Raw genomic sequence first — 57511 nt, 5'->3', positions numbered from 1 at the left:
TCCCGGCTCCATGTTGTCCAAGCGCAAGGGCCGCGCTGTTGCACTCACCTCGCTATCGGGTGAAATCGAAGATGCCCCGCGCATCATATCCGGCATCAGCGAACTTGATCGGGTTACCGGCGGTGGCTTCGTTCGTGGTTCGGCTATCCTGATTGGTGGCGATCCGGGCATCGGAAAATCGACGCTCTTGACACAGGCCGCAGCAGCCCTCGCCAATCACGGTCATCGCATTGTCTATGTGTCGGGCGAAGAAGCCGTTGCGCAGATACGCCTGCGCGCGCAGCGATTAGGCGTTGCATCATCCGCGGTGGAACTGGCCGCTGAAACCAATGTCGAAGACATTTTAGCGACGATTTCTGACGGCAAGCGACCTGATCTGGTTATCATCGATTCGATCCAGACACTCTGGACCGACATGGCAGATTCTGCACCTGGCACAGTCACACAGGTGCGCTCATCAGCACAAGCAATGATCCGCTATGCGAAGCAGACGGGTGCGGCGGTTGTTCTCGTCGGACACGTCACCAAGGAAGGCCAGATTGCCGGTCCACGTGTTGTTGAACATATGGTCGATGGCGTCCTCTATTTTGAAGGCGAAGGCGGACATCAATACCGTATCCTTCGTACCGTGAAAAACCGTTTCGGCCCGACTGACGAAATAGGCGTGTTTGAAATGTCGGATGGTGGCTTGCGCGAAGTCTCTAATCCGTCTGAACTGTTCCTTGGCGAACGCAATGCGAAATCGCCGGGTGCAGCCGTTTTTGCCGGCATGGAAGGCACCCGCCCGGTACTGGTCGAAATACAGGCACTGGTCTCTCCCTCATCGCTCGGCACGCCGCGCCGTGCTGTTGTCGGTTGGGATGGAAGCCGTTTGGCAATGATTTTGGCTGTGCTCGAATCACATTGCGGCGTGCGCTTTGGCCAGCACGATGTCTATCTTAATGTGGCAGGTGGTTATCGCATCAGCGAGCCTGCAGCTGACATTGCGGTTGCTGCGGCGCTTGTTTCGTCCATCGCTGGTATTGCCCTGCCCGCAGATAGTGTTTATTTCGGCGAAATCAGCCTTTCCGGTGCTGTTCGTGCGGTTTCGCATGCGGTACAGAGACTGAAAGAAGCTGAAAAGCTCGGCTTTCAGCAGGCGGTAGCGCCGGGTGGAACCAGTGACCTTTGGAAAGATCGCGGTTTTGGCCTTGTGGAGACGACCGCTCTGTCGGATCTAGTTGTGCGTATTGCTGCATCGGGTCCGGCCAAAAAATGACCATGATCTGCAATCATCAGGTTGCAGATCATTGAATTTAATGAGATTTAACTGCGGAAGGTTTCGTCAACTTTCCGATGTTAAACTATCAAAAATTTGACTGCCCCGCAGGTAAAGACATCCTGCGTATCAATTAAGGACAGCCCAGAATGCCGGTTACGCTACTTGATGGAATTCTACTCGGAATAACACTGGTTTCGGCCATTCTTGCGATGGTTCGCGGCTTCTCGCGCGAGGTGCTGTCGCTGGTTTCATGGGCTGCGGCAGCTGCAGCGGCCTATCTGTTTTACCAGCCTGTGCTGCCTTATCTCCAGCCATACATCAACAATGAGACAATCGCGAAGATTGCAGCCGCTGGCGCAGTGTTCCTCGTCGTGCTTATTGTTGTTTCGCTGATTACAATGAAAATTGCCGATTTCATCATCGACAGCCGCATTGGTGCACTTGATCGCACACTCGGCTTCCTGTTCGGTGCTGCCCGTGGTGTTCTGCTCGTGGTCGTTGCGATGTTGTTCTTCAACTGGCTGGTTCCAACCGGACAACCTGCATGGGTCACGAACGCAAAATCCAAGCCAATGCTCGACTCTTTTGGTCAGCAGCTTGTTGAACTTCTGCCTGCTGACCCTGAATCAGCCATAAAGCAATTCAAACCAGGCCAGGACACGCAAACGCCAGCTGGCACTACCACTGAGCAGCCTGTACCGGATGATACTCCAGCTGCAAACTGATCCTGAATAAACATTTTTGGAACCGGCACGTTATGCGTTGCCGGTTTCATCTGTTTTCAGCCTCAATCAATGCCTATATTGAGCGCTGAAAATGACGCAGGCGAAAGCGAGCACTTTTAAAGTGGCGGCTTTTCCTGTAAATATCGCTTTTAGTAACCGCAATCGAAAGGTCTTGCGGACGATGTCCCAACAATCGCATGACGAAAACTCCTTTATGCTGGACGATGACACGTTGCATGAAGAGTGTGGTGTATTTGGTATTCTCGGCCATGAAGACGCAGCAGCGCTGACAGCGCTTGGTCTGCACGCTCTTCAACATCGCGGACAGGAAGCAGCCGGTATCGTGTCTTACCATAAGGGTCGTTTCCATTCGGAACGCCACATGGGACTGGTCGGCGATCACTTCACCGATGCGTCGATGCTTAATCGTCTTCCGGGCGACCGGGCTATCGGTCACGTGCGCTATTCAACGACCGGCGAAACGATCCTGCGCAATGTGCAGCCGCTTTTTGCCGAGCTCGAAGTTGGCGGCATCGCGATTGCGCATAACGGCAATTTCACCAATGGCATTACGCTGCGCAAGCAGCTGATTGCTTCGGGTGCAATCTTTCAGGCAACATCCGACACCGAAGTCGTACTGCATATGATTGCGCGTTCGCGTCAGACCTCCTCGAGCGCACGTTTTGTCGATGCAATCCGTCAGGTCGAAGGCGGCTATGCTATGCTCGCTCTGACCCGTACCAAGTTGATTGCGGCACGCGATCCGGTCGGTATTCGTCCCCTCGTCATGGGTGAACTCGACGGCAAGCCAATCTTCTGCTCGGAAACCTGTGCTCTCGACATTATCGGTGCGAAATATATTCGCGACGTGGAAAACGGCGAAGTCATCATCTGCGAAATCCAGAAAGATGGCTCAATCACAACCGATTGCATCAAGGCCGAAAACCCGCAGCCAGAACGTCTTTGCCTGTTTGAATATGTCTATTTTGCGCGCCCTGACTCGGTCGTCGGTGGACGCAGCGTTTATGTTGCGCGCAAAAACATGGGCATGGAACTGGCAAAAGAATCGCCAATCGAAGCTGATGTTGTTGTCCCTGTACCGGATGGTGGAACACCAGCGGCGCTTGGCTTTGCGCAGGCCAGCGGCATTCCATTTGAATATGGTATCATCCGCAATCACTATGTCGGTCGTACCTTCATTGAGCCAACCCAGCAGATCCGTGCTCTTGGTGTGAAGCTCAAGCATTCGGCCAATCGTGCGATGATTGAAGGCAAGCGCGTGGTTCTGGTGGATGATTCCATCGTGCGCGGCACAACGTCGGTCAAAATCGTGCAGATGATCCGCGATGCCGGTGCCAAGGAAGTGCATATCCGCGTGGCAAGCCCGATGATTTTCCATCCGGATTTCTACGGTATTGATACGCCGGACGGCGATAAGCTGCTGGCGAACCAATATGACAGCCTTGAAGCGATGTGCCGATATATCGGTGCAGATTCGCTGGCATTCCTCACCATCGACGGGCTTTATAAGGCCGTTGGCGGCGAGGCTCGTGATCCAAAGGCCCCTGCCTTTACCGATCACTATTTCACGGGTGAATATCCAACCCGCCTTCTCGATCAGGAAGGCGAAAGCAACATCCACACGTTGTCGCTTCTCGCCTCAAACGGCTGATCGATTGTCTTCACGCAGGCGGCTCAACGGGCCGCCTGTTTCATAAGCTAGCATCAGAGCGCGTTTCGATCTGATTGAATTAGATCGGCGCTCTAAATGTTTGTTTTAACGCGCATCTTTTCCGAAAACTGCTTCACACTTTTTGGGATGCGCTCTACACTGGGGGTATAATGAGTATCGACCTTACAGGCCGCGTGGCCTTGGTAACGGGCGCATCGCGCGGTATTGGTTATTTTCTGTCGCTTGAACTGGCAAAGCGCGGCGCGCATGTGATTGCCGTTGCGCGCACCGTTGGCGGTTTGGAAGAACTCGACGACGATATTCGCAAGGTCGGTGGCAGCGCAACACTCGTGCCGCTCGATATTACCGATATGGAAGCGATTGACCGTCTTGGCGGTTCCATTCATGAACGTTGGGGCAAGCTCGACATTCTGGTAGCGAACGCTGGTATTCTTGGCACGATTTCCCCCATCGGCCATATAGAATCCAAAGTTTTTGATCAGGTCATGAATGTAAACGTCACGAGCGTATGGCGTCTTATCCGTACAACCGACACCCTGCTGCGCGCATCAGATGCAGGACGCGCGATTCTGCTGTCATCGGGCGTTGCACATACCTGCCGCGCTTTCTGGGCTCCTTATGCAGCTTCCAAGGCTGCTGTCGAGGTGATGGGACGTAGCTGGGCTGAAGAAACCAAGCAGATGAAGCTCAAGGTCAACTCGGTCAATCCCGGCGCAACCCGTACCGCCATGCGCGCAAAAGCTATGCCGGGTGAAGATCCTGAAACATTGCCGACACCGCAGTCCGTTGCAGAAAAGATCGTCCAGCTGGCCGATCCGAACCTCGACGTTACAGGTAAGCTTTACGACGTGCGTCAGGATAAGTTCCTCGACTATCACTTGCCTTCCTAATCGCTGCTTTTCTGGCCTTACTTAGAGCGCGTTTCGATCTGATTGAATCAGATCCGCGCTCTAATTATCTTTTTGGCGCGCATCTTGGTCCGAAAACCGTTTTACACTTTTCGGGATGCGCGCTAACCTCAAGGCCGGAATTACCTTTTTGAGTATTCCGCTCCTGCTGAACCATTCGGCCTTGTTTTAAAGCGGACCCCTCCCCCAACCATATTATTCTGAAGCTTACTTTTCCCAATTTATTGGAGGAACAATGACTTACGACATGGAACGATTTATCGTCATCAGCGGTGGTCCCGGATCAGGCAAAAGTACGCTGATTGATGCGCTTGAAAGCCTAGGCTTTGCACGCAGCATTGAAGCAGGCCGTGCCATTATCCAGCATCAGGTCGAAATCGGCGGAAACGCATTGCCATGGGCGGATCGCGCTCTGTTTTCGGAACTGATGCTGTCGTGGGAGATGCGTTCCTACGACTTCGCGCTCAAGCAACAATGCCCTGTGTTTTTCGACCGTGGCGTGCCGGATGTTATCGGCTATCTCACGCTTTGCGGTCTGCCCGTACCTGAACATATGCACCGCGCAGCGTCGATGATTCGATATAACAAAACGGTGTTTCTCGCCCCGCCATGGGAGGCAATTTTTGGTCAGGATGCCGAGCGCAAACAAGACTTCGATGAAGCCTTGCGCACATTCAAAGCCATGGAAGAAACATATCGGGGGCTTGGATATGAAATCGCGCTCCTGCCGAAATCAACGGTTCAGGAGCGCGTCAATTTCATCCGCAAAACCTTGCCGTCAGACTTCTTCTGACGGCTCGCTTTCAATTGCCGCTTTGCGGTCAGCGGCTTCGCGCTTGTTCCACGCAACAAGGCTGAACGGCAGAAAAGCCAGATAAGCAAGAGCTGTGAGCGTAAGCGTGTGCCATGTGAAGCTCATGAGAAACGCCACATAGATCACCACCAGCAAAATCAGCGGCATAACGAAATCGCGACGAATGAGACCACCAGCAGACTTGCCATTATAGACCGGCAGACGGCTGACCAGCAGGAAAGCAATCGCCACGGTGAAAACCGCAACCGCAAAAGCCAGCCCCTTGGTTGGTGTAAGCCCGAGGAAACCGAGATAGACTGGTAACAGTACCAGCATCGCGCCAGCAGGTGCTGGAACGCCGATGAAATAATTGCTCTGCCAAGGCGGACGGTTCGGGTCTTCCAGCATCACATTGAAACGCGCCAAGCGCAGGCAGCAGGCAATCGCATAGAGAAGTGCGGCGATCCAGCCGAAAGAGCGCGCCTGATCAAGCACATAGACATAAAGCACCAGCGCGGGTGCAACGCCAAAATTGACGATATCAGCGAGTGAATCCATCTGCTCGCCAAACTTCGACGAGCCTTTCATCATACGCGCAACGCGACCATCCACACCGTCGAGAAATGCCGCAACCAGCACCATCATCACCGCAAGTTCAAAGCGATGCTCAAATGCCAGCCGAATGCCCGTAAGCCCCGCGCAAATTGCAAGAACTGTGATGACATTCGGGACAACAATGCGCAGTGGGATCTGCGACAATCTAGGGCCGCGCGATGAATTCACGCGGCCATTCGGCTCGAAAGGTGGGAATGGTGTTTCCATCGGCTCAGGCGATCCGAACCACTGGTTCAGCGCGTGTGCCACCAAATTCAGCAAGCACGGTTTCACCGGCCACGGCTGTCTGACCAACAGCCACGCGAACCGATGCACCGGCTGGCAGATAAACATCAACGCGTGAGCCAAAACGGATTAGGCCGAAGCGTTCGCCGACTGAAAGATTATCGCTTTCACGCGACCAGCAGACGATACGGCGTGCGACAAGACCTGCGATCTGCACAACGCCGACTTTACCATTTGCACTGTCGATAAGAACGGAATTGCGTTCATTATCAGTGCTGGCCTTGTCGAGCTCTGCATTGAGGAACTTACCCGGACGGTGGAAAATCTTTTCGATCTTGCCACGTACCGGCGCGCGGTTGATATGCACCGAAAACACATTCATGAACACAGAAACACGCATCAGCGGCTCTGCACCGAGATCAAGTTCAGCTGGCGGCACAGCCGGACCAACGAAAGATACTTTGCCATCAGCCGGGCTGATCACCAGATCATCGGCAATGGGCGTCACGCGTTCAGGGTCACGGTAAAAATAGATGCACCAGATGGTCAGCACCAGGCCAACCCAGAAAAGCGGCTCCCACAGCCAGCCCAGAATGAGCGAAACCACGAAAAACGCCGCGATAAACGGATAGCCTTCACGATGGATCGGCACGAAAGTGTTACGGATTGTATCAGACAGGCTCATCGATTTTCCTTTAGGTTTGGCCGTTTTTACCTCATCCTGTCCAAAATCCAAATCGATTTCGCAAATTATTCACGACTGTTAAGGCGCGTGATCCTACCGTGCCTTACGGCCAGTAATTCGTATAGCGCGTGAAAATGATAAAGAGTGCAAAGAGGATCACCGCCGAGATCACAAAAACACAGGCGATCTTATAGACGCTCCACACGAGCCACAGCGAAAATCTAATCATTTGCCCCCTTGTGGAAATACTGGCTTCTCGACTCGTCTGTAAAAACTTGCGCAACGAAATTTGCTGTCCACTCGCCCGTAATTTCGTAAGGCGTCCCACCGACCTCCAGGTCATCTTCGAATAGGTTGAAGGTATCCAAAGGATCTTTGAACGTATCTGTAAAGTAGAATTGACTTTCGCCACTAATTAGCAACATGGCACCTTGCGTTGTAACGTCCCCGTTAAAATAACCATATATGCTAGCTGTCCCATGTGAAAATTGAATGGGTTTAAAGTCATAATTTCCTTCAAAATAATACCACAGTGCCTTCATCCCGCCTTCGCGAGCTTTACTTGCAATTTGACCCGACAATCGACGAAATGCACCTTTGTTTTTATCGTGATGAGCATACTGCTCCGCAATCTCTTGCAAATGGCCTATTTCCAACAAAGTTACCGGGCGTCCATTCCCAAAAAAATAATGTTTCACGAAATCCAAATTATCCCAGCGACCATAGGGCGCTGCGAGATTTGATGAAAAATTATGCGTTGCATATTCTGTTGCCCCTTCGACATATGGCTCAGCGACACATCGGCAATTATACTCTTCACCAGGATGGCCAGTAACAGGCCGTTCATTCCATGAAAATAGTTTACCATCATTGGCAGCATGTTCGCTTCGTACGCGACCATCATGCTTGGTACGCCAAATATAATGTGTGGCGCTCCGCTCCTTAGCACCAACTTTTGCTTTGTATGACAAAGCTTGATTATAACGCGTCAGATACCGAAGAAATTTTTCTTCGGTATCTGACGCATCCATAATTTCGTTCCAAACACGAGGAACGCTACCATGTTTTATGTAGTGACTGAAAGCTTCCCGACGGCTTAATTCATTCAACCGCTGCCTGCTTTTATCGATCTTCGATAAATATATATTCATGAGCCCTCTCAAATTACAATTGCTAAGAGGGTAATGGCGATAGATCCTAAGAGGATAACTTATTCAAAAATTTGTTTCTATCAGGCTCGAAAGTTGCATTTCATCGGCGTGAACGACAACGGCGCTTTTCAAGCCATGCAAGATTTTTCAAATTGGGGTTGGAGTAGTTGCGCCATTTGCATGACACTACCAATGGATCTTGACTGCGCTCATACAACAAGTCAGGCCCCACCCACGCGGTATAATATCCGTAGCAACTATATGGCGGCTTACTCAACCCAGTTATATCCCGCTTTCCCTTTGGAACAGGCAAGTTTGTTTCTCCGTCAAAGACACCACCACCGGGATCCATAGTAAAGACCTCGATATAGCGGTCATTGAAACACATAAACTCCATATCTTCCGCAAGTCGTGTGTATCCGTCTGAAGTAAAAAGATCAGATTGGCCATGTAGAGTAAAATTGAAAACGCGCTTCACCACCATTTTGTTCGGCAAGACGTAGCTGTCGTTAAAATACACAACCATAGCAACCAGCATAAATACAAAATAAAGGGTTACAATCGTAACGCAGAAAAACTCGTAGACCTTCCAGGTCCACCAGAGTGTCCTTTTCCAAAATGTTTTTTGCCGAAATATCTGTAACATTGTCAGCCCCCAGACTGACAATGCCTTAATTCTCGATCTCTGCAAAGAGCCTTACTCGGCTGCTGGAACACCGCGGCTGACGACGCCCATATCGTCATTTTCGCGAACCTGACGCAGGCGTTCTTCTGCCTCATCCGCTTCGCGCTGACGGCTCCACATTGATGCATAGAGACCATCCTGCAAGAGCAGATCGCGGTGTGTGCCACGCTCGGCGATCAGACCATCTTTCAGAACGATGATTTCGTCAGCACTGATCACAGTCGACAGACGATGAGCGATCACCAGCGTTGTGCGACCACGGCTGACGATATCGAGCGCCGACTGGATTTCCTGCTCCGTCGCGGTATCGAGCGCCGAAGTTGCCTCATCCAGAATGAGGATTGGTGGCGCTTTGAGGATCGTGCGTGCAATCGCAACGCGCTGCTTTTCGCCACCCGAAAGCTTCAGTCCGCGTTCACCCACCATCGCCTGATAGCCTTCCGGCAGATGTTTGATGAACTGGGAAATTTGCGCCATTTCGGCTGCCTTTTCCATGTCCTGATCGCTCGCATCGGTGCGGCCATAACGAATGTTATAGGCAATCGTATCGTTGAACAGCACCGTATCCTGCGGCACCATGCCGATGACTTTACGCAAGCTTTCCTGTGTCACTTCGCGCACGTCCTGCCCGTCAATCGTGACAGAACCCGACTGCACATCATAAAAGCGGAACAGCAGTCGCGAGATCGTGGATTTGCCCGCACCCGATGGGCCGACAATCGCTACCGTCTTGCCCGCTGGCACTTCAAAGCTCACACCTTTAAGGATCGGGCGGTTGGCATCATAAGCAAAATGCACATCGTTAAAACGGATTGCACCCTTATCGACGCTAAGCGGCTCGGCAGTTGGCTTGTCCTGCACTTCTTGTTGCACATCGAGAAGGTCGAACATCTGCTCAATATCAGTCAAACCCTGACGGATTTCGCGATAAATGAAACCGATGAAATTGAGCGGGATGGAAAGCTGCATCAGCATGGCATTGATGAAAACGAAGTCACCGAGCGACTGCGTGCCAGCCTGCACTTCACGCGCCGACATCACCATGACAATCGCCATACCGACACCGAAGATGACGGCCTGACCGAAGTTGAGCCAGCCAAGCGAGGTCCATGTCTTGGTGGCCGCATCTTCATAACGCGCCATGGACGCATCGAAGCGTTCGGCTTCCATCGTCTCGTTCCCGAAATACTTGACCGTCTCGAAGTTGAGCAAGGAGTCGATGGCCTTGGTATTGGCATCAGTGTCGGAGTCATTCATCTCGCGACGGATATTGATGCGCCAGTCACTTGCCTTGATCGTGAACCACGTATAGGCGACGACCGTCGCGGCCACGACGAGAAGATAAGAAAAGCCGTAAGCAAAGGCGAAAATCACCGCCGTTAATGCGAATTCCAGCACAGTCGGCAATGTATTGAGGATCGTGAAACGTACAATCGTTTCAATGCCCTTCGTGCCACGCTCAATGACGCGCGAAAGCCCGCCCGTGCGCCGCTCCAGATGGAAGCGCAGTGAGAGCTGATGCATATGCACGAAGGTTTTATAGGCAAGCTGGCGCACCGCATGCTGGCCAACGCTTGCAAACAACGCATCACGAAGCTGGTTTAAACCCGCCTGAATGATCTTGGCGGCATTATAGGCCAGAACCAGCATAACCGCGCCGGTGAGAAAAAGCGGAATGTAATCCGCGGCGTCAAGCTGGCCGTTCAACGCGTTCGTCAGCCATTTGAAAAAATAGGGAACGAGGATCAGCACAAGCTTGGAAATTACCAGATAGAACGTCGCCCATACCACGCGCATGCGTAGGTCTGGCCGTTCAGAAGGCCACATATAGGGCCACAGATTTCGCAATGTTTTGAATGTTTCGCCAGAATCGGCAGAAACAGTTTTGGGGGAACTCATGGTGTTTCTTTCAGATCAGACAGGTTTTTCGCAGCAGCCATTGCTGAAGGCTGCAAGATGCGAACGAATTATGGTGAGTTGTTGCCAGTTGACGCTATAGCGTGATGTCTGGCGGTCGGGCCGATAGTCTATAAGGCCAGCTTGTACGAGAACTTTGAGATGCTGCGACACGGTGGACTGCGCAAGGTCGAGACGACAAACAATGTCTTTGCAGCAGCAGGCATCCTCAAGGATAAGCTGCCGGAGTATGTGAATACGCACGGGATGACCGAGCGCTGCATAAATGCGCGCTGCCAACTCGTCATCCACGCCGGAAACAGCATTGGAAATTATTTCTAGGGAGATACTCATCGTAAATCGACGATATACGATTATAGTCAAAAAAGCAAGATTACGCAGTGTCCTTTCTAAGCATGAGCCCGGAAATCGAAAATGATTTCCGGGCTCATGCTTAGAAGTCTAATTACTTGTTTTAACGCGCGTCTTGCCCGAAAACCGTTTCACACTTATCGGGACGCGCTATCGTGGACACTGCGTTCACGAAATAGAGATAGCGCGTTTATATTAGTTTGCAGAATCGTGCAGACGGCGCTGCACTTCATCATCGCCGAGCGGCTGCTGCGGCATCACGAAAACCTGACCCGGTAAAATGAGGTCTGGATTACGGATCTGATCGCGGTTGGCGAGATAGATCGTGGTGTAGCGCGTGCCATTGCCGTAAGTGCGCTTGGAGATCGTCCAGAGGTTGTCACCCTTGCGGATGATCACCGAACCATCAACGTTCTGCAACGGCGTGCCATTTGCTGCATCTTCCGCGGCGCTGTTCTGGCTGACTGTTCCCGTTGCAACGGCTGAGACATTCTCACCAGCTTCACGACGGAACGGCACGCGTGCGGTTGCAATCACACGACCACTGGCATCCAGCAAATCAGCACGGATGATGTAGTCACCCACCGAAAGTGGCTTTTGGCTCTGCACCAGAAAACGACCTTCCGGCGAAATCGGGCTTGAACCGAGTAGAGTATCGTTAGCATTCACGACAACAGTGCTGCCGCCCTTCGCCTTGCCTGCAACGAAAACTTTGCTGCCTTCGATTTCCACCGCTTCAATGGCAATCGGTGCATCCACCGGCGCTTGGACCTTCGGTGCCTGCTCACCGGTTTCCGTCGGCGATGCAGCTTGCTGCGCTGGCGCTTCCGGCTTGGTAATCAGACGGCTGGCCTGACCTGGCTCTTCAACGAGCGCTAAAACCTGACCATTGTTGTTATCAGGCACAGAAACGATTGCTGTTTGTGCGGAGGTAGCGACATTGCCACCCTCCCCGCCTGCACGCAGCACAAGCTGATGATCGCCCGGCTTTAGCGGCTGATCGAGAACTATAGCAAAGTCGCCATTTTCTCCGGCCTTTGTCGTCCCCAACACTTTTGAGCCGGAAATGATCTCAACGGCTGCATTCGCAGCAGCCTGACCCGCAATCACGACAGAGCCATCTGTTTCAACACGTAGGATGTCGAAGGACGGGATTTTTGCTTCTTTTGGTGCTTCCGTGGATGCTGCAGGCGTAGTCTGCTCGGCGGACTGTTGCGCTGCCGTTTCCGCTGGCTTTTCAGGCTCAGCTGCAGCCACAGGTGCCTGCGTCTCAGCAGTCTTAGGCGCGCTGCCGGTTTCGGGAGCCTTTGTAGCTATGTCCGAACCCGGTGCTGCGCCCTGCTCTTTCAGCGAATTCCAATAATACGCACCACCGCCTAGAATAAGGACGATAAGAATACCGATAATTCCATATCTGTAATTTTGCATTTCGGCCCGAAACCCACATGAGTAAATTAGTCAACGGGTTTATCGCTTTTTTATGCGTCTCACAAGAAGTTGAGCCGAATTACAAATATTATCGGTACTGATTATAAGAAAACTACTCTTCTTTGCAGCTGATTGGCTTTTCCTGATCAGGATCATCCATCAGATTATAGAGATCAGCGCTGTCGCCTTTGGTCCACCAAATGTAAACGCCGCCTGCATATTTTGCGCCGGAACCCGAAAGAACATTGGCTGCGATAACCGACGTGTCTTCCATTTCGAGCTGCACGAGTGAGTTTTCACCGGCATTGTAATAAGTGGCAGAAACGTTTTGATCTCCGCATTTATAAAGAACCGAGTTTTCCGTTACTTCCACATCGTCGGGCAAAGGAATATTAATTTCTCCGGCCAGCGCACCCGATGCCACAAGCGAAAAACCTGCAGCCAAAATCCACTTCTTCATTCCATCAAACTCCCTGCCTAAATATGCTTCGCAACAGTTATAGCTTGAGACGCTTGACGCTGAAACAGCAAAGTAGCACAAGAAATCATGTCTCAGATTCGATCCATTTGTGTTTATTGCGGCTCTTCAACGGGCTTAAATCCAATCTATCGTGAAGCGGGCCTCACGCTTGGTCGCTCGCTTGCGGAACATGGCATTCGTCTTGTTTACGGCGGCGGAACGCGCGGCATTATGGGCGCGGTTGCGCAAGGCGTGATGGAAGCGGGCGGCGAAGTCACCGGCATCATCCCGACCTTCCTGCTCGACAAGGAAGCAAGCCTGGAAAAAGCGCAGGAATTAACCGAGCTGATCGTGGTTGGCGACATGCACGAGCGCAAGCATCTGATGTTCCAGAAGTCAGACGCTTTTGTCACCCTCCCCGGCGGCATCGGCACGGTTGAAGAAATCGTGGAAATGATGACCTGGGCACAGCTTGGCAAGCATACCAAGCCGATGGTTTTCGCCAATATCAATAATTTCTGGCAGCCGATGCTCACTTTGCTTGAGCACATGACAAATGAAGGCTTCCTGCATACCGCGCATCAGGTAAAGCCGCTGGTGATTGATGATGCGAAAGACATTGTGCCAGCAATCCTCGCTGCCAATGGCCGCGCACATGAGGGCGATCCTAAGATCATCGAGAAGATGTAATCGCGGCTCTGGACCGATTGCATAACGAATAAAAGGGCGGAGCAATCCGCCCTTAACTCTATCTGGGAGGCAGAGATGAAGACGATTGGACTAATCGGCGGGATGAGCTGGGAAAGCTCGCAGGAATATTACCGCATCATCAACCGCGAAGTCCGCGCAAAACTTGGCGGCACGCATTCGGCCAAAAGCCTGATGTGGTCGATGGATTTTGCAGAGATCGAGGATCTCCAGCATCAGGGCAAATGGGACGAACTGACAAAGCTTATGATTGAAGCGGCGCAAAACCTTGAAAAAGGTGGCGCGGACTTCATCCTGATCTGCACCAACACCATGCATAAAATGGCCTCTGATATCGAAAATGCCACGTCAATTCCGCTCGTGCATATTGCCGACCCGACAGCAGAAAAAATCAAGGCCGCAGGCTTCTCAAAAGTGGGTCTGCTCGGCACCGCGTTCACGATGGAGCAGGATTTCTACAAAGGTCGCCTTGCTGCAAAATATGGGCTGGACGTTCTCACGCCCGACGATGCCGACCGCAAAACTGTGCATGACATCATCTATCAGGAACTGGTGGTGGGCGATGTGCGCGATGTTTCCCGCGAGAAATACCGTGCGGTCATCCAGCGTCTGGTTGAGCGCGGCGCAGAAGCAATCATTCTCGGCTGCACCGAAATCATGCTGCTGATAGGCCAGCAGGACAGTCCCGTACCGGTGTTTGACACAACACAGTTACATGCAGAGGCGGCAGTGGATTGGGCTTTACGATAAACGAAAGGGCGGAAAATCCGCCCTTTTTTATGTATCAAACAGTAAGACGATCATTCACCGCCTTTAACGCAGCTTCACGATCATCCTTATTGAGATCGAGACGTTCAAAACCCTCATCCAGAAGAACAGGCAATGACGCCTGTGGATGTATGGCAACAATGCCATAGGTCTCATCATCCGCTTGCACATAATGAAGAAACGGGCTTTCCTTTCGCGAAAATCGCGAAACAACACTCTTCTTTTTATGCGCCTTATCAACCGGGTTGTAAGTGATGTTCGTCGCGCCAAGACTCTTCTTACTGGCTGTGATCTTCGCCCAAACAAACTGAAGTGCTGTGGCGGATTTCATTGCAGACGCGCTTCCCATGATCTTGAAGAAGCGAACCAGAAACAGCACAGACATTGCGAGCATGATCGCGAAAAGCCCGAGATCAAAGGCCAGACGATTCCAGAACTCATCAATGGCCAGTGTCAGCGTTACATTTTCAGGATCAGACCGCTGCATGACAACGTCTGTTTCGTAATCGCCACCCGCCAAGCTCACAAATGAAAACTCGACCTGCTTTATACGGCGCTCGCCTTCATAGTCATAGACAATGCCAGCCTTGCAGTTAACCGTCATCTTTTTAGATCGGCACTGACCGTCGATGATAGAAGCATCTTCCAGAACGAGCGGATCGTTCATAATCAGGTGGTCTTTGTAAAGTCCTGGAAACCAGGCCACAGCAACGCCAACACTCGCAAAAGCAAAGACGATGCTGAGAAACGGATAGAGCAGACGATGCGCCAATCCATGTTTTTTGATTTTGATCTCACGAGCAGGAAAAACGCCGTTCAGATCCGGCAAAGAGGTATTTTCAGTCATTTTATAATCGTCTATCGCAGGGCGCTATTCACGATTGGGAGGAAGAACCGCGCCGGTGATACGTCTTGCAGCCTGTCGGCAAAAATCTGCACAAAACGCGATATGAACATGACAGTGCGACGCACAGAAACATCATATGCAAGGCCATGAAATGAAAAACCTGAATGGGTAAAAATTACCCATTCAGGTTTGTATTTTTTAGCAAAGTCGAATTTTACTGCAATATCCGGCAGCCAGAGGAATCTCGAAAACACCCGTCAGCCAGTAACAATTGCGAACAGCCAGACTTTTAATGTGAGATGCAAGTGTTGCTGCGATAATGCGTTCTACTTCTTCACCAACGTTACCACGGCTTCAACATGCGAAGACCAGAGGAACTGGTCAATCGGTGTGACGCGGGTAATGCGGTAGCCGCCCTTCACCAGAATGGCGAGGTCGCGGGCCAGCGTGACCGGGTTGCAAGAGATGGCAACCACCTTGCCTACCTTGGATTTGGCCAGTTCTTGTGCCTGCTCTTCAGCGCCCGCGCGTGGCGGATCAAACACCACCGCATCATAAGGCAGCAATTCTTTTGGCATCAGCGGGCGGCGGAACAAATCACGGCGTTCAACCGAAACAGGCTTCAATCCCTGCACATGACGCACGCCGCGATCAAGGGCAGCGAGTGCTGGTGCATCATTTTCAATCGCGTGGACCGCGCTCTTCTCAGCGATACGCAGCGCAAATGTTCCAACCCCACAGAAGAGGTCGGCGACGCGCTTGGATTTACCAACATGCGCAAGCACGAGCGAAACCATGGCTTCTTCGGCCTCAACCGTTGCCTGCAAGAAGCAACCCGGAGGCACCGGAACCGGTACTTTGCCAAAATGGATGATCGGCTTCTTCGGCTCGACGATGATTTCGCCTTCATGTGAAAGGCGGGCAAAGCCCTTTTTCATCATCAGTGCAGTCAACGCACGGCGTTGCTCATCGCTTAATTTACCGCAGCCGCTTGCTGCCAGATCAAGCCCGGAAGCGGTTACAGTTGCAGCTAGCTTAAACGGCTTTGAACCCGGTGCGATCAGCGCGCCCACTTCGCGCAGGTCATCAAGATGCGCGACGATTTCCGGCACTGTAACAGCACATTCGACAAGATCGATGATCTCGTGGCTCTGGTGGCGATTAAAGCCAAGCAGCACGCCTTTTTCAGTCTTGCGCGCAGCAAAGGTTGCGCGGCGGCGCGACTGCGGCTGGCAAGCGACCAGCGGCTCAACCTCGACATCAAGGCCGCGACCCTTAAGAGCCGAGACAACCAGTTCGCGTTTCCATGCGCGGTAAGGTTCGTCCTGCCAATGCTGAAGCGCGCAACTGCCACACTCTTCAAAATGCTGGCATTCTGGATCCTGACGCTCATTGGAGGTTTCAAGCAGTGCCATCACCGTGCCACGGTTCTTGTCGCGTGCAACATTGGCCACTTCACCCGGCAGCGTGAAAGGCACAAAAAGCTGGCCATCGGGAAGATTGGCGACGCCATCGCCGCCCGCGCCTATCGAGCGGATTGTAACTTGCGTCGTCATAAATCTTTCTTTCCTGCCAAGAGATATTCACGATTGCCGTCGCCGCCCTCAATGGGTGACGGGCAAAGGCCCAGCGCACGCCATCCGGGTTGCGTTTCAAGCCATGATTTCAATTCTTCCGCAATGCGTTCGCCGTCTTTAGGGTCACGCAGAATGCCGCCTTTGCCGATGGCTTCGCGCCCGGCTTCGAACTGCGGCTTTACGAGAAGCGCGCAGATAGCATCTTTTTGCGCAAACGCCAATGCCGGAGGCAAAGCGAGTTTCAGCGAAATGAAGCTTACGTCCGAAACAACGCAGCCAATGTCGCGGCCATCAAGGTGGTTAAACTCGAGCGCACGCGCATTGACGCCTTCTTTGTTGGTGACACGCAGATCACTGCGCAATGTCGGATGCAACTGATCGTGGCCAACATCGATTGCAATGACGTGACTAGCACCGCGTTCAAGCAGCACCTGCGTAAAACCGCCGGTCGATGCGCCAATATCAAGCGCATTCAGCCCCTTCACATCGAGATGGAAATGATCAAGTGCCGCGATCAGTTTCAGTGCTCCGCGCGAAACATAGGCGCTGGCCGGATCATCGACGCTCAGTTCTGCCGTGCGCAGAACATTTTGCCCCGGCTTGGTGACGGTCTTGCCATCAACCTTCACCGTGCCGCGCTGTATCGCATCGCGCGCACGCGAACGCGTGGCGAACAGGCCGCGATCAACCAGCAACTGGTCAAGACGCGGGCGGTTATCCGGTGATTGCTCGCTCATCACTTATGCGCGAAATGGTGCCGCGACTTCTTCGCGACCGAGAGCTGCAAAGACCGTGTGTACGATACCAGCGCGATCAAGACCGGCATTGGCATACATGACTTCCGGCTTGGCATGGTCCTGATAGCTGTCTGGCAGGGTCAGTACGCGCACTTTCAGGCCACGATCCAGTAGACCATCGGTTGCGAGGAATTGCAGCACATGGGCGGCAAAACCACCAGCGGCACCTTCTTCAATCGTCACAAGCACTTCATGCTCACGCGCCAAACGACGGATCAAATCATGATCAAGCGGCTTGGCAAAACGCGCATCCGCGACCGTTGTTGAAAGCCCCGCTGCGGCCAGTTCATCAGCAGCACTCAGGCATTCCAGCAAACGCGTGCCGAATGACAAAAGCGCGACCTTGGTGCCTTCACGCACAATACGGCCCTTACCGATTTCAAGCACGGAGCCACGCTCTGGCAATTCCACACCAACACCATCACCGCGCGGATAGCGGAAGGAGATCGGGCCTTCGTCATATTCAGCAGCGGTGCGCACCATATGGCGCAGTTCCGCTTCGTCGGATGCAGCCATCACCACAAAGCCCGGCAACGCTGCGAGGAAGCCAGTATCGAACGAACCGGCATGCGTCGGGCCATCGGCACCGACCAGACCAGCGCGATCAATCGGAAAACGCACGGGCAGATTCTGGATCGACACATCATGCACGACCTGATCATAGCCGCGCTGGAGGAAGGTCGAATAAATCGCACAGAACGGCTTATAGCCTTCGGACGCCAAGCCAGCCGCGAAAGTGACTGCGTGCTGTTCGGCAATGCCGACATCAAAGACGCGCTTCGGAAACACTTCGCCAAACAGGTCAAGGCCGGTGCCAGTCGGCATGGCCGCAGTCACCGCCACGATCTTGTCGTCGTGGCGCGCTTCTTCAATGAGGCTTGTACCGAAAATCTTGGTGTAGCTCGGCGCATTTGCCGGTGGCTTTGCCTGTTTGCCGGTAATCACGTCGAACTTGTTGACGCCGTGATATTTGTCCGCAGCGGCTTCCGCAGGCGCATAGCCCTTGCCCTTCTGCGTCACCATGTGGATCAGCACAGGTCCGTCTTGCGTGTCGCGAACGTTTTTCAAGATCGGCAGCATATGATCAAGATTATGCCCGTCGATCGGTCCGACATAATAAAAGCCAAGCTCTTCAAACATCGTGCCGCCAGTGAAGAAGGCACGCGTAAACTCTTCCGACTTGCGGGCTTTATCCTGCAAAAATTTCGGCAGTTTCTTGGCTATCTGCTTAGCCGCTTCACGCACGCTACGATAGGTCTTGCCGGAAACAAGTCGCGCCAAATAAGCACTCATAGCGCCTGTTGGCGGCGCAATCGACATATCATTATCGTTGAGGATAACGATAAGACGCGCATCAAGCGCACCCGCATTGTTCATCGCTTCATAGGCCATGCCAGCCGACATGGAACCATCACCAATAACGGCAATCACATTTCGCTTTTCGCCCGAAAGGTCCGCGGCCACGGCCATGCCAAGACCTGCCGAAATCGATGTCGAGGAATGTGCCGCGCCAAACGGATCATATTCGCTTTCAGCGCGCTTGGTGAAACCAGATAGACCATTTTCCTGACGCAGCGTACGGATACGGTCACGGCGTCCAGTCAGGATCTTGTGCGGATAGGCCTGATGACCCACATCCCAGATGATACGATCATGCGGCGTGTTAAAGACATGATGCAGCGCAATGGTGAGTTCTACAACACCAAGCCCCGCCCCCAAATGCCCGCCCGTCGTTGAAACTGCGTCCACCAGCTCGGCGCGCAGTTCCTCCGCAAGCTTTGGCAAATCCTGCTCCGGCAATGCGCGCAGGGCTTCCGGTGTCGGTGCCTTGTCGAGCAATGGGGTGATGGGTCGGGACATTAAAACAACCTGTTTCTGGTTCGATTTTTATTTGTCGGTATAGCAGCAGCTTGTGCAGATCAAGCTTGGCAAGGCTTTCGTGCACCCAGCGAGACATCGTGTCCTATGCGACCACTTTTTGTATTATCGCATTATCCGAATGCAAAACCGCTTCACATTTTTACTGGAAATGCTCCATCATTCTGGCAAAGGTATGAATTCTTCTTCATCACCCGGCACAATATCAAAACGCCCGGTGCGCCATTCTTCCTTCGCCTGCTCAATGCGCTCTCTGGAAGACGAAACGAAATTCCACCAAACATAGCGTTTTGAACCAAGCGCTGCTCCGCCAAAAAGCATGAAATGCGCACCATCCGACCCGGCCTGCACGACAATATCGTCACCGGGACGGAAAGCCAGCAGACGATCTGGTGGGAACACTTCTCCACCAATGCCCACATTTCCGCGCAGCGTATAAATCGCGCGCTCTTCCGTGGTTGGCGGAATTTGAAAGCGTCCACCGGACAGCACTTCAATATCTGCATAGAGCGTTTCGGCATGCTGGATGACGGGTGACGATAGACCGTGCATTGAGCCTATGATCAGCCTGCCATTAAATTCGCTATCGTCCATCAATGGCAGATCAGGCGAATTGGTGTGATAAAAATGCGGATCGATTTCTTCAAATTGCTCGGGCAGCGCGAGCCATGTCTGCACGCCTGAAATGGCGAGTGGGCCGTTGCGCTCCTCTTCCGGCGAACGCTCGGAATGGACAATGCCGCGCCCTGCCGTCATAAGGTTTACGTCGCCCGGACGGATCACCATTTCGGTGCCAAGGCTGTCACGATGGCGGATATGACCATCAAACAGATAAGTCACCGTAGAAAGCCCGATATGCGGATGCGGACGCACATCAAGCGCATCGCCATCCTTCAACACTGCCGGTCCCATGCGATCAAAGAAGATGAACGGCCCAACAAGCCGCCGCTTAACGGTGGGCAAAGCACGACGCACTTCCAGCCCGCCAATATCGCTGGTGCGCGGGATGACCAGCGTTTCGATAGCATCAACGGAAGTCTTGTCGCCAAGCACCGGATCAGGACAGGGAAAAAAGCTCATCGGACAGCCACCAAATAAAATCGCACCGGCAAACGGCCTGCCGGTGCGTCATCTTTAAAAAGATAGAACTGTGTCAGCGATTGTGCAACAGGCGCGACAATTCGTTGGTGTCGGGCACCTGTCCATTGCTGGTCAGCTTATCAACCAGACCCGGAAGCACTTGCGAAAGCTGATTGAGCAGTTCCTGTTGGTCAATACCTGCATGAGCTGCGATTTCGCTCAATGTCTTATTGCCAAGTGCATCGCCAAGCTGACCCGGCTCTATCTGGTGGTTATTGCCCTGCCCGACCCATGAATCCACCTTATCACCAAGGCCTGCTTGTTTAAGCTGATCCAGAAGACCGCCCAGACCACCACCGAGCGGACCCGGCGCTGCGGGAGCAGATGACGCACTGCCATTTGCAAGGGCGCCACCAAGCAGACCACCAAGGCCACCGAGAATGCCGCCAAGCAGTCCGCCGCCATTATCTGCCTGCTGCGGTGCAGATTGATCAGGAACAGAAGCCGGTTGTTCAGGCTCGTCGCTATGGCCTTTAAGCATCTTACCCACCAGAAGCGCGCCGAGCGCAATCAGAACCGGCTTGGCAAGACTGCCGCCGGGGATCGGCGAATTGCTGGAATTGTCATCATAACTTCCCATCACACGATACTCCCTGTTGGTCGCTGTGGTTTTTTCACACGCGATAAGTTAAGGTGAAATAAGTTTTCACCTTTGACAAGCATTATACCTTGCCAAATCGAAACTATTGTGAAAATTTTCTAACTGTCTGATGCAAAACCTTATTTTCGCAATCGGAGATATTAGATGTCTATAATAAGCTGGATTATCCTAGGCCTGATTGCCGGCTTTATCGGCAGTAAAATCGTCAATAAAAGCGGTCAGGGACTGTTCTTCGACATTGCGCTCGGCATTGTCGGGGCGATCGTTGGCGGCGCTCTCTCTTCAACACTGTTTGGTCGCGGCGTCACTGGCGCTTTCGATCCAATGAGCCTGATCATTGCGATTATCGGCTCGATCCTTGTCCTGTGGGCCTATCACAAGATCACCGGCAAGCGTTCCATCGGCTGAAAAACACGTTATAGTGCTATATGGCTCCGGTTCGCGCCGGAGCCTTTTTATTACCATTCATGAAAGCACCAGTGCCAGATGGGTTTTATCGAACATTACATCGCGGCTTACGGCGCTTTTGCGATTTTTATCATTGTCTATTTTGAATCTTTTGGCGCACCGCTTCCCGGTGAAAGCGCATTGATTGCCTGCTCACTCCTTGCATTGAATGGAACACTGCATATTGAGCATGTGTTGCTCGCCGTGTTTATCGGAGCCGTTCTTGGAGACACTACTGGATATATCATCGGGCGCTCTGGCGGACGCGCGTTGATCCTGCGTTATGGCAGCCGCATTAAACTGACGCCGGAACGGCTCGAACATTTTGAAAGGATATTTGAAACCAAAGGTATTTTTGTCGTCGCCACTGCCCGTTTTGTCGTGTTGTTGCGACAGCTGAACGGCATCATTGCCGGTTCCATGAAAATGCCGCCGCTACACTTCATGGCAGCGAATATTTTCGGTGCAGCAGTTTGGACACTGGTTTGGGGGCTTGGCCCTTATCTTCTGAGTGGTATGCTTGCGCCTTATGTCATTCACATCAAAAACATGATCCACTAAGCCAGCAAGCAAGTAGTTTTGGGTGGATCAAATATAATGATGTGCAAATGCAACAACACGCGATAAATTTCACTGCCCTATATTTAAATCGACCAGTGTTGCCTAGTCATTAAAACTTCACCAATCTGACATGTAATTGATATTGTTTGTTTTTTTTACACCTCTATAAGCGCTCCAGTCACACCTCACTTATGGAGTTTCTTATGAGGGTTAAGCATTTTCTCTGCGCTTCGGCTGCAGTATTTTCGTTCGCATCAGTTGCACAAGCTGCTGACGCGATTGTTGCGCCAGAGCCAGAAGCAGTAGAATATGTTCGCGTTTGCGATGCATACGGCGCTGGCTACTTCTACATTCCAGGCACCGAAACCTGCCTGCGCATCCACGGTTATGTACGCGCTGATATCAAGGGCGGCGACAATGTCTATGCTAAGACCCTTAGCGCTCGTGATCGCGACACCTATGACTACCTGACCCGTTTCTCGCTCCGTTTCTCGACCGCATCGGAAACCGAACTCGGCACACTGAAGACCTATACTGAAGCCCGCTTCCAGTACCAGAACGGCGCTGATGCAAGCTCGACCGGCACCCTGCGTTATGGCTACATCCAGCTCGGCGGCCTTCGCGTTGGTCTCGACGAATCAGCATTCGTAACTTTCACTGGCTACCTCGGCGACGTCATCAACGACGACGTGATCCTCGCTGGCGGCACCCGCACCAACGCGATCAGCTACACTTTCAAGGGCGGCAACGGCTTTTCGGCTATCGTTGCGCTTGAACAGGGCGGCAATGGCGATTCCAACGGCTCCGTCACCATCGACGACTACACACCACATGTTGTTGGTGGCCTAAAGTATGCTCAGGGCTGGGGTTCGATCGCCGGTGTTGCAGCTTACGACGCGCTCAATGAAAAGTGGATGGGCAAGGTTCGCCTCGACGTGAACGTAACCGAACAGTTCTCGATCTGGGGACAGGGCGCTTACAAGTCGAACGACGACCATTACATTGCTGGCGTTCGTCAGATCGACAGCTTCTACGGCACATGGGGCGGCGATTGGGCTGTCTGGGGTGGCGCGAAGTACAAGTTCAACAAGAAGACCGCCTTCAACATTCAGGCAGCTTACGAAGAAGCTGGCCGTTTTGCAGGCACCATGAACGTTGCTTACACCATCGTACCGGGCTTCACCATCACTCCAGAAGTGTCCTACACCAAGTGGAACGACGATCGTTCGGTCCTCAAGGGCAAAGACGCTGTTCAGGGCATGGTTCGCTTCCAGCGTTCGTTCTAAGCAATATTGCTTAGTTCAAATTTGCGTCGCTAAAGCTTCCCGACCTCCAGTCAGACCGAACGCGACACAAAGGAATAGCGGCTCCAAAAGAGCCGCTATTTTTATATCCAGATAAAAATCTTAACTGATCTTATTCAGCGTCGAGCGGTTCTGTACCGACAGGCTGACCATCGCGACCAACGCGAATCTTCTCCACCTTGTCTTCCGCAGATTTAAGCAGCGTATCGCAATGCTTCTTCAGCGCTTCGCCGCGCTCATAGATGCGGATCGACTCCTCAAGCGGCACATCGCCCCGCTCCAAAGCATCGACGATCTTCTCAAGCTGTTTCAAGGCGTCCTCAAAGCTCATAACTGCAATGTCGGTGTTGGACGGTTCGGTTACCATGGTTTATCCTTTCAACAGCCGCGTAATATGGGAAGACGCGGACTGCGACAAGCCCTCAAGATCATATCCACCTTCAAGCACACTCACCATCCGGTGATTGCAGAAGCGCTCTGCGCGTTCCATGAGCTTGCCCGTCGCCCAATCGAAATCCGCTTCATCGAGATTAATCTCGGAAAGAGGATCGCGGAAATGTGCGTCGAAGCCAGCTGAAATAAGGATCAAATCTGGCCGGAAGTTGTCCAAAGCAGGCAATACACGACTATTAAATGCTTCGCGAAACTCGCGGCTGCCAGTATTTGGTGACAGCGGGGCATTAACGATATTGCCCACGCCCACTTCATCTTTCCGGCCGGTGCCCGGAAACAGTGGAAACTGATGCGTTGAGCAAAACAAAACGCTCGGATCATCTTGAAAAATGTCCTGTGTGCCATTGCCGTGATGTACGTCCCAGTCAACAATCGCAATACGCTCTGCACCATGATTGCGCTGCGCATGGCGTGCAGCAATGGCCACGTTGTTGAAAAGGCAAAAGCCCATGGCGGTCGTAAGCTCGGCATGGTGGCCGGGCGGGCGCGAGGCGACAAACACATTATCGGCCGCACCTGAAAACACATCATCAACTGCGTTAGTTGCGGCACCAATTGCCAGAAGAGCAGCTTCCCAGCTTTTCGGGCTTACATAAGTATCGACACCAAGCTTATTGATGGGCTGAGGCGCTTCTTCGTCATCGATGGGATCAGGAATTTGCTGGCGGATCTCATCGACATAGCTTTCAGGATGCGCGAGGAGAATGGCACTTTCAGATGCCATTTGCGCTTCCACACGATCGAGACGGTAAAAATCCGGCCCATCGAGCTCGCTCATCAGTGCACGAATGCGGTCGGGCCGCTCGGGATGTCCGGGCGGCACGATATGTTCAAGATAGGTGGGATGCCAGTAAAGCCGTGTTGTCATTGCGCTCCTCTAGCATCCTTAGCCAACAACACTGTGTCAGATGATTTCCGTGCGCGAGATATTGATGCCGAAACCTTCAAGACCAACATAGTGACGCTCACGCGAAGCCAGCAGCACAATTGAAGTAATGCCGAGATCTTTCAGGATCTGCGCACCCAAGCCAATCTGACGCCATTCTTCTTCACGCGCCACAGCTTCCGCATGGGCTTCCTGCTCGCCAAGCAAAGCTTCACGCGCCCGCGCATCGCGATGATCAGAGCGCACGCCTACCGAATCTTCACGCAAGTAAACCAGCACGCCACGGCCTTCTTTGCCCATGCGTTTCATGATCTCGTCGAGATTGCTGCCGCCATTGCCGAACACATCGCTCAGCACATCTTCGCGATGCAAGCGCACAGGCACTTCTTCGCCGTCGCGAATGTCACCAAAGACGACAGCCACATGCTGCATCGGCTCCCATGGAAGCTCGTAAGTATAGGCATGGGCCGGACCTGCGCAGGTATCAATTGCAGCATCGCCGATACGCTTAACCAATGTTTCCTTGCGCTGACGATAGGCAATAAGATCAGCCACCGTGACGCGATGCAGCTTATGCTGTTCTGCAAAGCTCGTTACGTCAGGACCACGCATAACGGTGCCATCATCATTGATAAGCTCGCAGATCACGCCAATTGGCGGCAAGTTTGCGAGCTTGCAAAGATCGACAGCTGCCTCCGTATGACCGGAACGCATCAGAACACCGCCCTCACGTGCGATCAGCGGGAAGATATGGCCGGGACGCACGAAATCGGAAGCACCAGCATTCGGGTTTGCTAGATTGCGAACCGTAAGCGTGCGATCATCAGCAGAAATGCCTGTCGTGGTGCCATGACGATAATCAACCGTGACCGTAAAAGCAGTCGTGTGAGCCGATTCGTTTTCGGCAACCATCGGTGCGAGGTTGAGGCGCTTGGCTTCCTCACGTGGCATCGGTGTGCAGACGATCCCCGACGTATAGCGCACTATGAACGCCATCTTTTCCGGGGTGCAATGAACAGCGGCGACGATCAGGTCACCTTCATTCTCGCGCCCGTCATCATCCATGACCACAACGATTTCACCGCGTTCAAAAGCCCGCAGCGCATCAACGACCTGTTTCTGATTATAGCTCATTTCAGCCTCAATCTTTGTCCCTCAGTTTCAGTCGAAAACCGGCCCTCAGTTCCTGAAACTCGTCTCTGAATATTTTATACGCGTCCTGTCTGCCCACGATGGCGCAGATAATGATCAGCAATGGCGCAAGCGACCATCGCTTCGCCAATCGGCACAGCACGAATACCCACACATGGATCATGGCGACCCTTGGTCATCACATCCACTTCCTTGCCCTGCGCATCAATTGACTTGCGCGGCGTTAGGATCGACGATGTTGGCTTCACTGCAAAACGCGAGACAACCGGCGCACCAGTTGCGATGCCGCCCAGAACACCGCCCGCATGATTAGACAGAAATACAGGCTGGCCATCATTGCCGATCCGCATTTCATCGGCATTTTCTTCGCCAGTCAGACGTGCAGCTTCAAAACCATTGCCTATCTCAACGCCTTTCACGGCATTGATCGACATCAGATAACTTGCAATATCTTGATCAAGCTTGCCATAGATCGGCGCACCGATACCGGCAGGAACACCTTCCGCCACGATTTCAATAATCGCACCGATGGAAGACCCATTCTTGCGGATACCATCGAGATATTCTGCAAATACCTCGACCGAACCCGCATCCGGCGTGAAGAACGGGTTGTTATCGACTTCGTTCCAGTCCCAGCGCGAGCGATCAATGTCGTGAACGCCCATCGAAACCAGCGCACCACGCACCTGCAAGCCCGGGACAACTTTGCGCGCAATGGCACCGGCTGCAACGCGTGCCGCTGTTTCGCGCGCCGAAGAACGTCCACCACCGCGAAAATCACGAATGCCGTATTTCACGTCATAGGCATAGTCAGCATGACCCGGACGGTACTGGCTTGCAATATCGCCATAGTCCTTGGAGCGCTGATCAGTATTTTCGATCATCATCGAAATCGGCGTACCTGTCGTGGTCATGGTAACGCCATCGTCGCCCAAAAGAACACCGGACAACACGCGCACCTGATCCGGTTCGCGGCGCTGCGTCGTATATTTTGACTGACCCGGCTTCCGTTTATCGAGATAGGACTGAATTTCGGCCTCGGTAAATGTGATGCCGGGAGGGCAACCATCCACGACACAACCAAGCGCAATACCATGGCTTTCACCCCAGGTGGTTACGCGGAACAAATGACCGAAACTGTTATGAGACATGAGCTAAGCCTGATTACGGAGCGCCTTTTCCGGCAAGATATGGGGCGGTTTTATTGGCCTTTTGAGCAACGGTCAAATTATTGCTGGGAATAGCGCATCAGGATCGCAAAATTTCCATCAGATCATCCACATGCCGCATTCTTTTTGACACATTCCACCAGCTAAAATACGGCCACAAATGAAGTTGCTTCCCTCAGTTTCAGCTCTTAGTGTTTGCTAAAAAAATCAGGGAACAATCGCAAAATGCAATTCGTGTCGAATCAGTCAATGGACGGTCGGGCACCCAAATGGAGGATGGCACCCATGCAATATATTGTGGGACTGCTCTTTATCATTGCTTCGCTCTTTTCGACTGTCGCAATGGCAGATGATGTCGAAGGCAAGATCACTGGCATCAATCAAGACAAAGAAACAATTACGCTTGATGACGGCAAGACCTATAAGCTGCCGGGCGAGTTTGATTATTCCGCCATTAACAAAGGCATGAAGGTTATCATTCTTTACGATGAAGCCGACAATACGCGCTTCATCACCGACATTCAGGAAGCGCCGTAAACTTAAACGACGGATAAAATTGTGCCCGTGTCGTATTGACGAACATAATCGACGCGGGTTCCATTCCAGTGATAGCTGTAATGCCGTCCCTGAACAGGAATCGTTATAACATTCGGCCAAAAAATCCCAATACAAGAGCCACCGCGCATCCGTACACTTGGCCATAAAAGCCCATGACTTCCGCTTGCGCGCAGATCTCTTCCCTCGACATGAGACGCTGCATAATCAACAGGATTAAGCACGCCCGGAACTGCGCTCACGTCGTCCAGTTCTCTATCCACGCTGCCGATAAGCACGCGAAAATCTGAGGTCCAGCCGGGTTCTTCACTGGTTGCACGCATGAATTTTTCATGGTGATGAATGGTTTCAGCCACCGCCACATCTTCGCGATCAGCAGCATAATAAATGCCATAACTGCCATCGCTGAAACGCCCCGGACGCGTCGTCGAACAATGCACAAAAGGCGCCATGACGTAGGTTGCGCCCTGCCCTACGACGCGCCGCTCAGCAGGAACCTTGCCCAAATCACCGATCTCAAAACGAATACGCGGATTGGTTTTTTCCTCGACTGAGGCCAGTGCCTCCCAGTCGCGCGGGTCGGCAATATCTTCAAACAGATCAATCGGCGGATGAATGGACCGAATGATGCGAAACGTCTGCGGCCAATCAACATGTCGCTTTTGCGCCAATCCGCTTACCACGCGCCGCGCTCCGCATTGAGCCATTCGCGAAGGGCAGCGAGATCAGAAATTTCGCCCCGCAGCATAAGATCAAGCGCCGAAAGGCCGCCAAAAGCGTCATTGGGCTTTCTGATCCACGCATAACCGCGTGCGGCATCGCGGAACATATAGCGCAGGCCTTTATGAATACCCATCAGATGCGCCATACGCATCCGTAGGTCGCGATCAATCCGGCCAATAGTGCCGTCTTTCCATCGCGCCCATGTGCGCGGCGACATATCGCCCAACAATATACACGCTTCTCCATCCGAGAGCTTCCAGACCCTCAGCAGATTAACCGTTGTGCGTGCCAAAGCGCCCGCTTCCTCACTGGTAATCGCATTCGTCAGAGTGCCTGCTGGCGTGATACTGATCGGCTGAAGTTCCATGCCACACCTTCCTTATGGCGGAAAGATAGCATAATTTTGCCAAATGGCAAATCAGCTCGCCGCAAACCATGTCGTTGCTAGACTTTTAGGGGCGAGTCTGTTTGTGTCCGAGAGATGGGGGCCTCCAATAATCCGGTCAGGCCGAGTATTGCATATTGGGGCAAGCATCGATGGATGATCCGATAAAATCACTCGACAGGCCGGGAAACAGATCAGCGCAGGCACGCTATGTATTCTTCGCTGCCCTGACTGGAATACTCACTGGAACTGTAGGGTCATATTTTCATCTCATCATTGATGCACTGATGACATGGCCGCAAAAGCTAGGCCAATACATCACCGGAACACCTCTTATCGTTGCGGCAGCACTGTTTACAATGTGCTGCACAGTGCTTGCGGTTTTCATCGTTCGCCGTTTTGCGCCCGAGGCTGGCGGCAGTGGTGTTCAGGAAATTGAAGGCGCGATGGAAGGTTTGCGTGAGGTGCGCTGGCGGCGTGTGCTGCCTGTGAAATTTCTCATGGGCATCACATCGATTTCGTCCGGCCTCGTTCTTGGGCGTGAAGGCCCGACCATCCACATTGGCGCGTCGCTTGGTGCCGCGATCACAGATTTCTTCAAAGTCAGCGAAACTGAACGGCGCGGCATTCTGGCGGCTGGTGCAGCTGCGGGTCTTGCCTGCGCCTTTAATGCGCCGTTGGCTGGTGTGCTGTTTATCGTGGAGGAAACCCACAAGCAGTTTCCTTACACATTCCGCACCTATATGGGCGTGATCGCTGCTGCTCTTCTCGCAACCGTCATGACGCAAATCATCGGCGGTACCGCACCCGATATGTCAATGCCGGATGTAAAAGCAGCACTTGAACATCTCCCCGCCTTTGTGTTGCTCGGCTGTCTGCTTGGCTTCGTTGGAGTGGCGCTCAATGGTGGCATCATGTGGGCGGTTGATTTCGCAGCCCGAATGCATAATCGCGTGCCATATCTTTATCCGGCAATTATCGGGCTATGCGTGGGCGCACTCTTCATTGTGCTGCCTTATTCGGTTACCGGCGGCGAGCATATTATCATGCAGCTTGCTCACCAGAAAACCGGCCTGGCACTTCTGCTCCTACTGGCTTTTGCGCGCTATTTCACGATGGTTGGCAGTTATTCCACCGGCGTTCCGGGCGGTATTTTTGCGCCCATGCTCACATTGGCGACGTGTGTTGGGCTTGCATTTGCAGGCATCATCAGCGTGCTTCTGCCTGATGCAGGCATCATGCCTCTGGCATTTGCCATAGCGGCTATGGGCGGGCTGTTTACGGCATCGGTTCGCGCACCAATTGTCGGCGTTGTTCTGACGCTCGAACTCACGGGCGCCTATGGCATGGCAATGCCGCTGATTGCCACCTGCCTCACAGCCAATCTCGTTGCGCAATGGATTGGCGGCAAGCCCATCTATGAACAGCTTCTCGACCGGACATTGGCGCAGGCTGGCATCAAACCAAAAGACAGACCTGCAGAATCACACACAGGACTTGCTTGAAACAAGGTCTGAGCTCACTCAGACCCACTCAAGCTTGTTGTTCTCGAATTTCAGAATCTTATCCTGCGGGATCGACAGATTGGCGGCAGCATGGCCGTCCATATTGCCGTAAAGATAGAACAACGTGCGAATGCAGCCGCCATGCGTCACGCAGACCGTTGGCCATTCCACCGCTTCGACCCAGCGGCCAATGCGTTGTGACAGGCGCATGTAGCTTTCAGCAGTCTCGCCTGGCGGTATGAAGTTCCACTTATCCTGAGCGCGGGCATCGAGAAGGTCTTCTCGCTCTTTGGCAATGTCTTCCATCATGAAGCCCTGCCAATCGCCGAAATTCACTTCCATCAATTGCGGGTCAGTGCGGAAATCATAAGGATCAAGGCCCATGCGCAGACGAATACGCTCCATGGTTTCACGCGTGCGGCGCAGCGGGCTTGCGACAAAATCGTAACCGGCACCATCGCCGATCAGAGATTTCAGCATATCGCCGTTTCGGTCCGCCTGTGTGCGGCCATGGGCATTGATGTCAATATCAAGCTGCCCCTGAATGCGCTGTGCAACATTCCAGTCCGTCTCACCATGACGCGAAAAATAGATGATCTCGCGGGCCAAAATCACACCTCTGTCTGCAAGTAATTCTATTTTGAATAGCCCCTTCGGCGATGAAGAGACAAAGAAAAATCCCGAAAAGTCGGTCAACTTTTCGGGATTTTGGAATGTTCAGATCAGTCTTTGATGACCGAGATGTCCGGCGCGTCAACTGCTTTCATGCCAATGACATGATAACCGCTGTCGGCGTGGTGGACTTCACCTGTGACCGAGCGCGAGAGGTCAGAGAGGAAGTAAAGGCCAACATCGCCCACTTCATCAATCGTAACCGTGCGGCGCAGCGGCGCATTATATTCGTTCCACTTAAGAATATAGCGGAAATCGCCAATGCCCGAAGCTGCCAGGGTCTTGATCGGACCTGCCGAAATCGCATTCACGCGAATGTTCTGCGGTCCAAGGTCAACGGCCAGATACTTCACGCTTGCTTCAAGAGCTGCCTTTGCAACGCCCATGACGTTGTAATTCGGCATAACTTTTTCAGCGCCATAATAGGTCAGCGTAAGAATCGAACCACCATCATTCATCAGCTTTTCCGCACGACGCGAAATCGCGGTCAGCGAATAAACCGAAATAAGCATAGTGTTCTGGAAATTGGCTTCTGACGTGTCGACATAACGGCCCGTCAGTTCATCCTTATCGGAGAAACCAATGGCGTGAACGACGAAGTCGAGCTTGCCCCACTTCTTTTCCAGTGCTTCAAAAACAGCATCAATGCTTGCACCGTCAGCAACATCGCAATGTCCGGCAACAAAAGCATCCAGTTCTTCGGCCAGCGGCTCGACACGCTTCTTCAGCGCATCACCCTGATAGGTGAATGCGAGTTCAGCACCAGCTTCACGAGCGGCCTTGGCAATGCCCCAGGCGATAGAACGGTTGTTGGCTACGCCCAGAATCAATCCGCGCTTGCCCTGCAACAAACCTGACTTTGCGGTCATTAAGGGTCCTCATCGAAATATAATCAACTAGATGCCCTATCGCACAGCATTGCACAGGCTTCAAGCAATTGCGCACAAAAAGCCGGGTATTATAGATTGCAAGCGACGGATCGCCGCGCAGTGCAGCGATCCGGTTACAGTTGATGCGGCAAAAGCTTGTTAGTCGCCTTTGCGTTTCTTGAGAAACTCTTCAAGTTCTGCATCGCCGCCTTCGGGCAACATGATGCGAACATGAACATAAAGATCGCCATGGCCACCAGCTTTGAGCGGCAGACCCTTGCCCTTAAGACGCAAAACCTTATCCGAGCTCGACCATGCGGGCACTTTGACTGCGATACGACCGCTGAGCGTTTCAACTTCCGCCTTGCCACCTAGCGCTGCGTCTGCAAGTTCGACCGGCAAATCGACATGCACATCGCGGCCTTCGAGTTTAAAGCGCGCGCTTGGCTTGAAATGGATCGTCACCAGCGCATCGCCCGGCGTACCGCCGACAACATGCTCGCCCTGACCTTTCAGGCGAATGGTCTGACCATCTTCGACAAACTGCGGCAGCTTGATTTTCAGGTGTTTGCCATTCGGAAAAACGGCCTCAACCTTGTCAGCACCGGCAGCTTGTTCAAGCGTGATATTGATCGAAGCAGCCAAATCGTCGCCCTTGATAGGACCACGCTGACGTGCACGACCACCGCCGCCGCCGCCAAAAGCGCCACCGAATATATCATTGAGAATGTCTTCGGCACCGCCGCCGAAACCACCCTGCTGACCACCGCCACGCTGACGAAAGCCTGCGAACGGATCGCCGCCGCCACCAAATCCAGAATGGCCACCCTGCCCGGCAAAACCTTGAAAGGCTTGCTTGCCTTCGGCATCGATTTCGCCCCGGTCAAACTGGCCGCGCTTGTCTTTATCGCCGACAATCTCATAGGCCTGATTGATTTCGGAAAAGCGCTCTTGCGCTTTCGGATCATTTTGATTCTGATCCGGATGGTATTTCTTGGCCAGCTTGCGGAAAGCCGATTTTATTTCTTCGGGCTTCGCCGTTTTGGCGACGCCCAACACGCTATAGGGATCGCGCATATAGTCCTCATTCGGGAAAATGACTGATTTATCAGCCGTTAGACTCACTTTGCCGTAATATGAGTACTAAGGCTTAAAACTTCCAGAGTAATAGCGCGTGTGGAGTACTAAAAAACCTAAAGCGGTGCAAATGAGGTTAATGTCCACTCACCGCCGCGCTGCATACAGGTTTCACCACGATAGATCGAAACGCCGTCAAAAGCTTCACGCGATGTCTCAAACTGTCGGCAAAGCGTATCGTTGGCTTTCGTTTCGGCAATGGTGGTTATGGCACCCTGACTGCCGGTATCGGGATTAGCCCAAGGAACCGGGTTCTTACCCCATTGCGTAAAGTTCAGTGCTGAAACAATGCTCTTGATCGTGGACTGGTCGGAACGCTTGCCATTATCCGTCTCGTCTTTTTCGACGGACTTTATAGAGCCGGTGATGGTCGAGGAATCAGGAACCGCTTTGTCGATGCCAACTCCGCCCATCGCACAACCTGCGAGCGAAACCATGACGGCAGCGAGGGCCACATGGCGGATCAGAGCCATGCTTCGATTGCAGATCACATCATTTTTCTCGCGGCGAGCAAGTCCAGCGGCCAACGGGTCTTCCCTTAAGTACATCCTAAAGATGCAATGAATATGGGGGATATGGAGTTAACAAGCGGTTCGCAGGCAGGGTAAACAAATCACTACCAAAGAACAACGCTCAAAATCTGCTCATCTGCGCAAAATCCCAGCAAAACAATAGACAAAATGCGTGATATGGACGAAGTTCGCTTCCACACACTTTCATGAAGATATGAAATAGCAGAAAATGACCGATACTAGCGACGACTTCACCCAGAACTCCGAACCGTTCGAGCTTTTTGCGCAATGGCTAAATGACGCCACCAAAAGCGAAATTAACGACCCAAACGCATTGGCACTCGCCACCGTTGATCCGGATGGTTTGCCGAATGTGCGTATGGTTTTGCTCAAGGATTTCGACGAGCACGGCTTTGTTTTCTACACCAATTACGAAAGTGCCAAGGGACAGGAAATCCTGTCTGCTGAAAAAGCAGCCATGTGCTTTCACTGGAAATCGCTGCGTCGTCAGGTACGCGTGCGTGGCCCTGTTGAGAAGGTTAGCGCCGAAGAAGCCGATGCTTATTATGCATCGCGTCCGCGTGGCAGCCGTATCGGCGCATGGGCTTCAAAGCAGTCGCGCCCGCTAGAAAGCCGCTTTGCGCTCGAAAAGGCTGTTGCAGAATATACGGCTCGTTATGCGATTGGTGAAATCCCTCGGCCTCAACATTGGTCGGGCTTCCGCATCCGCCCAGTTTCCATCGAGTTCTGGCACGATCGCCCCTTCCGCTTGCATGACCGCGTGTTATTTACCCGCGACACGCCGGAAGGCGACTGGCACAAAGATCGTCTCTATCCATAAAATGAAAAAGGTCGCTGAAATCAGCGGCCTTTTAGATGTTTTTTGACGCGCATCTTGATCCGAAAACCGCTTCACACTTTTCGGGATGCGCTCTCATTTTATACCATCGGCTTTAATGCCACCCATAGGCTTCCTAGTACGAGGCCCAAGAAAATCAGCCAGCCGACCGTGTTGTTCGACTTAAACAAACGCAAGCACTGGTCAGGATTATCGATATCCAGCACGATGATTTGTCGGTAAAGATGAACGCCAGCTGCGAGCAGTCCGGCAAGCGCTGGCATCGGCACCTGTGCAACCGCAAAGGCCGCAGCGAAAAAGCCAATTGCTCCACCATAAAGCACCAGCAGTGCCGTTTTGGTATGTTTACCAAACAGACGAGCCGTCGACCCGACGCCGACCAGCGCATCGTCCTCCTTGTCCTGATGGGCGTAGATCGTGTCATAGCCAATCGTCCAAAGGATCGCACCGATATAAAGCAGCACAGGCGAGAGTGAGAGCGAGCCTTCAACCGCCGCCCAGCCCATCAGTGCGCCCCATGAAAAAGCAAGGCCGAGCACCAGTTGCGGCAGATTCGTGATACGCTTCATGAAGGGATAGGCCGCAACTATCACGAGCGATCCAACGCCAAGGCCAATCGTAAACCAGTTAAATTGCAGCACAACAGCCAGCCCAACCAGAGCCTGCAAGACAATGAATATTTTTGCCTGTTTGCGCGTCACCTGACCTGACGGGAGCGGCCGCGAGCGTGTGCGGTCCACCTTATCGTCAATGTCCTGATCTGCGAGATCATTATAGGTGCAGCCAGCACCACGCATCGCGACAGAGCCGACGAAAAATAAAACGAGATGCCAGATGGATGGCACCACAGACCATGCATCATCGCCTGGTTGCGCACCTGCACCCGCCACGAGAGCCGCTGACCAGAAACATGGCCATAGCAAAAGCTGCCAGCCAATCGGACGATCCCAGCGCGCAAGCTGCGCATAAGGCCATAGCGATGGCGGAAGCACGCGATAGACCCAATGGCCTGATGGCGCATCCTTCACACGTCCGCGTGTGTCGCGCGACTGAACATCTGAATTCGGCCCCATATCGGGCTTTGACTGCTGCATGACTGCTTGCTTTCCTGAAACTATGCCGGTGCGACCGCTTTTTATCCAAAAATCGCGGCACTGCCCTTGCCCGCTCGTGCGTTGGGCAATAGAGACCCGTATAAACAACATTTACTGATCTCACGCGCAGGGAGCAAGGCATGAAAGTTCTGTTGATCGGTTCGGGTGGACGCGAACACGCATTGGCATGGAAACTCGCCGCATCCGAAAAGCTGACAAAGCTCTACTGCGCACCGGGCAATCCCGGCATTGCCGAATATGCAGAATTGGTGTCGCTCGACGTGACCGATCACGCGGCTGTCATTGCTTTTGCCAAGCAGAATGCGATTGATCTGGTTGTCGTTGGCCCGGAAGCGCCACTCGTTGCAGGCCTTGCTGATGATCTTCAGGCTGCGAATATTCGCGTCTTCGGTCCTTCCAAGCTGGCCGCCCAGCTTGAAGGCTCAAAGGGCTTTACCAAAGATCTCTGCGCCCGTTTTGATATTCCGACCGGCGCTTATGGCCGCTTCAACAATGCGCCAAAAGCCAAAGCCTATATTCGCGAAATGGGTACGCCAATTGTTGTCAAAGCCGACGGCCTTGCCGCAGGCAAAGGCGTTGTCGTTGCTATGACGCTCGATGAGGCGCTCGATGCCGTTGATATGTGCTTTGAAGGCGCATTTGGCTCTGCCGGTGCTGAAGTCGTCGTTGAGGAGTTTCTTGAAGGCGAAGAAGCAAGCTTCTTCTGCATTTGCGATGGCAAGACTGCCCTCTCGCTCGGCTCTGCACAGGATCACAAACGCGTTGGCGATGGCGACACCGGCCCGAACACCGGCGGCATGGGTGCTTATGCGCCTGCGCCAGTGATGACGCCTGAAATCGTTGAACGCACTATGCGCGAGCTGATTGAACCCACCATGCGGGGTATGGCCGAAATTGGCGCACCGTTCTCGGGCGTTCTGTTCCTGGGCCTGATGATCGGCAAGGACGGCCCGAAGCTCATTGAATACAATACCCGCTTTGGTGATCCTGAATGTCAGGTGCTGATGATGCGCCTTGAAACTGATCTGCTCGACCTCATCAATGCAGCCGTTGATGGCAAACTTGATGAAGTTAAACTCGAATGGAAAGACCAGCCAGCCCTGACCGTTGTTATGGCTGCGGAAGGCTATCCCGCCAACGTGAAGAAGGGCAGCGTCATTCGCGGTCTCGAAAAGCTCGACGGCATTGATGGTCTGAAAGTCTTCCACGCTGGCACGGCAGAAAAAGACGGCAATCTCATCGCCAATGGTGGCCGCGTCCTCAACGTGACAGCCATTGCTGAAACTGTGGCAGAAGCTCAGGGCAAAGCCTATGACGCCGTGAAGCAGGTGAACTGGCCGGAAGGCTTTTATCGTTCTGACATCGGCTGGCGTGCTGTTGAACGCGAACGCTCAGGCGAATAACTCACGCTATATGAACCCGGTTTCTACCGGCATTCTTCGCATCATACAGCGCCGAGTCCGCACGGCGCATCGTCTCATAGAGGCTTTCCTCGTCTACCTGTTCAGCGACACCAAAGCTTGCGGTTGGCCCCCAATCGGGTGCTTTTTCGGCAAATCGTAACTTGCTGAGAGATTCGCGCAAATTCTGCGCCAGGCTTTCGGCAGATTCCATATCCGCATCCGGAATAAACACCACGAACTCTTCACCACCCATACGCGCAGCTACTGCTGTTTTGGGGAGTTGCGTGTTAAGCAATTTGCCAAAGGCCGCGATCACCCGATCACCACCATCGTGACCATAGGTGTCATTAACGCGTTTGAAGAAATCAAGATCGCTCATAATTACCGAATAGCGAATACGCGCACCTTTGCGGGCCAGCACGCGAGAAACATGCCGGTCAAAACCGCGGCGGTTATAAATCTGCGAAAGTTCGTCCACCTCTGATTGCTCGCTCGCCTCCCCCACCATGTGAGAAACAGTGGTCAGAAGCAGCAGCAAACCACGCACGACATGCACAAACACGCCAATTGAGAGCGATAAAATCACATGCATCGTATTGGCTGGATCATCAGGCCTTATATCCGCACCCGGACCAGAGATTAGAAAAGCTTTCGAGAAGTAATGAAGGCAGGCAACAACAGCGAGTGCCATCATCAGCCTATCAGCGAGGCGCGGCATTCCGGAGCGATAAATCACGCGTATCATTAAAAGCTGCGCGACACAAAGTGGTAGCTGATACAAAAAGCGATGCAGAAACGACGTGCGCGGCAGTTCTGAAATCAACATATTGCAAAGTATCGCGGCGACGAAAAATCCACCGATCAATTTCCAATCGATTTTCTGGCGGTAAATACTTTGCAACCCGATAATGGCTGCCAGGAATGCCGTCATTGAAAGCGCAAATGAAATGATGACAAGCAGCCGCGCGTTGATCGCAACCGGAATCCAGTAACCGAATATTGAGACGAGTGCTGCCGCGATCGCCGCTAATGTAAACCAGCGCGGGGCAGCATAATTGCGCTCCTGCATAGCTACAAAAGCGAATGTCAGAATGAAAACGCACGAAACCGTAAGATTAACAGTGAGAAAATACGGAACGAGCGTCATATATCAGCACCTTTCAACATTCTCACGAGTTAAAGGAATACGAAGAAAATTTCATTAAGAACGAGGCTATTCTTTACAGGAAAATCAGCATTCACACAGCATTTAGACATAAGGCACGTTTAAAAAACTACCTTTGTATTACGTTAATCAGTATTCATTGGATCCCTATAATTTGTACTTATCGTAATATTTTTCTCAATTTCGGAAAAGTGCCTTGTAAAAGTACGAATTGCCGCATATATGTGTCTCATCGATTTTGTTTTCGAATGTTGCGGCGTGCCTCTTTCGCCACCCGGTACTTCTTTCAAACTCGTGAAATTCGGCGATGGTCCGTATGGATCATTATATTTTAACCGTGCGATTTGAAAGGTATTCAACATGGCAAACGGAACAGTAAAATTCTTCAATTCAACTAAAGGCTTCGGCTTCATTCAGCCTGATGACGGCGGCGTAGACGTGTTCGTTCACATCTCTGCTGTTGAACGTTCGGGCCTGAGCTCGCTCAACGAAGGCCAGAAGGTTAGCTTCGACGTCGTTGCTGATCGCCGTTCGGGCAAGAATGCAGCTGAAAACCTGCAGGCGCTCTAATAATTATTCAAGCGGCGTTTCAAAACTCCGCTTGCGTGATTGCGCTAAGAAATTTGTCTCCAATCTTTGACCACGGATGTACTGGCATCGATTGTTGAGACTTATGAAGGTCGGGTCCATGCCCGGCCTTTTTATTTGTCACCTTAACGGTGATGACCGCACCGAGTATCGCGAACCTGAAATTCGTATCACTTGGAAGCAGCACTTGGAGCGAGCCATACTAGTAAACTTTTGAATCTAGTTTGGCTTAAGGTTTTGAAGTTCCTAAACGTGAATGCAACACAAATGGTAGGAACTGCAAATCCACCACACTCGTGCGACGCTGCACTGCAGCAATGATGGGAGAACCGTCCATGTCTGATAACGACAACGAAAACCTCACCAAAGACACACTCTTCAAGCCCAATCCTTCAAGAATCGAAGCGAAAAACGCCACCACGGACAAAGCGGCTAAAGCGATCATGAAAACGGAACGCGACGCTGTGGATGCGAAAACTGCGCGTCTTCGAGCGGCCCGCCTCGAACGCGATCAAAGCGAATAATTTCCGAACCAGCCACCAAAATCATAATAAGTTCTTTGCACGAATATTGACGTTTACGTAATAAGCCGATAGCTTTTAAATATATCCAGCCCCAAGGCTGATCGAATTGCTGAATATCAAAGTGCATCCCGATAGGTTTGAAGCGTCTTTTGGAAATGATGCGCATTGAGAAAACGCAATTCGTAGCCTTTTGAGGAGAAGGTTTAGGAGGAAAGATGTATCGCGCCCCGGTTTCTGAAATTTCGCATACACTGATGAAAGTCGCAGGCCTTGAAAAAGCAATCGCAGACAATCGGTTTCCCGAGTTTTCCTCTGATCTGGCTGAAGCCATTCTGGAAGAAGCGGGCAAGTTCGCCGCTGAGCGCGTGGAACCGCTTCGCATTCCCGGCGACAAACACGGGGCGAGCGTTAAAGACGGCGTTGTCACAACCGCTCCCCGTTGGAAAGAGCTTTATGCCGACTGGATTGCAGGCGGCTGGAATTCGCTGACCGGTACGACCGAATATGGCGGTCAGGGGTTACCGACCATGATGTCGGTTGCTGTCAGCGAAATGTGGAATTCCGGCACATTGGCTTTTGCCATTGCTCCCACGCTCACGATGGGCGCTGTTGAAGCGTTGGAAAAGCACGCTTCTAAAGAACTCAAAGATATTTATCTCGAAAAGCTCATTTCCGGCGAATGGATGGGCACCATGAACCTGACCGAGCCGCAGGCGGGTTCTGATGTGGGAGCATTGCGCACCCGCGCCGAGCGCAGCGATAACGGCTCTTATCGCATCTTCGGCCAAAAGATTTTTATCACCTATGGTGAACATGACCTGACCGACAACATCGTTCATCTCGTGCTAGCCCGCCTGCCCGATGCCCCTGCTGGCACCAAAGGCATATCGCTGTTTCTCGTCCCTAAATTTCTCGTCAATGCGAATGGTTCGCTCGGACGTCGCAATGACGTGTTCTGCTCTGGCCTTGAACATAAGATGGGCATCCACGCCTCCCCCACCTGCACCATGATCTATGGCGATGGTTTTGTGAAAGGAGAGGAAACAGGCGCAGTCGGTTATTTGATTGGCGAAGAAAATCGCGGCCTCGCCTGTATGTTCACCATGATGAACAATGCCCGCCTGCTGGTCGGCATTCAGGGCGTAGGCGTTGCGGAAGCCGCTTATCAGCAAGCTTTGAACTATGCGAAAGAACGCAGGCAGGGCCGCGCGCTTGGTGGCGATCCGAAAGCCGGCATGAGCCCAATCATTGAGCATCCAGACGTGCAGCGGATGTTGCTAACTATGAAGGCGCTGACGCAGGTTGCTCGCGCGATCACCTATTCCTGCGCCCATGCCATCGATATGAGCCATGCAACTGAAGACGCAGACGAGCAATTCTGGTCGGAACGCGCGGGACTTCTGACACCCTTGGCGAAAAGCTTTTCAACTGACGTTGGTGTGGATGTTGCCTCGCTTGGTGTGCAGATCCATGGCGGAATGGGCTTCATTGAGGAAACAGGTGCAGCACAATTGCTGCGCGATGCCCGCATTACCCCGATTTATGAAGGTACAAACGGCATTCAAGCTATCGATCTTGTGCTACGCAAATTGCCGCTAGGCAATGGCGAGCATATCAAGGGCTTCTTTGCAGAGCTGCAGGACGAAGCAGATAAGGCCACGACCTCGAACCGTCCTGAACTAGGCGAAACCGGATCACGCCTCTCCACTGCCATCAGTGAAGCCCGCGAAGCAACCGAATGGCTGCAAAAGGCAGCAGCCGAAGGTCGCACAGAGGAAGCACTGGCTGGTGCCACACCTTATCAGCGCCTGCTTTCGTTGACTGCTGGCGGCGCATATCTGGCGCGGGCAGCGTTGACCAGCGATGATAATGGCCGCGCAGCTCTCTGCCGCTTCTTTGCAGAAAACATGCTGGCGGAAGTGTCTTCTCTCAAAGACACCGTCATCACAGGCGCATCCAGCCTTGCAGCCGCTAAATCCGCATTGGAGGGATGAATATGAGCGAACATGTTCTGATCGAACGCAGAGATGCGGTGCAGATTATCCTGCTGAACCGAGCTGACAAGAAAAACGCTATCACTCGCGCCATGTATGCCACCATGGCTAAGGCGCTTGTCGATGGTGATGCTGATGACGCCGTTCGGGTGCACGTGTTCCTTGGCGTGCCGGGAGCATTTTCATCCGGCAACGACATGCAGGATTTCATGGCTGCTGCATCAGGCGGAAGCCTTGGACAAGAAATCCTCGACTTCCTCACCGCTCTATCGAGCGCGAAGAAGCCAATTGTCTCCGGCGTCGATGGTCTGGCGATTGGTATCGGAACAACTATTCATCTACATTGCGATTTGACATTCGCCACCAGCCACGCACTGTTCCGTACACCATTTGTCGATCTGGGGCTTGTACCGGAAGCAGCATCCAGCCTGCTTGCACCACCGCTTATGGGGCACCAAAAGGCCTTTGCACTTCTGGCAGTCGGCCATGGTTTCGATGCACAGGCCGCACTTGAAGCTGGCATTGTGTATAAGATCGTCGAAAGCAGCGACCTTGAAGCACAGGTCATTCAAGCCGCAGACGAAATCGCCGCAAAGCCCCCTCAAGCCATGCAGATTGCACGCAGCCTGATGCGGATGCCTGCCGAGCCTGTTGCTGATCGCATTCAACGCGAAGCAAAACACTTTGCCGAACGGCTAACTTCGGATGAAGCGCGTGAAGCCGTGATGGCATTTCTCAGCCGCAAGAAATAAACAGGCAAAAAAATACCCGGATGGGAATACCATCCGGGTGGCTTTGTTGGAGGTCAGCCAATTTGTTGCTCCGGCATCGTGGCCTTTAATATCTGGAAAGGTCCTTCGTCTTTCCAGACAACCACCAAGCGGCGCGTTCATTCTTAGATAGTACAGAAATCCGACGAGAACGTGTTCACACGCGAATGTGATGATTTATGCGTTATTACGCGCATCTTGTTCCGAAAACCGCTTCACACTTTTCGGGATGCGCTCTAGTTCCTTGCAATAATCTCACGACCTTCGATCACCATACGAACACCCAGTGAACCGGTCTTGCGACGTGCGAGAAAACGCGGACGACGGCGACGTGGTTCCTGTCCCTGACGGCGCGCCTGTGGCTCAGCAGTACGAACCGGGCCGGTGCTTTCGTAAAGCGGACGCGCAACACCATCTTCTTCAACCAGCATCATCGGCAGGTTGAAAGTTGCAGCCCATGCGCGCCAGTCGGCAGCAACATCAGCCAGATCATGTGCGACGAGCAGCGGCACTGATAGCTGTGGATCTTCATGCATCAGTTCGAGCGTTACGGTGATTTCGCCGAATTCATCTTCAACAGCACGGGCAACCACACCCACAAATGCATTGATCGGCAGCGCAATCGACATCGGCAGACCGCTCGAAGGCAGGATCTGACGCATAACCGCACCACGTTCGCTGATGGTGAATGTCACGTCTGCATCGCAATCTTCTGCCGGGTAAGTCACAACCTGCGGAAGGTGAAAAGGATCAAGCCGAAGTTCCTGACCTGCCCATTCTGGCTTCTTCTGTCCGTTGCTCATCATCTTCGACGCCTCTGTCTATCTCTGCCTGTTTTGTTGAGAGCCAGTTATTCCGACTTCTCTTTTGAGCATGTTCGCTCTTGTTGATTTAGAGAATAGGCGATGATTATTACCGAGGCGCTTAACGCGTTAGGTTAACTTTTCCCTGCTTTTTCATTTGGTTACTGCTTTACAACCAGCTGTAAGAACTCGGTAATTCTTGCTAATTTTCGTTTACATAAATGAAAAGGCGGACAGTTGCCTGCCCGCCTCGTTTTCGTCATATTTCGCTTATGCCACCGATCTGAAAAAATCAGATCGGTGGCATAAGCATTTGATTCCACGCGCATCTTTCTCGAAAACCGCTTCGCACTTTTCGAGATGCGCTCTTAATTACAGCACTTTACCCGGATTCATGATGCCATTGGGATCGAATGATTTCTTAATATGGCGCATCAATTCAAGCGCTACGTCCTGCTTGAAGAAGGCAAGCTCTTCGCGTTTCAGCACGCCGATACCATGCTCTGCGGAGATCGATCCGGTATAAGACGCAACAATTGTGTGAATGCGATGATTTAATTCGTGCCAGCGCGCAAGGAATGCTTCCTTGTCGGCACCAATCGGTTGCGACACGTTATAGTGCAGATTACCGTCGCCAATATGGCCGAAGCAAACGATGCGCGAACCCGGAATCATTTCCAGCGTTGCTGCATTGGCTTCTGCAATGAATTCAGGGATTTTCGCGACAGGCACGGAAATGTCGTGCTTGATCGAGCCACCTTCTGGTTTCTGCGCCCAGGACATTTCCTCACGCATTTTCCAGAACATCTGCGCCTGTGCGACGCTTTCAGCAATGGCCGCATCCTGAATGATGTCATTCTCGAACGCTTCGGTCAGAATGGTTTCAAGCGTCGTGCGTGCATCATCTTCCGAACGGGATGAGGAAATATCAACCAGCACATACCAATCATGCGGGCTTTCCAACGGATCACGAACACCATCAACATGGGCAATAGTAAACTCAACACCGACGCGCGGCATCAATTCAAAGCCAGTTAGCGATGGGCCTGCATGTTCGGTTGAAAGCTGGAACAGGCGCAGCACATCTTCCGGGCTGCGCAGACCAGCATAGGCCACGCCCTTGCCCTTTGGCTGCGGGTAAATCTTCAAAACGGCTGCAGTGATGATGCCAAGCGTGCCTTCAGAACCGATGAAGAGGTCTTTCAGGTCGTAGCCGGTGTTGTCTTTCTTGACATAGCGCAGATCGTTGAGAATCTCGCCATTTGGCAGAACCACTTCAAGGCCAAGGCAAAGCTCGCGCATATTGCCATAGGCCAGAACAGCGGTGCCGCCTGCATTGGAACCAAGATTACCGCCAACCTGACAAGAACCTTCGGCACCAAGCGACAGCGGGAACAGACGGCCGACCTTCTGCGCTTCGTCCTGAAGGTTTTTCAGGATCACACCGGCTTCAACAGTTACCAGATTGCCGACCGGATCAACCGCACGCACCTTGTTCATGCGGCCCAGCGACAGCACGATTGCTGTGTTGCTCTGATCTGGCGTCTGACCACCAACAAGACCGGTATTGCCGCCCTGCGGAACCACTGGCGTCTTAGTTTCATTGGCAAGCTTCATGACTGCAGAAACTTCTTCCGTCGAAGCGGGGCGCAGCACCAGCGGCGAGTGCCCCTGATAAAGATCGCGCTGCTCAATCATAAAAGGCGCAATGTCTTCTGGCGCGGTCAGCGCATTCTTGTCGCCAACGATGGCTGCAAAACGTTCGATCAGGGCAGTTTCGAGCATGTGCTTCTCTTGAATGTTTGGGGAACTAGCGCGGGGCCGCCGCACGTTTAAGACGATCATTGATGGCCTCACCGAGACCATCAAACGGAATGGGTTCAACAGCGATTGTTACGGCACCCGTCGCATCAAGCTTGCGCATGAAGTCAAACAGGTTGCTTGCTGCTTCGCGCAAATCGCCGCTTTCGCTGAGATTGAGAATTTGGGTAGCTTCATCGCCGCCTGCAACGCGTGTCGACCCAAAGGCCAGCAGCGCCTCGCCGGGCTCCACAATCTTAACATCAAGGCGCATTGCAGCATCCGGTGCATAATGAGATTCCATCATGCCCGGTGCTTGAATGGCTGCATTATGCTCAGCGCGGATAAGCTTCACGCCAAGAAACGCTTCAATCTCTTCTGCGGCCAGCCCACCGGGGCGCAGCAGATGCACGCGCTCGCCATCGACTTTGACGATTGTCGATTCAACACCCACGCCACATGGACCGGCATCAAGAATAAGGTCGATCTTACGGCCCAAATCATCGGCCACGGCTTTGGCCGATGTTGGGCTGATGCGGCCCGATGTATTAGCGCTCGGTGCTGCCACAGGGCTGTCGAGTTGTTTTATAACATCCCGCACTTGGCCGGTTGGCATACGGATGGCCAGCGTATCAAGCCCCGCCGTCACCAGCGAATGAATCGGGCGCGGCGTGTCTTGCGTTGCTTTGAGCGGCAGAACAATTGTGAGTGGTCCCGGCCAGAATCTCTCTGCGAGCCTGCGCGAAATGGTATCAAACGTCACATAACGCTCGGCCATAGCTATGCTGTTCACATGGGCAATGAGCGGGTTAAACTGCGGGCGACCTTTGGCGGCAAAAATACCGGCCACGCCTTCACCATGTGATGCGTCAGCGGCAAGACCATAGACCGTCTCAGTCGGAATCGCGACAAGGCCACCGCGGGCGAGTACTTCTACCGCGCGCGAGACAGCTTTTTCATCGAATTCCAGAATATCGGCCAAGGTCATTCTCCTGCCGTGTCAGAGACGCGCATCTTTTCTGAAAACCGTTTCACACTTTTCAGGATGCGCTTTAGCTACACAAAGCGTCGCTTCTGAGCAAGAGACTCCTATGCGCAGTTGATGCAAGATCGGAATGAGTTATGAAAAAGGCCGCCTAGAAGGCAGCCTTTTGTGTTTATCCGGCGATTTTCGAGAAATCGGCCACTTTACTGGTGGCAGTGCGGATTTGTTCAAGCAGTGCCAAACGATTGGCACGGACGTTTTCGTCCTCGTCATTGACCAATACGCTCTCAAAGAATGTATCGACCGGACCACGCAGCTTGGCGAGTGCCAGCATTGCACCGCCGAAATCTTCGCGGGCAATGGCTTCTTCGGCTTCAGTGGATGCGAGGGTCACAGCCGCATAGAGCGCCTTTTCCTCGTCGAGCTTCAGCAGAGCAGCATCAACGCTTTGCGCGACCTCTGTGCCCTTCTTTTCTTCCGCAGCCAAAATATTGGCGGCGCGCTTGGCACCAGCCAAAAGATTCTTGCCGTCTTCCTCATTGATGAAGACGATCAACGCTTCCAGACGACGGGCAACCAGCAGAAGATTATCGGCATCCGATGTCAGAACCGCATCAATCGCGTCATAGCGCGCGCCTTCTTCCTTCAGATGAACCTTGAAGCGGTCATGCAGGAAGGACAGAAGATCAGCCAACAATGGTTCAGCATTGGCTTCGATTTCCGAACGCGCCTTTGTTTCAAGATTACGCAGTGCGTTATCGACGTCCTGTTCACCGTCCACATCGCCCGACTTTTCAGACAGAAGCTTTGTTTCAAACTCGCGCAGCTTGCGCTGAACCTGACCTTCTTTAAGCGACGCATAAGCCGAGCGCAGAAGTGGCAAGAGCGGAAATTTCCAATCCTGCGACAGAATCAGGCGGATCACGCCCAGTGCTGCACGACGCAGTGCAAACGGGTCTTTCGAGCCGGTTGGCTTTTCGTCAATTGCCCAGAAGCCAACCAGCGTATCGAGCTTATCAGCCAGAGCAACGGCAACCGAAACCGGGCTTTTCGGCACGAAATCAGACGGACCCTGCGGCTTGTAATGTTCTTCGAGAGCCGTTGCGACGGATTCGTTTTCCCCCTGAAGGAGCGCATATTTGCGGCCCATTGCACCCTGAAGCTCAGGGAATTCTCCCACAACTTCCGTGGTCAGATCAGCTTTTGCCAGAACTGCTGCGCGCGATGCAAGCTTTGGATCAGCACCGACCAGCGGCGCAATCTGACTTGCAAGCTCACGAATACGCTCAACGCGTGCGCCTTGCGTACCGAGCTTAGCATGGAAGGTCACATTGAGGCCGTCGAGGCGCGCCATGCGCTGATCGAGCGGCTTTTTGAGATCAAGGCCGAACTTCTCACCCGATGCCGCAAGCTTATCGAGATCAGGCAGATCATGCTGATCTGTGTGCCAGAAATAGAGCGCATCAGACAGGCGTGCGCGCACGACCTTGCCGTTACCATAAGCGATTTCCGTGCCGCCATCGCGCGCTGCGATATTCGACACCAGAATGAACTTGTTCGACAGCGCTTCCGTTTCGCCCTGCTTGCGGGTGACAAAGCATTTCTGGTTCACGCGGATGGTGAGCTGAATGACTTCCGGCGGGATCGCGAGGAACTCTTCCTCAAACTCGCCCATTAGCACCACAGGCCATTCGACCAGACCCGAAACTTCTTCAAGAAGGCCCGCGTCTTCGACCAGCTCCAAACCGGATGCGAAAGCGAGATTATGCGCATCCTGCGAGATAATTTCCTTGCGACGCTCCGCATCCAGAACAACGAAGGCCTTTTCAAGCTTATCGACGTAATCCTCAAAACGGCGCACTTTGATCGCCTGACCATCGCTTAGGAATCGATGACCATAGGTGACATTGCCCGACTTGATACCGTCAACGTCGAACTCTACCACAACGGTTTCTTCGGTTTCAGGTCCAAACGTGCAGAGGATCGATTGTAGCGGACGCACCCAGCGTAGCGCACCCGGCTTATTGGAAGCCGCACCCCAGCGCATGGACTTTGGCCATGGGAAATTACGGATTGTCTGCGGCACGAGTTCGGCGATGATTTCTTCTGCAGCACGGCCCGGCTTTGTCAGATGGGCAACGTAGAAATCACCCTTCTTTGGATCGGAATGCACATGCGCCTGAGAAACATCCGAGAGACCAGCCTTGCGCAGAAAGCCTGCAATTGCCTGGTCAGGTGCGGTAACTGACGGACCCTTGACGTCTTCATGGACGTCTTTTGAGCGCACAGTCAGTCCACGAATATCGAGCGTCAAACGACGCGGGGTCCAATAGGCAGTGGTTGCCTCATAGGTGAGACCAGCTTCCACCAGACCATCGGTGATCATCTTCTTGAGATCACCGGCAGCCTTGCGCTGCATACGTGCCGGGATTTCTTCAGAAAACAGTTCGAGCAATAAATCAGGCATAATAATTACTCGCCCTCACGCTTGAGATTAAAACCACCGGCATCCGTCAAAAGGAACGCTTCGCCGCACTGACGCGCGAGATTGCGCACGCGCAGAATATAGCTCTGGCGTTCAGTCACCGAGATCACGCCACGCGCATCCATCAGGTTGAAAACGTGAGATGCCTTGATGCACTGGTCATAGGCCGGAAATACACACTTATGCAGCGAGCCTTCGCCCGTGCTGCCCGCCTTCAAAATGGCCTCGCATTCGCGCTCTGCATCGATAAAATGCTGATACAGGATTTCGGTATTGGCCATTTCAAAATTGTAACGGGAATATTCCTGCTCGGCTTGCAGGAAAACATCGCCATAGGTGAGTTTTTCATCGCCTTCGAGACCATTGAAGTTAAGGTCATAGACATTGTCCACGCCCTGGACATACATGGCGAGGCGTTCAAGACCATAGGTCAACTCACCCGCAACCGGCGAACATTCAATGCCACAAACCTGCTGGAAATAAGTGAACTGCGACACTTCCATGCCATCGCACCAGCACTCCCAGCCAAGGCCCCAAGCGCCAAGCGTCGGGCTTTCCCAGTCGTCTTCCACAAAGCGCACATCATGCAGCGTCGGATCAAGACCGATGGCGCGCAGCGAACCCAGATAAAGATCCTGAAGGTTCGGCGGCGATGGCTTGATGATCACCTGATACTGATAATAATGCTGCAAGCGGTTTGGATTTTCACCATAGCGGCCATCTTTTGGACGGCGCGATGGCTGCACATAGGCAGCTTTCCAAGGCTTTGGCCCAAGCGAACGCAATGTGGTTGCCGGGTGGAACGTACCCGCCCCGACTTCCATGTCGTAAGGCTGCAAAATAGCGCAACCGTGTTCCGCCCAATAATTATGGAGCGTCAGGATCAGACCCTGAAAGGAACGGGTGGGGTGCATATGTGCTGGCAACGTACTGGACACAGGGTCAGGCCTTGTTATTGAAATGATTGGCCCGGTCTAATTTGTCCGCCTGCCACGGTCAAGCATGACATTTGATCGCTGAACGCTCGCAAGCAAACATCGACAAATAGAAAGCCCGGAAATCGATGAGACTTCCGGGCTTAAAAACTATTCGGTTTTGCTTTCAGGGGCTTTTGCCGGGGTCAGGTTCTTATCCTGAACTGACGCTTCAGAAGGATTAGGATCCGGCGCCAGACCCTTTTTCAGCTTCTCTTCGATCTTGACCAGTTCTTCTGGCTCAGGCTTGCCAGCAATGGCATGGTTCCATTGGAACGTCGCTTCCAGCTGACGACCCGTCCGCCAGTAGGCATCGCCAAGGTGATCGTTAATGGTCGGGTCTTCGGGGCGAAGCTTTACGGCCTTTTCAAGCTCAACGACGGCTTCCGGATAACGGCCCAGCTTGTAATAAGCCCAGCCAAGCGAATCGACGATATAGCCATCTTGTGGGCGCAGATCGACCGCCTTCTTGATCATGCCGAGCGCTTCATCAAGGTTTTCACCACGATCAACCCACGAATAGCCAAGATAATTGAGAACCTGTGGCTGATCCGGATAAAGCTCCAGCGCCTTACGGAAATTCGGCTCCGCCTGATCCCATTCCTTCAGCCGCTCATGCGCGATGCCGCGCTGATAGAAAACCGGCCAATCCTTGCGCTCTGGCTTTTCAATCTGCTCAACAGCCGCATCATAGATTTTCGCAGCATCGGCAAAATTCTTGTCCTGCGCATAGACGCCGCCCAATGCGAGATAAGTGCGGATATCTGTCTTGTCGCGCTTTAGCAACGTTTTGAGCTGTCCGATTGCATCGCCAGTCTTTTCGTTTTCAGCGAGATTGAGCGCACGCTGCATTTCCGCATCACGCCTGTAAGGCGACCATTCCGGCACGCGCGCATAATATCGAATGGCCTGTTCTGGTTGGCGCAGCTTGGCGGAAATATCACCAAGCTGATAAAGCGTTGCGTCATTATCAGGGCGTAGTGGCAGCGACATTTGCAGATAAAGCTTGGCAAAGGCTTCTGCCCCGCCGCGATTGATCGCAGTGCCAAGCGTATAAAGCACTTCGCCGACGCCCTGCTGCGCGTTGTTAACCAAACGGCGATGTCTCTCACCGTTTTCGAGTTTCTCACGCAGTGCAGTGATCGTTATACGGCCATTCAAAAGCTCTTCAGCATCCTTGAGAAGCTTGATCGCCCCTGCCCTGTCGCCGCGACGCAGCTTGAACGAAGCATATGACATGACAACGCGTTCATAGGTATCAGGAGCAGCAGCACCACCCTGACGATCATCAACAGCCTGCTGGTAGTAGTTGCGCGCATCTGTTCTCAGACCAGCAACATCGGCAATCATCGCCGCATTATAGATGCGAAACAGGTTGTACCATTCCGGCCCTTTGATATTGACGACATCGGAAAGCGCTTCCTGTGCATTTCCCTGCCCGACTTTCACCCATGCGCTAATAAGATTAGTCGCGAGTTCGTCCATGTCGGACTTCACCGATAGCATCAGCAACGGCTCAGTTTTGCGATATTGTTTTTTCGAAAGAGCATCAATCGCCAGCGCAACGCGAGAAAAGCGTTCAATCTCTGGCTGATCTTTCAGTTCTTCGGCAATTGGCAATGCTTCTTTGAAACGACCTTCGGTCAGCAATGCGAGTAGAAGATTTTGCTTGATAAGATCATTGCTCGGATCAAAAGCCATAGCCTGACGATAAAAATCGACGGCTGCGGAAATATTGTTGTCGGATTCAGCGGTAAGCGCAGCAAGATAAGCGCCTGCAAAGGAACCCGCGCGGACTTGTGGAGCCGGATCTATACTTGTTTTAGCCATTGCCGCATTGAACGGCATCGCCACTCCAGCCAAAGCCAGAAAAAGCAATCCGTAAAGCGGACGACGTTTAGATCCCTGCCGCATAAAGCTCAGTCCTCTTTCCGATTCCGTATAAGCACCCTCTGTTTAGAGGAGCCTCAAGCATGGCCTTTTTGGGGTCCAAGCGCAAGAAAAGCATCCGTGATGGATGCTTTTCTTGTTATTCTTTATCAGCATGTCGTCAACCCGAAACCGGTTTCCACTTTCGGGCGACATGCTAGAAAAAAGCATCCGTGATGGATGCTTTTCTTTTATTCTATTCAATTAGCTATGCAGCAAATCAGTTCACCCGGCTGATGCAGAAGTCGATGACTTCAATCAGCGCATCCTTTTCAGGGGACGCATTCAGCGGCGCCAAAGCATCGCGGGCCATTTCACCAAAGTCGCGTGCGCGCTGAACAGTTTCAGCAATAGCGCCATGCTTCAGCATCAGGCCAATGGCTTTTTCGAGCGAAGCGTCATCACTCGCACCTTCTTCGATGGCATGCTTCCAGAAAGCACGCTCATCATCCGAGCCATGACGATAGCTCAGGATAACCGGCAGTGTGATCTTGCCTTCGCGGAAATCATCGCCGGTGTTCTTGCCCAGATCAGCGGCAGAGCCACCATAATCAAGCGCATCGTCGACAAGCTGGAATGCGAGGCCGAGGTAAAGACCATAATCACGAAGAGCCGCACGATCAGAGGGCTTTGCATCTGCGATGATCGGGCCAACTTCCGCAGCAGCAGAAAACAGCGCGGCGGTCTTAGCTTTGATCACTGCCAGATATTCGTCTTCAGTGGTTTCCATGTTCTTAGCCGCAGCGAGCTGCATCACTTCACCTTCGGCAATCACCGAAGCAGAGGTTGCAAGTACATCCAGCGCATCAAGCGAGCCGACATCGACCATCATCTTGAAAGCCTGACCGAGCAGGAAGTCGCCAACCAGAACGCTTGCCTGATTTCCCCAGATCATGCGTGCTGTGCTTTTGCCGCGACGCAGATCGCTTTCATCAACCACATCATCATGAAGAAGCGTTGCTGTGTGCATAAATTCGACGGCAGTAGCGAGGCGTACATGGCCTTCGCCTTCATAGCCAAACATACGCGCACTTGCGAGCGTCATCATCGGGCGAAGGCGCTTGCCACCGGATGAAATCAGGTGGTTTGCCACTTCCGGGATCATCTCAACATCGGAGCCGGCACGAGACAGGATCAGCTCGTTTACACGACCCATATCAGCCTTTGTCAGATCGACCAGAGGCTGAACCGATCCTTCCCGCTTCGTATTCCCGTCAAGATTCAAAACCACACCCAATGCCGTTACTCCTAGCTGCTGACCACACTATGTGCGTGGATCAGAACGCTCAAGGTGCCTCACAGCCCCTGCAACGCCCAAGCTTTTTTATTCAGAGCCTGTTCACCATTGAAGGAGGCAGTTGTCAATGCGGTCTATTGAATACAGAGTGTCGAAATGATCGAACTTATGCGCACAAATGATTCCGTTTTGCTGTCAGTTGCTGAAGCTCTGATGAAAGAAGCTGGCATCATCTATTTCATCGCTGATACCAATATGAGCATTCTTGAAGGTTCACTCGGCATAATACCGAGACGTTTTCTGGTTGAAGAAGACAGACTGGATGAAGCCAGACGCTACCTAATTGATGCCGGTCTGGAGCATGAACTCAAAGAACATGGCAAATAAAGTGCCTGAACAAATAGAAGAAACGCTGGATGTGTTTCATCGCGGCGCATTTCATCTCGTGCAACCTGCGATGAAAGGCCATCGCTCTGGCGTGGACGCAATGATTCTCGCAAGCAGTGTGCCGAATGACTTCAAAGGCCGTCTCGCCGATCTTGGAAGCGGCGCGGGCGCTGCGGGTCTGGCGGTTGCGGCGCGGTGTAAAGATGCACGCGTGACACTTATAGAACGCTCTGGCTTTATGCTCGGCTTTGCGCACAAAAGCGTGAACCATCCACTGAATGCTGCCCTGCGTGATCGCATTGATATTCTGGAAGCTGATGTTGCGCTCACCGGAAAAGCACGCACCGAAGCAGGACTGATCGATAACAGCTTCGATTACGTCATCATGAATCCGCCGTTCAATGAAGCGAGTGACCGTGCAACGCCCGATCCTGTGAAAGCGGAAGCGCATGTTATGCCCGAGGGAATGTTTGACCAATGGTTGCGCACGGCATCGGCTCTGCTTCGTCCCGGCGGAAGCGTCTCGATTATTGCGCGCCCTGCTTCGCTTGCGCCGATACTAGAAGCGTTGAACCGGCGATTTGGCGGATTGAAGATCATTCCGATCCTGCCGCGCCCTGATGCAGCCGCCATCCGCATTGTGATTACGGGCATTCGCGGCAGTCGTGCCGGTCTATCTCTTATGCCAGCGCTAGTTCTGCATGGCGATGCGGGCAATGAATTCACGCAACGTGCCACAGCAATCAGCAATGGCCAGACGTCATTGCTTTAGGGACAGCTCGTGAAAAAATGTTTGCAAGCGATGGATCGTGCCGATGCAAAGGCTCGATTCGAACTTTTTGACCATGGCAATGGACTTTATTCCTTTGAGGAAACCCAGGAATTTCTCGATGACGTGCCGGAACTCGGTCCCTATACCTATTGGGGTACGACTTACGCTTCGGGACTTTACAATGACCCAAGCGAGGCCATGCGGGAAGCCAAAGCGCTGATTCCGTGGCTCTCAGAAATCAGCTAACAATAGAATCTGGAAAAATGAAGACATGCTTCTGATCATTGGAACCATTCGCCTGCCTGCCGAAAAAATTGATGAAGCCCGGCCAATTATGCAGCAAATGATTGAAGCAAGCCGTGCTGAAGATGGCTGCGTCGATTACACTTATTCTCAGGATGTACTTCAACCAAGTCTCATTCATGTAAAAGAGGTCTGGCGTGATCGGGTTTCACTGGACAAACACTTCTTGTCTGACCACATAGGGGACTGGCGCTCTGAATGGCCAAAACTCGGCATAACGGATCGCAACCTCATGCTCTATGAAGTAGGCGCTCCGGTAAAAACCTGAAAAGAAGAAGAATGACAAAAACTCCGCAGCCAGCTCGCCCCGTTTCCATCATGCGCCGTTTTCTGGATAGCGAATCTGCGGGTGGCATTGTGCTTATGGCCGCAGCGGCATTAGCGCTGATTGTTGCCAATTCACCTTTCTCCAAAACCTATTTCGACGCCCTGCATTTTTATATTGGTCCGCTCAGCCTATCGCACTGGATCAATGACGCGCTGATGGCGATCTTCTTTTTCCTTGTAGGCCTTGAGATAAAACGCGAGTTTCTCGATGGTCAGTTGGCCAGCTGGCCCAATCGCATATTGCCAGGGATAGCCGCTGCCGGTGGCGTCATCGTGCCTGCGCTGATTTTCGTGGCCTTCAACTATGGCGACCCGGAAAAAGTGCGCGGCTGGGCCGTCCCGTCGGCTACCGACATTGCTTTTGCGCTTGGTGTTTTATCGCTGCTTGGATCGCGTGTACCGTCGAGCCTGAAAGTGTTTCTGGCGACGCTTGCGATCCTTGATGACCTCGCAGCCGTCATCATCATTGCGATCTTCTATACCGCTGAAATTTCTATGCCTTATCTTGGCGCGGCTTTTGCAACAGCAGCCGTGCTGTTTGCGATGAACCGTATGGGTGTTTCCCGCTTGCTGCCTTATCTTATCGGCGCGGCACTGTTGTGGTTTTTGGTATTCAATTCAGGCGTACACGCCACCGTCGCAGGTGTTGTTGCTGCACTCATGATCCCGCTGAAACCTGCAAAGGCCAAGCCGGATGATATGAGTTCACCACTGCATACGCTGGAACACGCGCTTGCAAAGCCTGTCGCCTTCTTGATCGTGCCCGTATTTGGCTTTGCCAATGCTGGCATTTCCTTTACCGGCATGACGCCGTCCATCATCTTCGACACTCTGCCACTCGGCATCATGCTCGGCCTTTTTGTCGGCAAGCAAATTGGCGTGTTTGGCGCTGCATGGCTGGCGATTAAAGCGGGTTTTGCACAGAAGCCGATGGGCGCAAGCTGGGGGCAACTTTATGGCGTCGCGATCCTGTGCGGTATCGGCTTTACCATGAGTATCTTCATCGGGCTTTTGTCTTACCCGTCAGAATTGTTGCAGGCGGAGACGAAAATCGGCGTTCTCACTGGTTCTGCACTTTCCGCAATATGTGGTTACATGCTGCTTAGAATGTTGGCAAAGCCAAAAAAATAACAAATATTCAATGCCCGGAACGAAATTCCGGGCATTTCTCTTTGTGTTTGCACATTTGCTTCCTACATTCGCTCCAACATAAGTTTTGAAGTTGGAGTTTAATTTGTCCGGGATTTTGTGCCGTTTCATTCCGCGCCGTTTTCGCAAAAAAGAAATTGAGATTCCTGTTGTGCGTCTGCATGGCGCAATCATGAGCGGCGGCTCCTCGCTGCGCCCATCGCTTTCGCTCGCAAGCGCTTCCGGCGTGCTGGAAAAAGCCTTTGGCGACAAAGAAACGCCAGCCGTTGCCATTTCGATCAATTCGCCCGGCGGCTCGCCCGTGCAATCGCGCCTGATATATCGCCGCATTCGTGACCTTGCAGACGAACACCAGAAGCGTGTTTTCGTGTTTGTTGAAGATGCAGCCGCATCCGGCGGCTACATGATCGCGCTTGCGGGTGATGAAATTATTGCCGATCCGTCGTCAATTGTCGGCTCTATCGGCGTTGTTTCCGCCTCATTTGGCTTCCCGGAACTGCTCAAGAAAATCGGCGTCGAGCGCCGCGTTTACACTGCTGGCCAAAACAAAGCCGTACTTGACCCGTTTCAGCCTGAAAAAGAAGCCGATATTGAGCGCCTCAAATCGCTTCAGCTTGAAATTCATGCGACCTTCATCGACATGGTCAAGGAGCGTCGTAGCAGCAAGCTGGCAGACAATGACGATCTGTTTACCGGCATGTTCTGGACAGGCACCAAGGGCAAAGAACTCGGTCTCGTTGACGGGCTTGGCGATATGCGCAGCTTCCTGCGCAAAACCTATGGCGACAAGGTGAAACTCAAGCTCATCGAACCAAAGCGCGGACTGCTCGGACGCAAAGCACCCGGCGTTGAAATTGCGCTTGGCGGCATTGATCCGGCATCGATTGCGGCTAATCTCGGCGACGGTCTTCTCTCTGTTGCTGAAGAAAAAGCGCTTTGGGCGCGATATGGTCTTTGAAATTCACCATTTCACCATGATATGATGCATAATCCTAAAAATTAGTGTTATGCTTCTTGCAACGAAGTTTCCCTGCGTGATCCCGAAAAGGCATTTCGGGATCGTATGACAGCCTGAGGACTAGAGGCCATGCCCCAGCTTATCTTTCTGCTGCTGATACTCGCTGCCGCTTGGTACGGCTATCGTTCGTTCAAGCGCGAAGCGGTTCGCGTAACCCAGCGCGTGCGTCGGGCAGAAAAAGAAGCCCAGAACCGTGCGCATGGCACTTTGGTGCAGGACCCAAAGACCGGCGAATATTACGTCAAAAAAGACTAATCCTGATTTACCTTTAAAATGCATAATAAAGCACAGGCCGCGCAAACGGTTCGCTACACTGCTCCGGCCAAGATTAATCTCGCGCTCCATGTGACGGGGCGCAGAGACGATGGTTATCACCTGCTCGATATGCTGGTGGTCTTTGCCAATTTCGGTGATCGCATCACCGTTCGGGAATCCGACGAAGACAATTTCACCATTGACGGACGTTTTGCTGAGGGCATCCCGCTTGATAGTGGCAATCTGGTTATCAAAGCGCGCGATGCTTTAAGAGCGCATACGGGTCGCAAACTTTCACCCATTGCCATCCACCTTGAAAAGAACCTGCCAGTTGCCTCAGGCATCGGCGGTGGCTCAAGCGACGCGGCAGCAACACTTCTGGCACTCAACGAAATCTGGCGGCTTGGTCTTGATCACAACACGCTAGCAGAATTTGGTCTGAAGCTTGGCGCTGATTTGCCCATGTGCCTGCATGGCGCAGCTTATGGTGCTCCACTTGTTGCGCGGGGCATCGGCGAGCAACTAACCGAAGCCCCTCAAATGCCATCGCTCTCCATGCTGCTTGTCAATGACGGGACGGCCATTGCAACGCCAGATGTCTTCCGTGCGTTGACAAAGCGAGACAATGCCCCTCTTCCCGCACCTGCTCACAGCAACGTCGAAAATATCTGCGCTTATCTCGGCTCGACGCGCAACGACCTTCTGCCCGCAGCGCTATCCATTGCCCCGCACATCAACGTCAAGCTTGATCTCTTGCGCGCAAGCGGTGCGCTTTTTGCGCAAATGTCTGGATCCGGCGCAACGTGCTTTGCTATCTTTAAAGACCAGCAGAGAGCAGATGCCGCCGCATCGCATATTCTTACGCAAAAGCCTGACTGGTTTGTGGTTTCAAGCCATACCGCGCCGTCCGCACAGTGACGAAAGCGGCCACTTTTCCGCCTCATACTGTTCACATATACTTGAATAAATAGCTGCCTATAAAACAATCTTCTGGTTTCAAGGGTTCATTGTCTACCAATTAGGATACAATGCGTGAACCAAACGCTGGCTATGCGCAGCCGATTGAAAGGCCTATCTCTTAATCATCGAAACGACGAACACATCGCCGCTTCACACAAACCAAGGA

At 52.7% G+C, this 57511-nt stretch carries 59 protein-coding genes (1 of these 59 cut by a window edge); 26 read left to right on the top strand and 33 right to left on the bottom strand.

Going from position 1 to position 57511, the window contains the following annotated elements; all coding sequences use genetic code 11:
* The 5 genes from radA to WH356_RS00275 all read left to right on the top strand — a co-directional run.
* A protein-coding gene (gene radA, locus WH356_RS00295; RefSeq protein ID WP_339508006.1) for a DNA repair protein RadA crosses the window boundary here: on the top strand, positions 1–1258 show its 3' portion. Its footprint begins 134 nt before the window's first position; only the last 1258 of its 1392 coding nucleotides appear in the window; its start codon lies beyond the left edge, outside the window; the stop codon is at positions 1256–1258.
* Positions 1259–1407: 149 nt separating this feature from the next.
* The gene (locus WH356_RS00290; RefSeq protein ID WP_310010785.1) at positions 1408–1986 is read left to right on the top strand and encodes a CvpA family protein; all 579 of its coding nucleotides are present in this window, start codon (positions 1408–1410) and stop codon (positions 1984–1986) included.
* A 181-nt stretch (positions 1987–2167) separates the two neighbouring features.
* On the top strand, positions 2168–3658 hold the full coding sequence (gene purF / locus WH356_RS00285; RefSeq protein WP_339508005.1) for an amidophosphoribosyltransferase: 1491 nt from the start codon (positions 2168–2170) through the stop codon (positions 3656–3658).
* Between the two features lie 170 nt (positions 3659–3828).
* Complete coding sequence (locus tag WH356_RS00280) at positions 3829–4569, top strand: SDR family NAD(P)-dependent oxidoreductase (RefSeq protein ID WP_339508004.1); 741 nt, start codon at positions 3829–3831, stop codon at positions 4567–4569.
* Positions 4570–4822: 253 nt separating this feature from the next.
* A complete protein-coding gene (locus WH356_RS00275; protein ID WP_339508002.1) occupies positions 4823–5380 on the top strand; it encodes an AAA family ATPase in 558 nt (185 codons plus the stop codon).
* Here the strand turns inward: WH356_RS00275 and pssA are convergent.
* The 8 genes from pssA to WH356_RS00235 form a co-directional block, all read right to left on the bottom strand.
* Positions 5366–6202, bottom strand: coding sequence for a CDP-diacylglycerol--serine O-phosphatidyltransferase (pssA, locus tag WH356_RS00270; RefSeq protein ID WP_310011114.1), 837 nt, complete (start codon positions 6200–6202; stop codon positions 5366–5368). The two genes, WH356_RS00275 and pssA, sit on opposite strands and share 15 nt — an antisense overlap.
* 4 nt (positions 6203–6206) lie before the next feature.
* Positions 6207–6905, bottom strand: coding sequence for a phosphatidylserine decarboxylase (locus tag WH356_RS00265; RefSeq protein WP_339508001.1), 699 nt, complete (start codon positions 6903–6905; stop codon positions 6207–6209).
* Positions 6906–7126: 221 nt separating this feature from the next.
* Positions 7127–8056, bottom strand: coding sequence for a phage minor head protein (locus tag WH356_RS00260; protein WP_339507999.1), 930 nt, complete (start codon positions 8054–8056; stop codon positions 7127–7129).
* A gap of 100 nt (positions 8057–8156) precedes the next feature.
* Positions 8157–8702, bottom strand: coding sequence for a hypothetical protein (locus WH356_RS00255; protein ID WP_339507997.1), 546 nt, complete (start codon positions 8700–8702; stop codon positions 8157–8159).
* A 51-nt stretch (positions 8703–8753) separates the two neighbouring features.
* Complete coding sequence (locus tag WH356_RS00250; protein WP_339507995.1) at positions 8754–10640, bottom strand: ABCB family ABC transporter ATP-binding protein/permease; 1887 nt, start codon at positions 10638–10640, stop codon at positions 8754–8756.
* A gap of 15 nt (positions 10641–10655) precedes the next feature.
* Complete coding sequence (locus WH356_RS00245) at positions 10656–10991, bottom strand: ArsR/SmtB family transcription factor (RefSeq protein WP_339507994.1); 336 nt, start codon at positions 10989–10991, stop codon at positions 10656–10658.
* A gap of 213 nt (positions 10992–11204) precedes the next feature.
* Positions 11205–12437 (bottom strand): LysM peptidoglycan-binding domain-containing protein, encoded by a 1233-nt coding sequence (locus tag WH356_RS00240; RefSeq protein WP_339507992.1) that lies wholly within the window; start codon positions 12435–12437, stop codon positions 11205–11207.
* Positions 12438–12549: 112 nt separating this feature from the next.
* Positions 12550–12897 (bottom strand): MliC family protein, encoded by a 348-nt coding sequence (locus WH356_RS00235; RefSeq protein ID WP_339507991.1) that lies wholly within the window; start codon positions 12895–12897, stop codon positions 12550–12552.
* A gap of 87 nt (positions 12898–12984) precedes the next feature.
* On the opposite strand from WH356_RS00235, the gene WH356_RS00230 reads away from it, so the two are divergent.
* Positions 12985–13587 carry an LOG family protein gene (locus tag WH356_RS00230; RefSeq protein WP_339507990.1) on the top strand — a complete coding sequence of 201 codons (603 nt, stop codon included), beginning with the start codon at positions 12985–12987 and terminating at the stop codon, positions 13585–13587.
* Between the two features lie 75 nt (positions 13588–13662).
* Positions 13663–14355: an aspartate/glutamate racemase family protein gene (locus tag WH356_RS00225; RefSeq protein ID WP_339507988.1), complete on the top strand. Its 693-nt coding sequence runs from the start codon at positions 13663–13665 to the stop codon at positions 14353–14355.
* Positions 14356–14389: 34 nt separating this feature from the next.
* Here the strand turns inward: WH356_RS00225 and WH356_RS00220 are convergent, their stop codons facing one another.
* The 6 genes from WH356_RS00220 to WH356_RS00195 form a co-directional block, all read right to left on the bottom strand.
* Positions 14390–15220: a hypothetical protein gene (locus WH356_RS00220; RefSeq protein ID WP_339507987.1), complete on the bottom strand. Its 831-nt coding sequence runs from the start codon at positions 15218–15220 to the stop codon at positions 14390–14392.
* A 326-nt stretch (positions 15221–15546) separates the two neighbouring features.
* Positions 15547–16776, bottom strand: coding sequence for a class I SAM-dependent RNA methyltransferase (locus WH356_RS00215; protein ID WP_339507986.1), 1230 nt, complete (start codon positions 16774–16776; stop codon positions 15547–15549).
* A complete protein-coding gene (locus WH356_RS00210; RefSeq protein WP_339507984.1) occupies positions 16773–17534 on the bottom strand; it encodes a TlyA family RNA methyltransferase in 762 nt (253 codons plus the stop codon). Before WH356_RS00210 ends, WH356_RS00215 begins: the two co-directional genes overlap by 4 nt.
* Before the next feature lie 3 nt (positions 17535–17537).
* A complete protein-coding gene (gene dxs, locus WH356_RS00205) occupies positions 17538–19454 on the bottom strand; it encodes a 1-deoxy-D-xylulose-5-phosphate synthase (RefSeq protein ID WP_339507982.1) in 1917 nt (638 codons plus the stop codon).
* Positions 19455–19631: 177 nt separating this feature from the next.
* On the bottom strand, positions 19632–20552 hold the full coding sequence (locus WH356_RS00200; RefSeq protein WP_339507981.1) for a pirin family protein: 921 nt from the start codon (positions 20550–20552) through the stop codon (positions 19632–19634).
* 73 nt (positions 20553–20625) lie between these two features.
* Positions 20626–21192, bottom strand: coding sequence for a YidB family protein (locus tag WH356_RS00195; protein WP_339507980.1), 567 nt, complete (start codon positions 21190–21192; stop codon positions 20626–20628).
* Positions 21193–21357: 165 nt separating this feature from the next.
* Between WH356_RS00195 and WH356_RS00190 the strand changes: the two genes are divergently transcribed.
* The 3 genes from WH356_RS00190 to WH356_RS00180 all read left to right on the top strand — a co-directional run bounded on the left by WH356_RS00190 (position 21358) and on the right by WH356_RS00180 (position 23507).
* Entirely contained in the window at positions 21358–21621 is a 264-nt protein-coding gene (locus WH356_RS00190) for a GlsB/YeaQ/YmgE family stress response membrane protein (RefSeq protein WP_339507978.1), read from the top strand.
* 78 nt (positions 21622–21699) lie between these two features.
* A complete protein-coding gene (locus WH356_RS00185) occupies positions 21700–22221 on the top strand; it encodes a DedA family protein (protein ID WP_339507977.1) in 522 nt (173 codons plus the stop codon).
* Between the two features lie 203 nt (positions 22222–22424).
* Positions 22425–23507: a porin gene (locus WH356_RS00180; protein ID WP_310010802.1), complete on the top strand. Its 1083-nt coding sequence runs from the start codon at positions 22425–22427 to the stop codon at positions 23505–23507.
* A gap of 130 nt (positions 23508–23637) precedes the next feature.
* On the opposite strand, the gene WH356_RS00175 is transcribed toward WH356_RS00180, so the two are convergent.
* The 4 genes from WH356_RS00175 to aroC form a co-directional block, all read right to left on the bottom strand.
* Entirely contained in the window at positions 23638–23892 is a 255-nt protein-coding gene (locus WH356_RS00175) for an exodeoxyribonuclease VII small subunit (RefSeq protein WP_250040228.1), read from the bottom strand.
* Positions 23893–23895: 3 nt separating this feature from the next.
* Positions 23896–24846 carry a histone deacetylase family protein gene (locus WH356_RS00170; RefSeq protein ID WP_339507975.1) on the bottom strand — a complete coding sequence of 317 codons (951 nt, stop codon included), beginning with the start codon at positions 24844–24846 and terminating at the stop codon, positions 23896–23898.
* Between the two features lie 36 nt (positions 24847–24882).
* Positions 24883–25998, bottom strand: coding sequence for a 3,4-dihydroxy-2-butanone-4-phosphate synthase (gene ribB / locus WH356_RS00165; protein ID WP_339507973.1), 1116 nt, complete (start codon positions 25996–25998; stop codon positions 24883–24885).
* A gap of 74 nt (positions 25999–26072) precedes the next feature.
* Complete coding sequence (gene aroC / locus WH356_RS00160) at positions 26073–27167, bottom strand: chorismate synthase (RefSeq protein WP_339507971.1); 1095 nt, start codon at positions 27165–27167, stop codon at positions 26073–26075.
* Between the two features lie 303 nt (positions 27168–27470).
* Between aroC and WH356_RS00155 the strand changes: the two genes are divergently transcribed.
* Complete coding sequence (locus WH356_RS00155) at positions 27471–27722, top strand: DUF1344 domain-containing protein (protein ID WP_250040220.1); 252 nt, start codon at positions 27471–27473, stop codon at positions 27720–27722.
* A 2-nt stretch (positions 27723–27724) separates the two neighbouring features.
* Here WH356_RS00155 and WH356_RS00150 read toward each other — a convergent pair whose 3' ends face one another.
* Positions 27725–28423 carry an RES family NAD+ phosphorylase gene (locus tag WH356_RS00150; protein ID WP_339507969.1) on the bottom strand — a complete coding sequence of 233 codons (699 nt, stop codon included), beginning with the start codon at positions 28421–28423 and terminating at the stop codon, positions 27725–27727.
* Complete coding sequence (locus tag WH356_RS00145) at positions 28417–28830, bottom strand: MbcA/ParS/Xre antitoxin family protein (protein WP_339507968.1); 414 nt, start codon at positions 28828–28830, stop codon at positions 28417–28419. The genes WH356_RS00150 and WH356_RS00145 overlap by 7 nt, the downstream gene beginning before the upstream one ends.
* A gap of 170 nt (positions 28831–29000) precedes the next feature.
* Here WH356_RS00145 and clcA point away from each other — a divergent pair, with 170 nt between their 5' ends.
* Complete coding sequence (gene clcA / locus WH356_RS00140; RefSeq protein ID WP_339507967.1) at positions 29001–30353, top strand: H(+)/Cl(-) exchange transporter ClcA; 1353 nt, start codon at positions 29001–29003, stop codon at positions 30351–30353.
* 18 nt (positions 30354–30371) lie between these two features.
* Here clcA and WH356_RS00135 read toward each other — a convergent pair whose 3' ends face one another.
* From WH356_RS00135 to WH356_RS00120, 4 genes are all read right to left on the bottom strand, one after another.
* On the bottom strand, positions 30372–30962 hold the full coding sequence (locus WH356_RS00135) for a histidine phosphatase family protein (RefSeq protein ID WP_339507965.1): 591 nt from the start codon (positions 30960–30962) through the stop codon (positions 30372–30374).
* A 113-nt stretch (positions 30963–31075) separates the two neighbouring features.
* Positions 31076–31894 (bottom strand): enoyl-ACP reductase FabI, encoded by an 819-nt coding sequence (gene fabI / locus WH356_RS00130; RefSeq protein WP_250040211.1) that lies wholly within the window; start codon positions 31892–31894, stop codon positions 31076–31078.
* A 159-nt stretch (positions 31895–32053) separates the two neighbouring features.
* Entirely contained in the window at positions 32054–32971 is a 918-nt protein-coding gene (locus WH356_RS00125) for a DnaJ C-terminal domain-containing protein (protein ID WP_339507964.1), read from the bottom strand.
* Positions 32972–33087: 116 nt separating this feature from the next.
* On the bottom strand, positions 33088–33558 hold the full coding sequence (locus WH356_RS00120) for an RT0821/Lpp0805 family surface protein (protein WP_421565309.1): 471 nt from the start codon (positions 33556–33558) through the stop codon (positions 33088–33090).
* A gap of 214 nt (positions 33559–33772) precedes the next feature.
* Between WH356_RS00120 and pdxH the strand changes: the two genes are divergently transcribed.
* Positions 33773–34384, top strand: coding sequence for a pyridoxamine 5'-phosphate oxidase (gene pdxH, locus WH356_RS00115; RefSeq protein WP_339507963.1), 612 nt, complete (start codon positions 33773–33775; stop codon positions 34382–34384).
* Positions 34385–34482: 98 nt separating this feature from the next.
* Here the strand turns inward: pdxH and ubiA are convergent, their stop codons facing one another.
* Positions 34483–35475 carry a 4-hydroxybenzoate octaprenyltransferase gene (gene ubiA, locus WH356_RS00110; RefSeq protein ID WP_421565393.1) on the bottom strand — a complete coding sequence of 331 codons (993 nt, stop codon included), beginning with the start codon at positions 35473–35475 and terminating at the stop codon, positions 34483–34485.
* 161 nt (positions 35476–35636) lie between these two features.
* On the opposite strand from ubiA, the gene purD reads away from it, so the two are divergent.
* Entirely contained in the window at positions 35637–36920 is a 1284-nt protein-coding gene (purD, locus tag WH356_RS00105) for a phosphoribosylamine--glycine ligase (RefSeq protein WP_339507960.1), read from the top strand.
* A 1-nt stretch (position 36921) separates the two neighbouring features.
* Here purD and WH356_RS00100 read toward each other — a convergent pair whose 3' ends face one another.
* Positions 36922–38067 carry a GGDEF domain-containing protein gene (locus WH356_RS00100; RefSeq protein WP_339507959.1) on the bottom strand — a complete coding sequence of 382 codons (1146 nt, stop codon included), beginning with the start codon at positions 38065–38067 and terminating at the stop codon, positions 36922–36924.
* 378 nt (positions 38068–38445) lie between these two features.
* Between WH356_RS00100 and WH356_RS00095 the strand changes: the two genes are divergently transcribed.
* From WH356_RS00095 to WH356_RS00080, 4 genes are all read left to right on the top strand, one after another.
* Entirely contained in the window at positions 38446–38655 is a 210-nt protein-coding gene (locus WH356_RS00095; RefSeq protein ID WP_094506436.1) for a cold-shock protein, read from the top strand.
* Between the two features lie 353 nt (positions 38656–39008).
* Positions 39009–39197, top strand: coding sequence for a hypothetical protein (locus WH356_RS00090; RefSeq protein WP_339507956.1), 189 nt, complete (start codon positions 39009–39011; stop codon positions 39195–39197).
* Between the two features lie 215 nt (positions 39198–39412).
* Positions 39413–41191 (top strand): acyl-CoA dehydrogenase, encoded by a 1779-nt coding sequence (locus WH356_RS00085; protein ID WP_339507955.1) that lies wholly within the window; start codon positions 39413–39415, stop codon positions 41189–41191.
* Positions 41192–41193: 2 nt separating this feature from the next.
* On the top strand, positions 41194–41943 hold the full coding sequence (locus tag WH356_RS00080) for a crotonase/enoyl-CoA hydratase family protein (protein ID WP_339507954.1): 750 nt from the start codon (positions 41194–41196) through the stop codon (positions 41941–41943).
* A 254-nt stretch (positions 41944–42197) separates the two neighbouring features.
* On the opposite strand, the gene WH356_RS00075 is transcribed toward WH356_RS00080, so the two are convergent.
* The 7 genes from WH356_RS00075 to WH356_RS00045 form a co-directional block, all read right to left on the bottom strand.
* Positions 42198–42767 (bottom strand): DUF6101 family protein, encoded by a 570-nt coding sequence (locus tag WH356_RS00075; RefSeq protein ID WP_339507953.1) that lies wholly within the window; start codon positions 42765–42767, stop codon positions 42198–42200.
* A 369-nt stretch (positions 42768–43136) separates the two neighbouring features.
* Entirely contained in the window at positions 43137–44549 is a 1413-nt protein-coding gene (locus WH356_RS00070; protein WP_339507952.1) for an FAD-binding oxidoreductase, read from the bottom strand.
* 25 nt (positions 44550–44574) lie between these two features.
* Positions 44575–45552, bottom strand: coding sequence for an L-threonylcarbamoyladenylate synthase (locus tag WH356_RS00065; RefSeq protein ID WP_421565312.1), 978 nt, complete (start codon positions 45550–45552; stop codon positions 44575–44577).
* A 169-nt stretch (positions 45553–45721) separates the two neighbouring features.
* Entirely contained in the window at positions 45722–48016 is a 2295-nt protein-coding gene (glyS, locus tag WH356_RS00060) for a glycine--tRNA ligase subunit beta (RefSeq protein ID WP_339507949.1), read from the bottom strand.
* Positions 48017–48021: 5 nt separating this feature from the next.
* Positions 48022–48948: a glycine--tRNA ligase subunit alpha gene (locus WH356_RS00055; RefSeq protein WP_339508897.1), complete on the bottom strand. Its 927-nt coding sequence runs from the start codon at positions 48946–48948 to the stop codon at positions 48022–48024.
* A 171-nt stretch (positions 48949–49119) separates the two neighbouring features.
* Positions 49120–50922, bottom strand: a complete 1803-nt coding sequence (locus WH356_RS00050; RefSeq protein WP_339507948.1) for a tetratricopeptide repeat protein — start codon at positions 50920–50922, stop codon at positions 49120–49122.
* Positions 50923–51157: 235 nt separating this feature from the next.
* Positions 51158–52174, bottom strand: a complete 1017-nt coding sequence (locus WH356_RS00045; protein WP_339507946.1) for a polyprenyl synthetase family protein — start codon at positions 52172–52174, stop codon at positions 51158–51160.
* Between the two features lie 156 nt (positions 52175–52330).
* On the opposite strand from WH356_RS00045, the gene WH356_RS00040 reads away from it, so the two are divergent.
* From WH356_RS00040 to WH356_RS00005, 8 genes are all read left to right on the top strand, one after another.
* Positions 52331–52561, top strand: coding sequence for a putative signal transducing protein (locus WH356_RS00040; protein WP_339507944.1), 231 nt, complete (start codon positions 52331–52333; stop codon positions 52559–52561).
* Positions 52551–53333 (top strand): tRNA1(Val) (adenine(37)-N6)-methyltransferase, encoded by a 783-nt coding sequence (locus WH356_RS00035; protein ID WP_339507943.1) that lies wholly within the window; start codon positions 52551–52553, stop codon positions 53331–53333. The genes WH356_RS00040 and WH356_RS00035 overlap by 11 nt, the downstream gene beginning before the upstream one ends.
* A gap of 9 nt (positions 53334–53342) precedes the next feature.
* Positions 53343–53579: a hypothetical protein gene (locus WH356_RS00030; protein WP_339507941.1), complete on the top strand. Its 237-nt coding sequence runs from the start codon at positions 53343–53345 to the stop codon at positions 53577–53579.
* A gap of 25 nt (positions 53580–53604) precedes the next feature.
* Entirely contained in the window at positions 53605–53904 is a 300-nt protein-coding gene (locus WH356_RS00025; protein ID WP_339507939.1) for a putative quinol monooxygenase, read from the top strand.
* An 11-nt stretch (positions 53905–53915) separates the two neighbouring features.
* Positions 53916–55094 carry a Na+/H+ antiporter NhaA gene (gene nhaA / locus WH356_RS00020; protein WP_339507938.1) on the top strand — a complete coding sequence of 393 codons (1179 nt, stop codon included), beginning with the start codon at positions 53916–53918 and terminating at the stop codon, positions 55092–55094.
* Between the two features lie 103 nt (positions 55095–55197).
* The gene (locus WH356_RS00015; protein WP_339507937.1) at positions 55198–56070 is read left to right on the top strand and encodes a S49 family peptidase; all 873 of its coding nucleotides are present in this window, start codon (positions 55198–55200) and stop codon (positions 56068–56070) included.
* Positions 56071–56199: 129 nt separating this feature from the next.
* Positions 56200–56385 carry a hypothetical protein gene (locus WH356_RS00010; protein ID WP_007873680.1) on the top strand — a complete coding sequence of 62 codons (186 nt, stop codon included), beginning with the start codon at positions 56200–56202 and terminating at the stop codon, positions 56383–56385.
* An 18-nt stretch (positions 56386–56403) separates the two neighbouring features.
* On the top strand, positions 56404–57303 hold the full coding sequence (locus WH356_RS00005) for a 4-(cytidine 5'-diphospho)-2-C-methyl-D-erythritol kinase (protein WP_339507936.1): 900 nt from the start codon (positions 56404–56406) through the stop codon (positions 57301–57303).
* Positions 57304–57511 lie beyond the last annotated feature (208 nt).

The organism is Ochrobactrum sp. MYb379, assembly GCF_037479515.1.
Taxonomy (GTDB): Bacteria; Pseudomonadota; Alphaproteobacteria; order Rhizobiales; family Rhizobiaceae; genus Brucella.
The sequence above is the reverse complement of the archived record's forward strand: the minus strand, read 5'-3'. Positions and strand labels throughout refer to the sequence as shown.

Excerpts from the sequence above, each read along its gene's own strand:
- WH356_RS00240 (WP_339507992.1), bottom strand. The coding sequence starts at position 12,437 with ATGCAAAATTACAGATATGGAATTATCGGTATTCTTATCGTCCTTATT.
- WH356_RS00185 (WP_339507977.1), top strand. The coding sequence starts at position 21,700 with ATGGGTTTTATCGAACATTACATCGCGGCTTACGGCGCTTTTGCGATT.
- WH356_RS00090 (WP_339507956.1), top strand. The coding sequence starts at position 39,009 with ATGTCTGATAACGACAACGAAAACCTCACCAAAGACACACTCTTCAAG.
- WH356_RS00145 (WP_339507968.1), bottom strand. The coding sequence starts at position 28,830 with ATGGAACTTCAGCCGATCAGTATCACGCCAGCAGGCACTCTGACGAAT.
- WH356_RS00005 (WP_339507936.1), top strand. The coding sequence starts at position 56,404 with ATGCATAATAAAGCACAGGCCGCGCAAACGGTTCGCTACACTGCTCCG.
- WH356_RS00170 (WP_339507975.1), bottom strand. The coding sequence starts at position 24,846 with ATGACAACACGGCTTTACTGGCATCCCACCTATCTTGAACATATCGTG.
- WH356_RS00215 (WP_339507986.1), bottom strand. The coding sequence starts at position 16,776 with ATGACGACGCAAGTTACAATCCGCTCGATAGGCGCGGGCGGCGATGGC.
- WH356_RS00095 (WP_094506436.1), top strand. The coding sequence starts at position 38,446 with ATGGCAAACGGAACAGTAAAATTCTTCAATTCAACTAAAGGCTTCGGC.
- glyS (WP_339507949.1), bottom strand. The coding sequence starts at position 48,016 with ATGCCTGATTTATTGCTCGAACTGTTTTCTGAAGAAATCCCGGCACGT.
- WH356_RS00075 (WP_339507953.1), bottom strand. The coding sequence starts at position 42,767 with ATGATGAGCAACGGACAGAAGAAGCCAGAATGGGCAGGTCAGGAACTT.
- aroC (WP_339507971.1), bottom strand. The coding sequence starts at position 27,167 with ATGTCTCATAACAGTTTCGGTCATTTGTTCCGCGTAACCACCTGGGGT.
- WH356_RS00230 (WP_339507990.1), top strand. The coding sequence starts at position 12,985 with ATGTCTCAGATTCGATCCATTTGTGTTTATTGCGGCTCTTCAACGGGC.
- WH356_RS00210 (WP_339507984.1), bottom strand. The coding sequence starts at position 17,534 with ATGAGCGAGCAATCACCGGATAACCGCCCGCGTCTTGACCAGTTGCTG.
- WH356_RS00245 (WP_339507994.1), bottom strand. The coding sequence starts at position 10,991 with ATGAGTATCTCCCTAGAAATAATTTCCAATGCTGTTTCCGGCGTGGAT.
- ribB (WP_339507973.1), bottom strand. The coding sequence starts at position 25,998 with ATGAGCTATAATCAGAAACAGGTCGTTGATGCGCTGCGGGCTTTTGAA.
- nhaA (WP_339507938.1), top strand. The coding sequence starts at position 53,916 with ATGACAAAAACTCCGCAGCCAGCTCGCCCCGTTTCCATCATGCGCCGT.
- WH356_RS00265 (WP_339508001.1), bottom strand. The coding sequence starts at position 6,905 with ATGAGCCTGTCTGATACAATCCGTAACACTTTCGTGCCGATCCATCGT.
- WH356_RS00175 (WP_250040228.1), bottom strand. The coding sequence starts at position 23,892 with ATGGTAACCGAACCGTCCAACACCGACATTGCAGTTATGAGCTTTGAG.
- WH356_RS00275 (WP_339508002.1), top strand. The coding sequence starts at position 4,823 with ATGACTTACGACATGGAACGATTTATCGTCATCAGCGGTGGTCCCGGA.
- ubiA (WP_421565393.1), bottom strand. The coding sequence starts at position 35,475 with ATGGGGCCGAATTCAGATGTTCAGTCGCGCGACACACGCGGACGTGTG.
- WH356_RS00250 (WP_339507995.1), bottom strand. The coding sequence starts at position 10,640 with ATGAGTTCCCCCAAAACTGTTTCTGCCGATTCTGGCGAAACATTCAAA.
- WH356_RS00035 (WP_339507943.1), top strand. The coding sequence starts at position 52,551 with ATGGCAAATAAAGTGCCTGAACAAATAGAAGAAACGCTGGATGTGTTT.
- WH356_RS00180 (WP_310010802.1), top strand. The coding sequence starts at position 22,425 with ATGAGGGTTAAGCATTTTCTCTGCGCTTCGGCTGCAGTATTTTCGTTC.
- WH356_RS00225 (WP_339507988.1), top strand. The coding sequence starts at position 13,663 with ATGAAGACGATTGGACTAATCGGCGGGATGAGCTGGGAAAGCTCGCAG.
- pssA (WP_310011114.1), bottom strand. The coding sequence starts at position 6,202 with ATGGAAACACCATTCCCACCTTTCGAGCCGAATGGCCGCGTGAATTCA.
- WH356_RS00040 (WP_339507944.1), top strand. The coding sequence starts at position 52,331 with ATGATCGAACTTATGCGCACAAATGATTCCGTTTTGCTGTCAGTTGCT.
- fabI (WP_250040211.1), bottom strand. The coding sequence starts at position 31,894 with ATGACCGCAAAGTCAGGTTTGTTGCAGGGCAAGCGCGGATTGATTCTG.
- WH356_RS00080 (WP_339507954.1), top strand. The coding sequence starts at position 41,194 with ATGAGCGAACATGTTCTGATCGAACGCAGAGATGCGGTGCAGATTATC.
- WH356_RS00260 (WP_339507999.1), bottom strand. The coding sequence starts at position 8,056 with ATGAATATATATTTATCGAAGATCGATAAAAGCAGGCAGCGGTTGAAT.
- WH356_RS00255 (WP_339507997.1), bottom strand. The coding sequence starts at position 8,702 with ATGTTACAGATATTTCGGCAAAAAACATTTTGGAAAAGGACACTCTGG.
- WH356_RS00290 (WP_310010785.1), top strand. The coding sequence starts at position 1,408 with ATGCCGGTTACGCTACTTGATGGAATTCTACTCGGAATAACACTGGTT.
- WH356_RS00100 (WP_339507959.1), bottom strand. The coding sequence starts at position 38,067 with ATGACGCTCGTTCCGTATTTTCTCACTGTTAATCTTACGGTTTCGTGC.
- WH356_RS00235 (WP_339507991.1), bottom strand. The coding sequence starts at position 12,897 with ATGAAGAAGTGGATTTTGGCTGCAGGTTTTTCGCTTGTGGCATCGGGT.
- WH356_RS00070 (WP_339507952.1), bottom strand. The coding sequence starts at position 44,549 with ATGCTCGAAACTGCCCTGATCGAACGTTTTGCAGCCATCGTTGGCGAC.
- WH356_RS00125 (WP_339507964.1), bottom strand. The coding sequence starts at position 32,971 with ATGCGCGATCCCTATAGCGTGTTGGGCGTCGCCAAAACGGCGAAGCCC.
- WH356_RS00010 (WP_007873680.1), top strand. The coding sequence starts at position 56,200 with ATGCCCCAGCTTATCTTTCTGCTGCTGATACTCGCTGCCGCTTGGTAC.
- WH356_RS00085 (WP_339507955.1), top strand. The coding sequence starts at position 39,413 with ATGTATCGCGCCCCGGTTTCTGAAATTTCGCATACACTGATGAAAGTC.
- dxs (WP_339507982.1), bottom strand. The coding sequence starts at position 19,454 with ATGTCCCGACCCATCACCCCATTGCTCGACAAGGCACCGACACCGGAA.
- WH356_RS00025 (WP_339507939.1), top strand. The coding sequence starts at position 53,605 with ATGCTTCTGATCATTGGAACCATTCGCCTGCCTGCCGAAAAAATTGAT.
- WH356_RS00220 (WP_339507987.1), bottom strand. The coding sequence starts at position 15,220 with ATGACTGAAAATACCTCTTTGCCGGATCTGAACGGCGTTTTTCCTGCT.
- WH356_RS00200 (WP_339507981.1), bottom strand. The coding sequence starts at position 20,552 with ATGAGCTTTTTTCCCTGTCCTGATCCGGTGCTTGGCGACAAGACTTCC.
- WH356_RS00055 (WP_339508897.1), bottom strand. The coding sequence starts at position 48,948 with ATGCACCCCACCCGTTCCTTTCAGGGTCTGATCCTGACGCTCCATAAT.
- clcA (WP_339507967.1), top strand. The coding sequence starts at position 29,001 with ATGGATGATCCGATAAAATCACTCGACAGGCCGGGAAACAGATCAGCG.
- WH356_RS00280 (WP_339508004.1), top strand. The coding sequence starts at position 3,829 with ATGAGTATCGACCTTACAGGCCGCGTGGCCTTGGTAACGGGCGCATCG.
- pdxH (WP_339507963.1), top strand. The coding sequence starts at position 33,773 with ATGACCGATACTAGCGACGACTTCACCCAGAACTCCGAACCGTTCGAG.
- WH356_RS00190 (WP_339507978.1), top strand. The coding sequence starts at position 21,358 with ATGTCTATAATAAGCTGGATTATCCTAGGCCTGATTGCCGGCTTTATC.
- WH356_RS00195 (WP_339507980.1), bottom strand. The coding sequence starts at position 21,192 with ATGGGAAGTTATGATGACAATTCCAGCAATTCGCCGATCCCCGGCGGC.
- WH356_RS00065 (WP_421565312.1), bottom strand. The coding sequence starts at position 45,552 with ATGACCTTGGCCGATATTCTGGAATTCGATGAAAAAGCTGTCTCGCGC.
- WH356_RS00155 (WP_250040220.1), top strand. The coding sequence starts at position 27,471 with ATGCAATATATTGTGGGACTGCTCTTTATCATTGCTTCGCTCTTTTCG.
- purD (WP_339507960.1), top strand. The coding sequence starts at position 35,637 with ATGAAAGTTCTGTTGATCGGTTCGGGTGGACGCGAACACGCATTGGCA.
- purF (WP_339508005.1), top strand. The coding sequence starts at position 2,168 with ATGTCCCAACAATCGCATGACGAAAACTCCTTTATGCTGGACGATGAC.
- WH356_RS00050 (WP_339507948.1), bottom strand. The coding sequence starts at position 50,922 with ATGCGGCAGGGATCTAAACGTCGTCCGCTTTACGGATTGCTTTTTCTG.